General features: G+C 42.9%; 61 protein-coding genes and 4 pseudogenes. 42 read left to right on the top strand and 23 right to left on the bottom strand.

Annotation, left to right across the window (positions count from 1 at the left end):
• Positions 1–225: 225 nt before the first annotated feature.
• Complete coding sequence (locus tag IHV80_RS07565) at positions 226–516, bottom strand: helix-turn-helix domain-containing protein (RefSeq protein ID WP_264158427.1); 291 nt, start codon at positions 514–516, stop codon at positions 226–228.
• A gap of 169 nt (positions 517–685) precedes the next feature.
• On the opposite strand from IHV80_RS07565, the gene IHV80_RS07570 reads away from it, so the two are divergent.
• The 10 genes from IHV80_RS07570 (at position 686) to IHV80_RS07610 (ending at position 6,287) form a co-directional block, all read left to right on the top strand.
• The gene (locus tag IHV80_RS07570) at positions 686–1,765 is read left to right on the top strand and encodes a replication initiation factor domain-containing protein (protein ID WP_192890635.1); all 1,080 of its coding nucleotides are present in this window, start codon (positions 686–688) and stop codon (positions 1,763–1,765) included.
• Positions 1,766–1,767: 2 nt separating this feature from the next.
• Positions 1,768–2,118 carry a hypothetical protein gene (locus tag IHV80_RS07575; protein WP_192890636.1) on the top strand — a complete coding sequence of 117 codons (351 nt, stop codon included), beginning with the start codon at positions 1,768–1,770 and terminating at the stop codon, positions 2,116–2,118.
• Positions 2,119–2,126: 8 nt separating this feature from the next.
• Entirely contained in the window at positions 2,127–2,276 is a 150-nt protein-coding gene (locus IHV80_RS07580) for a hypothetical protein (protein ID WP_165919362.1), read from the top strand.
• Between the two features lie 9 nt (positions 2,277–2,285).
• Complete coding sequence (locus IHV80_RS07585; protein ID WP_019350627.1) at positions 2,286–2,513, top strand: hypothetical protein; 228 nt, start codon at positions 2,286–2,288, stop codon at positions 2,511–2,513.
• Between the two features lie 19 nt (positions 2,514–2,532).
• Complete coding sequence (locus IHV80_RS07590; protein ID WP_192890637.1) at positions 2,533–2,748, top strand: hypothetical protein; 216 nt, start codon at positions 2,533–2,535, stop codon at positions 2,746–2,748.
• A gap of 123 nt (positions 2,749–2,871) precedes the next feature.
• On the top strand, positions 2,872–4,137 hold the full coding sequence (locus IHV80_RS07595; RefSeq protein WP_192890638.1) for a hypothetical protein: 1,266 nt from the start codon (positions 2,872–2,874) through the stop codon (positions 4,135–4,137).
• Positions 4,138–4,140: 3 nt separating this feature from the next.
• Positions 4,141–4,485 carry a hypothetical protein gene (locus IHV80_RS07600; protein ID WP_192890639.1) on the top strand — a complete coding sequence of 115 codons (345 nt, stop codon included), beginning with the start codon at positions 4,141–4,143 and terminating at the stop codon, positions 4,483–4,485.
• A gap of 1 nt (position 4,486) precedes the next feature.
• Entirely contained in the window at positions 4,487–4,699 is a 213-nt protein-coding gene (locus tag IHV80_RS25320) for a zonular occludens toxin domain-containing protein (RefSeq protein ID WP_264158428.1), read from the top strand.
• Entirely contained in the window at positions 4,699–5,562 is an 864-nt protein-coding gene (locus IHV80_RS07605) for a zonular occludens toxin domain-containing protein (RefSeq protein WP_264158429.1), read from the top strand. Before IHV80_RS25320 ends, IHV80_RS07605 begins: the two co-directional genes overlap by 1 nt.
• 539 nt (positions 5,563–6,101) lie before the next feature.
• On the top strand, positions 6,102–6,287 hold the full coding sequence (locus IHV80_RS07610) for an antitoxin MazE-like protein (RefSeq protein WP_192890640.1): 186 nt from the start codon (positions 6,102–6,104) through the stop codon (positions 6,285–6,287).
• A 482-nt stretch (positions 6,288–6,769) separates the two neighbouring features.
• On the opposite strand, the gene IHV80_RS07615 is transcribed toward IHV80_RS07610, so the two are convergent.
• The gene (locus tag IHV80_RS07615) at positions 6,770–7,051 is read right to left on the bottom strand and encodes a helix-turn-helix domain-containing protein (RefSeq protein WP_226088518.1); all 282 of its coding nucleotides are present in this window, start codon (positions 7,049–7,051) and stop codon (positions 6,770–6,772) included.
• A gap of 114 nt (positions 7,052–7,165) precedes the next feature.
• Between IHV80_RS07615 and IHV80_RS07620 the strand changes: the two are divergent.
• The 3 genes and pseudogenes from IHV80_RS07620 (at position 7,166) to IHV80_RS07630 (ending at position 9,439) form a co-directional block, all read left to right on the top strand.
• Positions 7,166–8,247: pseudogene (locus IHV80_RS07620) on the top strand (replication initiation factor domain-containing protein).
• Between the two features lie 56 nt (positions 8,248–8,303).
• Positions 8,304–8,774 (top strand): helix-turn-helix domain-containing protein, encoded by a 471-nt coding sequence (locus IHV80_RS07625; protein ID WP_192890641.1) that lies wholly within the window; start codon positions 8,304–8,306, stop codon positions 8,772–8,774.
• Between the two features lie 419 nt (positions 8,775–9,193).
• The gene (locus IHV80_RS07630) at positions 9,194–9,439 is read left to right on the top strand and encodes a hypothetical protein (protein ID WP_019824186.1); all 246 of its coding nucleotides are present in this window, start codon (positions 9,194–9,196) and stop codon (positions 9,437–9,439) included.
• Between the two features lie 457 nt (positions 9,440–9,896).
• On the opposite strand, the gene IHV80_RS07635 is transcribed toward IHV80_RS07630, so the two are convergent.
• Positions 9,897–10,124: a helix-turn-helix domain-containing protein gene (locus tag IHV80_RS07635; RefSeq protein WP_226088519.1), complete on the bottom strand. Its 228-nt coding sequence runs from the start codon at positions 10,122–10,124 to the stop codon at positions 9,897–9,899.
• Positions 10,125–10,279: 155 nt separating this feature from the next.
• Between IHV80_RS07635 and IHV80_RS07640 the strand changes: the two are divergent.
• The 3 genes and pseudogenes from IHV80_RS07640 (at position 10,280) to IHV80_RS07650 (ending at position 12,553) form a co-directional block, all read left to right on the top strand.
• A pseudogene (locus IHV80_RS07640) lies at positions 10,280–11,359 on the top strand (replication initiation factor domain-containing protein).
• Between the two features lie 6 nt (positions 11,360–11,365).
• Positions 11,366–11,887, top strand: a complete 522-nt coding sequence (locus IHV80_RS07645) for a helix-turn-helix domain-containing protein (RefSeq protein WP_192890642.1) — start codon at positions 11,366–11,368, stop codon at positions 11,885–11,887.
• Between the two features lie 420 nt (positions 11,888–12,307).
• A complete protein-coding gene (locus IHV80_RS07650; RefSeq protein WP_019824186.1) occupies positions 12,308–12,553 on the top strand; it encodes a hypothetical protein in 246 nt (81 codons plus the stop codon).
• Positions 12,554–13,010: 457 nt separating this feature from the next.
• Here IHV80_RS07650 and IHV80_RS07655 read toward each other — a convergent pair whose 3' ends face one another.
• Complete coding sequence (locus IHV80_RS07655; RefSeq protein WP_226088520.1) at positions 13,011–13,280, bottom strand: helix-turn-helix domain-containing protein; 270 nt, start codon at positions 13,278–13,280, stop codon at positions 13,011–13,013.
• 114 nt (positions 13,281–13,394) lie between these two features.
• On the opposite strand from IHV80_RS07655, the pseudogene IHV80_RS07660 reads away from it, so the two are divergent.
• The 4 genes and pseudogenes from IHV80_RS07660 (at position 13,395) to IHV80_RS07670 (ending at position 15,668) form a co-directional block, all read left to right on the top strand.
• A pseudogene (locus tag IHV80_RS07660) lies at positions 13,395–14,475 on the top strand (replication initiation factor domain-containing protein).
• 56 nt (positions 14,476–14,531) lie between these two features.
• Positions 14,532–14,927 (top strand): helix-turn-helix domain-containing protein, encoded by a 396-nt coding sequence (locus IHV80_RS25460; protein ID WP_192890643.1) that lies wholly within the window; start codon positions 14,532–14,534, stop codon positions 14,925–14,927.
• Entirely contained in the window at positions 14,879–15,001 is a 123-nt protein-coding gene (locus IHV80_RS25325; RefSeq protein WP_264158430.1) for a hypothetical protein, read from the top strand. Before IHV80_RS25460 ends, IHV80_RS25325 begins: the two co-directional genes overlap by 49 nt.
• A 421-nt stretch (positions 15,002–15,422) precedes the next feature.
• Positions 15,423–15,668 (top strand): hypothetical protein, encoded by a 246-nt coding sequence (locus IHV80_RS07670; protein ID WP_019824186.1) that lies wholly within the window; start codon positions 15,423–15,425, stop codon positions 15,666–15,668.
• 458 nt (positions 15,669–16,126) lie between these two features.
• Here IHV80_RS07670 and IHV80_RS07675 read toward each other — a convergent pair whose 3' ends face one another.
• Positions 16,127–16,396 carry a helix-turn-helix domain-containing protein gene (locus IHV80_RS07675; protein ID WP_226088520.1) on the bottom strand — a complete coding sequence of 90 codons (270 nt, stop codon included), beginning with the start codon at positions 16,394–16,396 and terminating at the stop codon, positions 16,127–16,129.
• 114 nt (positions 16,397–16,510) lie between these two features.
• Here IHV80_RS07675 and IHV80_RS07680 point away from each other — a divergent pair.
• From IHV80_RS07680 to IHV80_RS07690, 3 genes and pseudogenes are all read left to right on the top strand, one after another.
• Positions 16,511–17,591: pseudogene (locus IHV80_RS07680) on the top strand (replication initiation factor domain-containing protein).
• Between the two features lie 6 nt (positions 17,592–17,597).
• Positions 17,598–18,119 (top strand): helix-turn-helix domain-containing protein, encoded by a 522-nt coding sequence (locus IHV80_RS07685; protein ID WP_192890642.1) that lies wholly within the window; start codon positions 17,598–17,600, stop codon positions 18,117–18,119.
• A gap of 420 nt (positions 18,120–18,539) precedes the next feature.
• Complete coding sequence (locus IHV80_RS07690) at positions 18,540–18,785, top strand: hypothetical protein (protein WP_019824186.1); 246 nt, start codon at positions 18,540–18,542, stop codon at positions 18,783–18,785.
• A 174-nt stretch (positions 18,786–18,959) separates the two neighbouring features.
• On the opposite strand, the gene IHV80_RS07695 is transcribed toward IHV80_RS07690, so the two are convergent.
• The 3 genes from IHV80_RS07695 to IHV80_RS07705 all read right to left on the bottom strand — a co-directional run bounded on the left by IHV80_RS07695 (position 18,960) and on the right by IHV80_RS07705 (position 22,352).
• Positions 18,960–20,687: a response regulator gene (locus tag IHV80_RS07695; protein ID WP_192890644.1), complete on the bottom strand. Its 1,728-nt coding sequence runs from the start codon at positions 20,685–20,687 to the stop codon at positions 18,960–18,962.
• Complete coding sequence (locus IHV80_RS07700) at positions 20,687–21,871, bottom strand: FIST signal transduction protein (RefSeq protein ID WP_192890645.1); 1,185 nt, start codon at positions 21,869–21,871, stop codon at positions 20,687–20,689. The genes IHV80_RS07695 and IHV80_RS07700 overlap by 1 nt, the downstream gene beginning before the upstream one ends.
• 115 nt (positions 21,872–21,986) lie before the next feature.
• Positions 21,987–22,352 (bottom strand): hypothetical protein, encoded by a 366-nt coding sequence (locus IHV80_RS07705; RefSeq protein WP_192890646.1) that lies wholly within the window; start codon positions 22,350–22,352, stop codon positions 21,987–21,989.
• A 251-nt stretch (positions 22,353–22,603) separates the two neighbouring features.
• Between IHV80_RS07705 and ccoN the strand changes: the two genes are divergently transcribed.
• From ccoN to uspE, 10 genes are all read left to right on the top strand, one after another.
• Positions 22,604–24,037, top strand: coding sequence for a cytochrome-c oxidase, cbb3-type subunit I (gene ccoN, locus IHV80_RS07710; protein ID WP_102437077.1), 1,434 nt, complete (start codon positions 22,604–22,606; stop codon positions 24,035–24,037).
• A gap of 11 nt (positions 24,038–24,048) precedes the next feature.
• Entirely contained in the window at positions 24,049–24,669 is a 621-nt protein-coding gene (gene ccoO / locus IHV80_RS07715) for a cytochrome-c oxidase, cbb3-type subunit II (RefSeq protein WP_016767204.1), read from the top strand.
• A gap of 9 nt (positions 24,670–24,678) precedes the next feature.
• Positions 24,679–24,852 (top strand): cbb3-type cytochrome oxidase subunit 3, encoded by a 174-nt coding sequence (locus tag IHV80_RS07720; RefSeq protein WP_192890647.1) that lies wholly within the window; start codon positions 24,679–24,681, stop codon positions 24,850–24,852.
• Positions 24,852–25,826 carry a cytochrome-c oxidase, cbb3-type subunit III gene (gene ccoP, locus IHV80_RS07725; protein WP_192890648.1) on the top strand — a complete coding sequence of 325 codons (975 nt, stop codon included), beginning with the start codon at positions 24,852–24,854 and terminating at the stop codon, positions 25,824–25,826. The genes IHV80_RS07720 and ccoP overlap by 1 nt, the downstream gene beginning before the upstream one ends.
• A 106-nt stretch (positions 25,827–25,932) precedes the next feature.
• Positions 25,933–26,412 (top strand): FixH family protein, encoded by a 480-nt coding sequence (locus tag IHV80_RS07730; RefSeq protein WP_192890649.1) that lies wholly within the window; start codon positions 25,933–25,935, stop codon positions 26,410–26,412.
• 5 nt (positions 26,413–26,417) lie between these two features.
• On the top strand, positions 26,418–28,790 hold the full coding sequence (locus IHV80_RS07735) for a heavy metal translocating P-type ATPase (RefSeq protein ID WP_192890650.1): 2,373 nt from the start codon (positions 26,418–26,420) through the stop codon (positions 28,788–28,790).
• A complete protein-coding gene (gene ccoS, locus IHV80_RS07740; protein ID WP_192890651.1) occupies positions 28,790–29,047 on the top strand; it encodes a cbb3-type cytochrome oxidase assembly protein CcoS in 258 nt (85 codons plus the stop codon). The genes IHV80_RS07735 and ccoS overlap by 1 nt, the downstream gene beginning before the upstream one ends.
• A complete protein-coding gene (locus IHV80_RS07745) occupies positions 29,037–29,711 on the top strand; it encodes a sulfite exporter TauE/SafE family protein (RefSeq protein ID WP_192890730.1) in 675 nt (224 codons plus the stop codon). Before ccoS ends, IHV80_RS07745 begins: the two co-directional genes overlap by 11 nt.
• 86 nt (positions 29,712–29,797) lie before the next feature.
• The gene (locus tag IHV80_RS07750; protein WP_004733691.1) at positions 29,798–30,544 is read left to right on the top strand and encodes an FNR family transcription factor; all 747 of its coding nucleotides are present in this window, start codon (positions 29,798–29,800) and stop codon (positions 30,542–30,544) included.
• A gap of 132 nt (positions 30,545–30,676) precedes the next feature.
• Positions 30,677–31,627: a universal stress protein UspE gene (uspE, locus tag IHV80_RS07755; protein ID WP_192890652.1), complete on the top strand. Its 951-nt coding sequence runs from the start codon at positions 30,677–30,679 to the stop codon at positions 31,625–31,627.
• A 180-nt stretch (positions 31,628–31,807) separates the two neighbouring features.
• Here the strand turns inward: uspE and ttcA are convergent, their stop codons facing one another.
• From ttcA to IHV80_RS07775, 4 genes are all read right to left on the bottom strand, one after another.
• Positions 31,808–32,701 (bottom strand): tRNA 2-thiocytidine(32) synthetase TtcA, encoded by an 894-nt coding sequence (gene ttcA, locus IHV80_RS07760; RefSeq protein ID WP_029223700.1) that lies wholly within the window; start codon positions 32,699–32,701, stop codon positions 31,808–31,810.
• A gap of 334 nt (positions 32,702–33,035) precedes the next feature.
• Positions 33,036–33,686, bottom strand: coding sequence for a DUF2987 domain-containing protein (locus IHV80_RS07765; protein ID WP_192890653.1), 651 nt, complete (start codon positions 33,684–33,686; stop codon positions 33,036–33,038).
• Positions 33,687–33,809: 123 nt separating this feature from the next.
• Positions 33,810–34,658, bottom strand: a complete 849-nt coding sequence (locus IHV80_RS07770) for a glucosaminidase domain-containing protein (RefSeq protein WP_192890654.1) — start codon at positions 34,656–34,658, stop codon at positions 33,810–33,812.
• Positions 34,651–35,502, bottom strand: coding sequence for a DUF2189 domain-containing protein (locus IHV80_RS07775; protein WP_192890655.1), 852 nt, complete (start codon positions 35,500–35,502; stop codon positions 34,651–34,653). Before IHV80_RS07775 ends, IHV80_RS07770 begins: the two co-directional genes overlap by 8 nt.
• Positions 35,503–35,832: 330 nt before the next feature.
• On the opposite strand from IHV80_RS07775, the gene potA reads away from it, so the two are divergent.
• From potA to IHV80_RS07805, 6 genes are all read left to right on the top strand, one after another.
• Positions 35,833–36,948: a spermidine/putrescine ABC transporter ATP-binding protein PotA gene (gene potA / locus IHV80_RS07780; RefSeq protein WP_192890656.1), complete on the top strand. Its 1,116-nt coding sequence runs from the start codon at positions 35,833–35,835 to the stop codon at positions 36,946–36,948.
• Positions 36,932–37,789, top strand: coding sequence for a spermidine/putrescine ABC transporter permease PotB (potB, locus tag IHV80_RS07785; protein WP_192890657.1), 858 nt, complete (start codon positions 36,932–36,934; stop codon positions 37,787–37,789). The genes potA and potB overlap by 17 nt, the downstream gene beginning before the upstream one ends.
• The gene (potC, locus tag IHV80_RS07790) at positions 37,789–38,559 is read left to right on the top strand and encodes a spermidine/putrescine ABC transporter permease PotC (RefSeq protein ID WP_004733706.1); all 771 of its coding nucleotides are present in this window, start codon (positions 37,789–37,791) and stop codon (positions 38,557–38,559) included. Before potB ends, potC begins: the two co-directional genes overlap by 1 nt.
• A 148-nt stretch (positions 38,560–38,707) precedes the next feature.
• Positions 38,708–39,742: an extracellular solute-binding protein gene (locus IHV80_RS07795; protein ID WP_192890658.1), complete on the top strand. Its 1,035-nt coding sequence runs from the start codon at positions 38,708–38,710 to the stop codon at positions 39,740–39,742.
• 227 nt (positions 39,743–39,969) lie between these two features.
• Positions 39,970–41,007 (top strand): extracellular solute-binding protein, encoded by a 1,038-nt coding sequence (locus tag IHV80_RS07800; protein ID WP_017059627.1) that lies wholly within the window; start codon positions 39,970–39,972, stop codon positions 41,005–41,007.
• A gap of 84 nt (positions 41,008–41,091) precedes the next feature.
• A complete protein-coding gene (locus IHV80_RS07805) occupies positions 41,092–41,880 on the top strand; it encodes a GGDEF domain-containing protein (protein ID WP_192890659.1) in 789 nt (262 codons plus the stop codon).
• Positions 41,881–42,075: 195 nt separating this feature from the next.
• On the opposite strand, the gene cobB is transcribed toward IHV80_RS07805, so the two are convergent.
• The 11 genes from cobB to IHV80_RS07860 all read right to left on the bottom strand — a co-directional run bounded on the left by cobB (position 42,076) and on the right by IHV80_RS07860 (position 53,684).
• The gene (cobB, locus tag IHV80_RS07810; protein ID WP_065205195.1) at positions 42,076–42,810 is read right to left on the bottom strand and encodes a Sir2 family NAD+-dependent deacetylase; all 735 of its coding nucleotides are present in this window, start codon (positions 42,808–42,810) and stop codon (positions 42,076–42,078) included.
• 271 nt (positions 42,811–43,081) lie between these two features.
• Positions 43,082–44,302, bottom strand: a complete 1,221-nt coding sequence (locus tag IHV80_RS07815) for an ammonium transporter (RefSeq protein ID WP_192890660.1) — start codon at positions 44,300–44,302, stop codon at positions 43,082–43,084.
• Between the two features lie 377 nt (positions 44,303–44,679).
• The gene (locus IHV80_RS07820) at positions 44,680–45,096 is read right to left on the bottom strand and encodes a hypothetical protein (RefSeq protein WP_004742273.1); all 417 of its coding nucleotides are present in this window, start codon (positions 45,094–45,096) and stop codon (positions 44,680–44,682) included.
• On the bottom strand, positions 45,080–46,153 hold the full coding sequence (locus IHV80_RS07825; RefSeq protein WP_192890661.1) for a formate dehydrogenase subunit gamma: 1,074 nt from the start codon (positions 46,151–46,153) through the stop codon (positions 45,080–45,082). The genes IHV80_RS07820 and IHV80_RS07825 overlap by 17 nt, the downstream gene beginning before the upstream one ends.
• 13 nt (positions 46,154–46,166) lie before the next feature.
• The gene (gene fdh3B, locus IHV80_RS07830) at positions 46,167–46,775 is read right to left on the bottom strand and encodes a formate dehydrogenase FDH3 subunit beta (protein ID WP_010440854.1); all 609 of its coding nucleotides are present in this window, start codon (positions 46,773–46,775) and stop codon (positions 46,167–46,169) included.
• Between the two features lie 11 nt (positions 46,776–46,786).
• A complete protein-coding gene (locus tag IHV80_RS07835) occupies positions 46,787–49,642 on the bottom strand; it encodes a formate dehydrogenase subunit alpha (RefSeq protein ID WP_192890662.1) in 2,856 nt (951 codons plus the stop codon).
• A gap of 10 nt (positions 49,643–49,652) precedes the next feature.
• A complete protein-coding gene (locus IHV80_RS07840; RefSeq protein ID WP_029225905.1) occupies positions 49,653–49,853 on the bottom strand; it encodes a twin-arginine translocation signal domain-containing protein in 201 nt (66 codons plus the stop codon).
• Positions 49,854–49,929: 76 nt separating this feature from the next.
• Positions 49,930–50,562, bottom strand: coding sequence for a TorD/DmsD family molecular chaperone (locus IHV80_RS07845; protein ID WP_192890663.1), 633 nt, complete (start codon positions 50,560–50,562; stop codon positions 49,930–49,932).
• A gap of 9 nt (positions 50,563–50,571) precedes the next feature.
• On the bottom strand, positions 50,572–52,239 hold the full coding sequence (locus IHV80_RS07850) for a 4Fe-4S binding protein (RefSeq protein WP_192890664.1): 1,668 nt from the start codon (positions 52,237–52,239) through the stop codon (positions 50,572–50,574).
• Between the two features lie 301 nt (positions 52,240–52,540).
• On the bottom strand, positions 52,541–53,230 hold the full coding sequence (locus tag IHV80_RS07855) for a DUF3306 domain-containing protein (RefSeq protein WP_192890665.1): 690 nt from the start codon (positions 53,228–53,230) through the stop codon (positions 52,541–52,543).
• Positions 53,220–53,684, bottom strand: a complete 465-nt coding sequence (locus tag IHV80_RS07860) for a DUF3305 domain-containing protein (protein WP_192890666.1) — start codon at positions 53,682–53,684, stop codon at positions 53,220–53,222. Before IHV80_RS07860 ends, IHV80_RS07855 begins: the two co-directional genes overlap by 11 nt.
• 356 nt (positions 53,685–54,040) lie before the next feature.
• On the opposite strand from IHV80_RS07860, the gene fdhD reads away from it, so the two are divergent.
• From fdhD to IHV80_RS07875, 3 genes are all read left to right on the top strand, one after another.
• Positions 54,041–54,865, top strand: coding sequence for a formate dehydrogenase accessory sulfurtransferase FdhD (gene fdhD, locus IHV80_RS07865; RefSeq protein ID WP_192890667.1), 825 nt, complete (start codon positions 54,041–54,043; stop codon positions 54,863–54,865).
• 361 nt (positions 54,866–55,226) lie between these two features.
• Complete coding sequence (locus tag IHV80_RS07870) at positions 55,227–56,180, top strand: MBL fold metallo-hydrolase (RefSeq protein WP_192890668.1); 954 nt, start codon at positions 55,227–55,229, stop codon at positions 56,178–56,180.
• Entirely contained in the window at positions 56,170–56,484 is a 315-nt protein-coding gene (locus tag IHV80_RS07875) for a hypothetical protein (RefSeq protein ID WP_192890669.1), read from the top strand. Before IHV80_RS07870 ends, IHV80_RS07875 begins: the two co-directional genes overlap by 11 nt.
• Positions 56,485–56,583: the final 99 nt, after the last annotated feature.

Raw genomic sequence — 56,583 nt, forward strand, 5'->3', positions numbered from 1 at the left:
ATGACATACCAGTATGTCAAAAAATGACATACTTTCACCTTTTCAAATCTCTTCTTGCTTACGTTCCCGACTGTGAGCGAGGACGACGAGCGGAGCTAGCGTAGGAGGAGGAGCGATTGGGAGGGAAAACCCCCGTCTAGTATTACGGGGGTAAATTCCACGGAACTGTCAGCCTTCACCGTGTATTCGCAAGTGTAACGCGCCAGTGTTTGAGCGTAGCGAGTTTTATAACTTCCTCATTAACTCGATGTTTTGGTGTCTGTATATCAAGCCATCAATGACTAACATGATTGACTTCTTTTCTTCTTCACTCAATTCCTTTATCAGAGCCATTCTAGATGTAAGTTGATCATCCAGTTCCGGTTTTTCATTTCCTATTATCTCTGAGAGCGTCACACCGTATAAATTTGACAGCTTTTCCACAATTTCCAGTTGTGGTGATTGTGTTCCTTTTTCATATTTGATGTATGTCGATTTAGCAATACTTATCGATTTTGCTACATCTTCCTGATTCAAATTTCTGCTCTCTCTGAGTCTCTTTATCTGTTCACAAAGCATTTAAACCCCTATTTAGGTCTCATTTTTTACTATTGTAAGCTATGTTTTTTTGTCCAGTATCTTGCAATTGTAAAAATTCATCCTTACTATGACTGAAAATTACTACTTGACAGGTTTTTAGTACGCCATGAAAAAGAAGATTTTCACAGCAGAAGAATTGCAAATCGACACTGAGGCTTCGCCTTTTGTTTTTGTTGATTACCTTGCTTTTTCGTTCCCGTACTCATCACTTCGTCATGCTCACAAGTCAGATTTGTCTAATCCTTGCTGGGCACCGCTACCAAAACCAACATATCAGCGCGTTCGTTGTCCTAATCGCAAAGCAAAATTAGAGGATCTTTATCGATCTAAATGGCGTGTTGCCATGCTTGACCGTTTGGAGGTTTTTTGTCTTCACGTTCTTGGTTTGAAAATGTCACCTTGGCGCGATAAAGGTCTTAATGGTTATGAAAATTCTTGTCATTTAACGCCTAAACATTCTCGTCAACACGTTGGTTTTGTCGCTCTCGGTGGTAACCGTGACACCTGTTACATACAGCTTGAAGGAGTAGGGTGTCGCTCTCTTGTTGAACATACATCTTTGTTTCGCTTGCATTGGTGGTTACAGCTTCTTGATTGCTCGAAGCTTTCGCGTGTTGATTTAGCTGTTGATGATTTTCATGGCCTTTTTGGTCGTGACTATGCAAGGAAAGCTTATTCAGATGATGCGTTTAGAACTAGCTCTAGAGGTAGAACTCCAGCTGCTGGCGAACGTGTTTTTAAAGAGGCCAATGGTCGAGTTCTTAATGAATCGTTTGAAGTTGGTAGCCGTCAATCTAGGGTTTACTGGCGTATTTATAATAAGGCTGCTCAATTAGGTCTTGATATGTACTGGTTCCGAAATGAGGTCGAACTTAAGGATTTCCCTATTGATGTGCTGCTCGATATTAGCGGCCATTATGCAGGATTGTGTGATTTCTCGGCTTCGATAGTGGCTTCTTGCCCTGTAAAGGTGATCACAAAAAAGTCTTCAATCGCTCTCGATATCCATGGAAGAGCGAAGTGGGCGCGTCGTCAAGTTGGTCGAACTCTTGCCGATTTAGCTAAGTATTTTGATGGGGATATCGAAAAGGTTTTCGGTCTCCTCGTATCTAGTGAACATCAGGATTCAGAGTTCAGTCTTCCTGATATTCATCAAAAAATAATCAAAGAAATAACGGGCGGTTAAAAATGAAATTAGTTCTACTTGGTGGCACTTACTCTAAAGGCATTTCAAAGAAAGACGGTAAGCCTTATGAAATGGCTGAAATTTATTACGGTAAAAAGCCACGCAGTTGGAAAACTGAAAAGGGTGAATGTATTTCCTTTGGTTTTGGTGTTGGTGAAGTGAATGATGGGAAAATCGAAAAGCCACAAATGGCCTTTGTTTATTCTTCTGAGCTTCTAAAGAAATGTGAAACCACAGCGTTCCCTGTTTTCGCGGACGTTGTTCTTGAACCAAATCCAGAGGACCCAAATAAAAACCTTATTGTGGATTTCTCTGTTATCAAATCACTTTTTGATGATCTTCATAAGAAGTAGGTCGTCTAATGGATATTGATGAGGTGATGCGTTTGCTAGATGAAAGAATAGAGTTGCTAATCAAGCGTGCTGTTTTGGATGAGAATAATCCTAAGCATGCTGCTGGTATCTTAGCGCTTTACGAATTCAAGCAAAGCATTACACCAAAAAATCAATAGGTAATATTTATGTCTATTTGTGTGACTGTTATTGATGGGATTTTGCAACAATCGTCTGGTGATGTTTGTGAGTATGTCTTGGTCTCTAAAGAGCAGTTAACGCACTTGGTTGATGGTCAATTTGATTGGTCATTACTTGAATTCGACAAATCTTTGTATGAATTCGTTGTCGGTCAGAGCTTGGCAACCTTTGTTGGTGGTCATGTTCTAGGCCGTGTATTAAAACACTTTCGTTAATCCATTTAGGAAAATTATTATGATTAAATTACGTCAATTGGTTAGCAATAAAATCCTTGTTGCTTCTGTCGCTGTTACTTCTGGCTCTGCGTTCGCTGAAGGTGCAAACGAAACCGCTATTACTGCCGCTGTCGATGCGGGGAAATCTATGGTTAGCCTTACCACTTCTGGTGTGATAGGTATTGCTGCACTTGGTTTCGGTCTAGGTATGGTTGTTTCTTGGCTCCGTAAGTAATGATTATCTCCGTTGTTCTTGGCTCTTTAACGTGCGCCTCATTCCTTTATGGGGTTTACACCGGAGTCATAGCAGGTTGATTGATTGGGAGCTTCGGCTCCCTTTTTTTATAAGGGATATATTGTGTATCGTCTTATTGTTTTACTATTTTTCGCGTTCACTTCTAATGCTTTTGCACTTTCTAATGTTTACCGTTCTCAAGTTTCCACTGTTCCAGTAGGCACTGTAGGAACAGGTAGCGGCCTCCTAGCACTTGCTAAGACCGCTGAATCTAAGCGCATTACTTCAGGTAAGTGGTACGGCAAATACGTTTGTTACACGTCTTTTTCTCTTGGCACTACTTCCATTCGCGCTAGCTACAATATTTATGGAAGCGCTGATTGTTCTGGCTCTCGTGTTGGCAATTCCTATCACACGATCTCTTTTCAATCGACTGGCTCTTGTCCTGCCAATAAAGAGATGAACCCAAGTACAGGACTTTGTGAAAATCCTTGTGAAAAAATGGAAGGTAACGAGCTCGGTACTGTTTCTTTTCCTGAGGGTACGCGTGACGTTGTGAATATTTGTCGAAACTCTTGTCGAGCTAAGTCAGACCTATTTTTCCCTGCTGCTAATCCTCCATACGGTGTTTTTACCTATACAGGTGATTCCTGTGATGGTTCAGAAACATCTGAAGTTGGTGAAACTGGCGGTGGTGAGACTGGTGGTGGTGAAACTGGCGGTGGTGAAACTGGCGGTGGTGAAACTGGCGGTGGTGAGACTGGTGGTGGTGAGACTGGTGGTGGTGAGACTGGTGGTGGTGAGACTGGTGGTGGTGAAACTGGTGGTGGTGAGACTGGTGGTGGTGAAACTGGTGGTGGTGAGACTGGTGGTGGTGAAACTGGTGGTGGTGAGACTGGTGGTGGTGAAACTGGCGGTGGTGAGACTGGCGGTGGTGAGACTGGCGGTGGTGAGACTGGCGGTGGTTCTACGGGCGGTGGCGGCTCTACTGACGGTGACGGTCTAACAAAAGCTCAATTACAAGATGCTCTTCAAAGTTTCTTTGGAAAGTCAGGTTCATTCAATGCCCCTGGTCAAGGTGATGGATACGCTACTAACACTGTACTCACTACAGCAGTTGATGATCTAAAAACTGAAATTGATGACCTTGAAGAAACACTTGAAAGTAAGCTCAAGCAATCTCCTTTGAAACTTGGTCAAATGTCATTCTCTGACGGCTCATATGACGGTACAAGCTTCTTTCTTAGTCGATGGGATGTTGATGTTGGCTTCAATTTATTTAGCTCTTTAGGCTCTAACAACACCAATATGATTCGAACCGTTATCTTATTCATCGCTACTCTATTAGCTGGCTTTATCTTGCTTTCCTCTGGTCGCTCTAAGGTATAAATCATGGAATATTTCTACAGCGCACTTGATTACATCGTTACTGTCTTTGGCAGTATTTACGACTTCTTCGCCACCATACCGGAATTGTTTCTGGACGTGTTCACATACGCATGGTTTTGGTTCATTAAGCTCTATATCTACTTAAAAATCCAAATGTTAGAAATGGCCTATAACGTGGCATCCTTGCTGCTTTCTGAATATGAGGTCTATACGGTGCTGAACATGGCCTTTAACAAACTTCCCTCAGACTTACGCTTTGCCTGTTACCAGTTCGGTATTGTTGATTCAGTTCGAATTATTGTTGATGCCTTTGCTACCGCGTTTGTACTTAGAATTATGGGGTGGTGATATGGCTGTTTCCTTTCGTCATGGCTCTAACGGGGCTTATAAAACTGCTTACGTTACATGGTTTGAAGTGCTTCCTGCTCTACGTGAGGGGCGTATCGTGGTCACTAATATTGAGGGTTTGAAACCTAAAGAATCTATCGAGGAGTTGTTAGGTGAAAAGTTTCCAGATTCAGCACGATTGATTCGAATCTTTTCGCGATCTTCTGAGGGGTGATGCTTTGGCAAAACTGGTTTAACTGGATGCCAATTGGGGCATTCATTGTTATTGATGAGTGTCAGGATTTATATTGTTCTGAAGCTGGATTCAAGCGTGAGAAGTTTTTAAGAAAACCGCTTTCAGAGTTCGTGGATTATCTACCTAAAGACTTTTCAGAACTGTTCTATTCTCGCTGGCTTCCTGTTGACCCTGATTCGTTCGAAGTAGGGGATGTTGATGATTGTGAACGTACTCAGTTTGATGAAAACAATAGGCTTCTTTACCCGTTCGATTTTTATGGCGCATTCACGCGACATAGAAAATACCAATGGGATATTGTCATGCTTACACCTGACTACACTGCAATTCCCACTTGGCTAAAAGGGTGTGCCGGAGAAGCTTATTCTCATCGTTCAACGGATACGTTCTTTCGAAGTCGTAAGCCTCGAATCTATAATCATTCTCCTAAGTCAACTAAGACATCTCCTTCCACTAAGGCCGATATGGCTAGTAGTTCGACTAAGAAAATTCCTATTGATGTATTCGCGCTTTATAAGTCTACGGGAACGGGAGGTTTTAACGCGACTAAGTCTGACATCTCGGCTTTGAAGTCTCCAAAATTCATTCTTGCGATCCTTATCGGTGTCGTGGCCATTGGCAAATTTATATGGGATTTATCTTATGTACTATCTGATTCTGATGTGGGTGAAGTTCAAACGGTTGATTCGCCAGCTGCCGTTTCCGACTCGGCTACTCTATCCATTCGACTAACGTTTCAGTATCTGAAAATGCTCCTATCGAAGATGGGGAAAGTTCTGTTCGGGTGGGTTCTAGCAATGCTAATTCTCAAGGTTCTTCTGAAAGTCTTCCTGATGCTGTGAATCCTTTCTTTGATGCTTTTCCTGTGTTTAACGGTTCTACAGCGGTCTATCTTACGTCGGTAAATAGGACGGTTTATCCAAAGGGTTTGGTGAGTATTCGGATTTTGTTTTTAGGATAGATAAAGGGGTAGATACTTTTATATACGCTCGGCTGTTTTGAATCGCTATGGTTACCGCTTTGAATTGATTGATGATTGTTTGATTCAAGTGCGCTCTAAATTAGTGTCGAGGGTTTTAACGTGTCCACCTACATCGAGTGGTGTTGCTATTGCTTCAGACAGTAGTGAATTGATGAGTGGTAGGGTTGATAATGTTCAAAAGTCTGTAGATATATTCAATCTTAGTAAGAAACAAGCCCCGCAGGGATAAGCGAACATGATCATGTTAAGGGGTCGGTTTAGGTTGTTGAGCGATAAGCAGCGAAGCGTAGCAATGTTGGAGAGAAAAAGAAAACCCTTCATCTTGCTAGGCGCTCTTTAAACTTGGGTAGGCTTTGTTGAGTGTTAATTGGTGGTTATAGTTTTACTGGAGGTGTTACCGTGAGTAAGAATAAAAGATATGAAGAAAGAATGAAGTCTAAAGGTTTGAAGAAAGTAACTCTTTGGGTTCCTGAAGATAGAGAATCTGACATTAAACAGGCAGCATCTGCAATGTGTGATAATGAAAGTCTTACTGTTGGTGTCTTAAAGAATATCGAGACTGGTAGATTGGTTTCTATGCACTAAACAGCCGTGGTCACTGGTGACTCTTAAATCTGCCTTAGTGCGTATTATGGGTATGAATTATGTTGAGGGTTTGCCAGCGGCCTAGAACGCTAGGGAATGTGGCTAATGAGGTCGCTATAGCCGTTTACGTGGTGCGTCCGAATTAGATCATTCCTAAGGGCTAGCCCGTAACATAATTCGCACAATACGCACTTACATCGATACAGTTAATTCTTAACTTACTGAAAAGCCTAGTATTTCCACTAGGCTTTTTACTTTTCCTTTTAGTTTGCCGACCTGACAACAAGTGAGAACGACGAAGACTGAGGAGGCCGAACGCGGCGGAGGGAGCGAAACCCCCGTCTAGTATTACGGGGTTAATTCCACGGAACTGTCAGCCTTCACCGTGTATTCGCAAGTGTAACGCGCCAGTGTTTGAGCGTTAGCGAGTTATCTATAGTGTTTTTGATAACTCGATGTTTTGTCTTCTGTATATCAGACCGTCAATTATTAGCATTATTGATTTTTTCCTCATCCTCCAGTTTATCTATTAACTCCATTCTTGAGTTTAACTGCTCGTTTAAGGATGGTTTTTCTCCTCCTACTAGCTCTGAGACTGAGACCCCATATAGCCTTGCTATTTTTTCCACCACTTCTAATTGCAGGGATTGGGTGCCTTTTTCATACTTTATGTATGTTGATTTTGTAATGCCGATAGCTTTTGCAACATCTTCTTGTCGCATTTTTCTACCCTCTCTAAGCCACTTTATTTTATCTTCAAACATAAAAAGCCCCTTAATTGGTTAATTTATTTAATTATAAGGAGTGTTTTTTATCCAGTGACTTGAAAATGTAAATTTTTATATCTAGTATGGATGAAAAGTTACACTTGACAGGTTTTGGGATTTAATGAAAAGAATATTTTTACAGTAGAAGAGCTACAAATCGACACTGAGGCTACGCCTTTCGTTTTTGTTGATTACTTGTCTTTTTCATTTCCGTACTCATCACTCCGTCATGCTCACAAGTCTGATTTGTCTAATCCTTGTTGGGCACCATTACCAAAACCAACGTATCAGCGTGTTCGTTGTCCTAAGCGAAAAGCAAAACTAGAGGATCTTTATCGTTCTAAATGGCGCGTTGCCATGCTTGACCGTTTGGAAGTTTTTGTCTTCACGTTTTAGGTTTGAGAATGTCTCCGTGGCGTGAAAAGGGGCTTAATGGTTATGAGGATTCCTGTCATTTGACTCCTAAACATTCTCGTCAGCACGTTGGTTTTGTGGCTCTCGGTGGTAACCGTGATACCTGTTATATACAGCTTGAAGGGCTAGGGTGTCGTTCTCTTGTTGAGCATACATCTTTGTTTCGTTTGCATTGGTGGTTACAGCTTCTCGATTGCTCGAAGCTTTCTCGTATTGATTTGGCTGTCGATGATTTTCACGGTCTTTTGGTCGTGATTATGCAAAGAAAGCCTATTCAGATGATGCGTTTAGAACTAGTTCAAGAGGTAGAACGCCAGTTGCTGGCGAACGTGTTTTTAAAGAGGCTAATGGTCGTGTTGTTAATGAATCGTTTGAAGTGGGTAGTCGTCAATCTAGGGTTTACTGGCGTATTTATAACAAGGCTGCTCAATTAGGGCTTGATATGTATTGGTTTCGCAATGAGGTGGAATTGAAGGACTTTCCTATTGATGTTCTGCTCGATATTAGCGGTTATTTTGCCGGAATTTGCGATTTCTCGGCTTCAATCGTGGCTTCTTGCCCTGTAAAGGTGATCACAAAAGTCTTCAATCGCTCTCGATATTCACGGGAGAGCAAAGTGGGCGCGTCGTCAGGTTGGTCGAACGCTTGCGGATTTAGCTAAATATTTTGATGGGGATATTGAAAAGGTTTTCGGTCTCCTCGTGTCCAGTGAACATCAGGATTCGGAGTTTAGTCTTCCTGATATTCATCAAAAATTACTTAAAGAAATAACGGGGTAGCATATTATGAATTCTTCTTTTACCGTGATTATAGAGAAACTCAACATAAGGCTTTATTGGTTCGTGGTTGTAAAATTTGGACGGATGAGGAGCGTCATGAGATTAAAGAACTCTATGCTTCAGGGCGTTCTTATCGTGATATAGCTGAGCATTTTGGTGTTAGCTATCCCTCTGTTTCAAAGCAAATTTTGATGCTAGGTCTTTCTTCTAGGCGTAAGCCGTATTCACCTCGAGATAAGGATTACATCAGGAAGCATCATGCGACTAAGTCCTATAAACAGATTGCAAAGGATTTAGGTCGTAGCTATGGGGGTGTTAGGCGTTTTGCTGCTAAGATGGGGCTTGAACACAATTGTGGGGAGTCACATCGTCTTTGTAAGTTTTCAGATAATGATATTGAGCTCATGCGACAGCTTCACGATGATGGTTGTAGCGTTATTGATATCGCTTTGAAGATGGAAGCTCATTATGATTATGTTTCATCAGTTGTTAACTACAAGTCTCGCGCTTACATTTCTGTTCAATAATCAAATTCTATTTTTGAATGCTCAAAATTCAATATTGATTCGGTCTAACCCCGTAGGGATAAGGGCACTCTTCATACTTTTGGGGAGTGCCTTTTTATGCCCGAAAATCAGGAGCTTGCGACCGTAGCATAGCTAAAGACGCAAACGAAAACCTTCATCTTGCTAAGCGCTCTTAAAGCTTGGTTAGGCTTTGTTGGGTGTTTTTGGGTGGTTATAGTTTTACTGGCTCTCTGATAGCTCTCTGTGCGTATTATGGTTTCTATGCACTAAATAGCTGTGGTCACTGGTGACTCTTAAATCTGTCTAAGTGCGTATTATGATTTTTATGTTTGCTATCAAAACACGCACCGGTTCCTGGACTCGAGTTGTTATTTTGCTACCATAATCAAACCAGGTAATTTGTGCAGAAAGGAAAAATGATGGCAATTACAATTCGAGACACAACAGAGCATGAGAAAATGCTTTCAGACCTAAAAGACCAAACCAACACGTCTACAATGAGTAAGGCACTAATCAAGGGCGGTTATGAGGCTTTGAAGTATCGAGAGCTTTACTTATCAGAGGTTCGCAAGAATGAGCAGCTTAGAGATAAGCTGTATCGTAATGGTAAGGCCGTTTCTGGTTATCTGGACGCCTTAGACGGTCTTAAACAAATTAGCTCTTAGTGCGTATTATGGGTATGAATTATGTTGAGGGTTTGCCAGCGGCCTAGAACGCTAGGGAATGTGGCTAATGAGGTCGCTATAGCCGTTTACGTGGTGCGTCCGAATTAGATCATTCCCTAAGGGCTAGCCCGTAACATAATTCGCACAATACGCACTTACATCGATACAGTTAATTCTTAACTTACTGAAAAGCCTAGTATTTCCACTAGGCTTTTTTACTTTTCCTTTTAGTTTGCCGACCTGACAACAAGTGAGAACGACGAAGACTGAGGAGGCCGAACGCGGCGGAGGAGCGAAACCCCGTCTAGTATTACGGGGTTAATTCCACGGAACTGTCAGCCTTCACCGTGTATTCGCAAGTGTAACGCGCCAGTGTTTGAGCGTTAGCGAGTTATCTATAGTGTTTTTGATAACTCGATGTTTTGTCTTCTGTATATCAGACCGTCAATTATTAGCATTATTGATTTTTTTCCTCATCCTCCAGTTTATCTATTAACTCCATTCTTGAGTTTAACTGCTCGTTTAAGGATGGTTTTTCTCCTCCTACTAGCTCTGAGACTGAGACCCCATATAGCCTTGCTATTTTTTCCACCACTTCTAATTGCAGGGATTGGGTGCCTTTTTCATACTTTATGTATGTTGATTTTGTAATGCCGATAGCTTTTGCAACATCTTCTTGTCGCATTTTCTACCCTCTCTAAGCCACTTTATTTTATCTTCAAACATAAAAGCCCCTTAATTGGTTAATTTATTTAATTATAAGGAGTGTTTTTTATCCAGTGACTTGAAAATGTAAATTTTTATATCTAGTATGGATGAAAAGTTACACTTGACAGGTTTTTGGGATTTAATGAAAAGAATATTTTTACAGTAGAAGAGCTACAAATCGACACTGAGGCTACGCCTTTCGTTTTGTTGATTACTTGTCTTTTCATTTCCGTACTCATCACTCCGTCATGCTCACAAGTCTGATTTGTCTAATCCTTGTTGGGCACCATTACCAAAACCAACGTATCAGCGTGTTCGTTGTCCTAAGCGAAAAGCAAAACTAGAGGATCTTTATCGTTCTAAATGGCGCGTTGCCATGCTTGACCGTTTGGAAGTTTTTGTCTTCACGTTTTAGGTTTGAGAATGTCTCCGTGGCGTGAAAAGGGGCTTAATGGTTATGAGGATTCCTGTCATTTGACTCCTAAACATTCTCGTCAGCACGTTGGTTTTGTGGCTCTCGGTGGTAACCGTGATACCTGTTATATACAGCTTGAAGGGCTAGGGTGTCGTTCTCTTGTTGAGCATACATCTTTGTTTCGTTTGCATTGGTGGTTACAGCTTCTCGATTGCTCGAAGCTTTCTCGTATTGATTTGGCTGTCGATGATTTTCACGGTCTTTTGGTCGTGATTATGCAAAGAAAGCCTATTCAGATGATGCGTTTAGAACTAGTTCAAGAGGTAGAACGCCAGTTGCTGGCGAACGTGTTTTTAAAGAGGCTAATGGTCGTGTTGTTAATGAATCGTTTGAAGTGGGTAGTCGTCAATCTAGGGTTTACTGGCGTATTTATAACAAGGCTGCTCAATTAGGGCTTGATATGTATTGGTTTCGCAATGAGGTGGAATTGAAGGACTTTCCTATTGATGTTCTGCTCGATATTAGCGGTTATTTTGCCGGAATTTGCGATTTCTCGGCTTCAATCGTGGCTTCTTGCCCTGTAAAGGTGATCACAAAAGTCTTCAATCGCTCTCGATATTCACGGGAGAGCAAAGTGGGCGCGTCGTCAGGTTGGTCGAACGCTTGCGGATTTAGCTAAATATTTTGATGGGGATATTGAAAAGGTTTTCGGTCTCCTCGTGTCCAGTGAACATCAGGATTCGGAGTTTAGTCTTCCTGATATTCATCAAAAATTACTTAAAGAAATAACGGGGTAGCATATTATGAATTCTTCTTTTTACCGTGATTATAGAGAAACTCAACATAAGGCTTTATTGGTTCGTGGTTGTAAAATTTGGACGGATGAGGAGCGTCATGAGATTAAAGAACTCTATGCTTCAGGGCGTTCTTATCGTGATATAGCTGAGCATTTTGGTGTTAGCTATCCCTCTGTTTCAAAGCAAATTTTGATGCTAGGTCTTTCTTCTAGGCGTAAGCCGTATTCACCTCGAGATAAGGATTACATCAGGAAGCATCATGCGACTAAGTCCTATAAACAGATTGCAAAGGATTTAGGTCGTAGCTATGGGGGTGTTAGGCGTTTTGCTGCTAAGATGGGGCTTGAACACAATTGTGGGGAGTCACATCGTCTTTGTAAGTTTTCAGATAATGATATTGAGCTCATGCGACAGCTTCACGATGATGGTTGTAGCGTTATTGATATCGCTTTGAAGATGGAAGCTCATTATGATTATGTTTCATCAGTTGTTAACTACAAGTCTCGCGCTTACATTTCTGTTCAATAATCAAATTCTATTTTTGAATGCTCAAAATTCAATATTGATTCGGTCTAACCCCGTAGGGATAAGGGCACTCTTCATACTTTTGGGGAGTGCCTTTTTATTGCCCGAAAATCAGGAGCTTGCGACCGTAGCATAGCTAAAGACGCAAACGAAAACCTTCATCTTGCTAAGCGCTCTTAAAGCTTGGTTAGGCTTTGTTGGGTGTTTTTGGGTGGTTATAGTTTTACTGGCTCTCTGATAGCTCTCTGTGCGTATTATGGTTTCTATGCACTAAATAGCTGTGGTCACTGGTGACTCTTAAATCTGTCTAAGTGCGTATTATGATTTTTATGTTTGCTATCAAAACACGCACCGGTTCCTGGACTCGAGTTGTTATTTTGCTACCATAATCAAACCAGGTAATTTGTGCAGAAAGGAAAAATGATGGCAATTACAATTCGAGACACAACAGAGCATGAGAAAATGCTTTCAGACCTAAAAGACCAAACCAACACGTCTACAATGAGTAAGGCACTAATCAAGGGCGGTTATGAGGCTTTGAAGTATCGAGAGCTTTACTTATCAGAGGTTCGCAAGAATGAGCAGCTTAGAGATAAGCTGTATCGTAATGGTAAGGCCGTTTCTGGTTATCTGGACGCCTTAGACGGTCTTAAACAAATTAGCTCTTAGTGCGTATTATGGGTATGAATTATGTTGAGGGTTTGCCAGCGGCCTAGAACGCTAGGGAATGTGGCTAATGAGGTCGCTATAGCCGTTTACGTGGTGCGTCCGAATTAGATCATTCCCTAAGGGCTAGCCCGTAACATAATTCGCACAATACGCACTTACATCGATACAGTTAATTCTTAACTTACTGAAAAGCCTAGTATTTCCACTAGGCTTTTTACTTTTCCTTTTAGTTTGCCGACCTGACAACAAGTGAGAACGACGAAGACTGAGGAGGCCGAACGCGGCGGAGGAGCGAAACCCCGTCTAGTATTACGGGGGTTAATTCCACGGAACTGTCAGCCTTCACCGTGTATTCGCAAGTGTAACGCGCCAGTGTTTGAGCGTTAGCGAGTTATCTATAGTGTTTTTGATAACTCGATGTTTTGTCTTCTGTATATCAGACCGTCAATTATTAGCATTATTGATTTTTTTCCTCATCCTCCAGTTTATCTATTAACTCCATTCTTGAGTTTAACTGCTCGTTTAAGGATGGTTTTTCTCCTCCTACTAGCTCTGAGACTGAGACCCCATATAGCCTTGCTATTTTTTCCACCACTTCTAATTGCGGGGATTGGGTGCCTTTTTCATACTTTATGTATGTTGATTTTGTAATGCCGATAGCTTTTGCAACATCTTCTTGTCGCATTTTTCTACCCTCTCTAAGCCACTTTATTTTATCTTCAAACATAAAAAGCCCCTTAATTGGTTAATTTATTTAATTATAAGGAGTGTTTTTTATCCAGTGACTTGAAAATGTAAATTTTTATATCTAGTATGGATGAAAAGTTACACTTGACAGGTTTTGGGATTTAATGAAAAGAATATTTTTACAGTAGAAGAGCTACAAATCGACACTGAGGCTACGCCTTTCGTTTTTGTTGATTACTTGTCTTTTCATTTCCGTACTCATCACTCCGTCATGCTCACAAGTCTGATTTGTCTAATCCTTGTTGGGCACCATTACCAAAACCAACGTATCAGCGTGTTCGTTGTCCTAAGCGAAAAGCAAAACTAGAGGATCTTTATCGTTCTAAATGGCGCGTTGCCATGCTTGACCGTTTGGAAGTTTTTTGTCTTCACGTTTTAGGTTTGAGAATGTCTCCGTGGCGTGAAAAGGGGCTTAATGGTTATGAGGATTCCTGTCATTTGACTCCTAAACATTCTCGTCAGCACGTTGGTTTTGTGGCTCTCGGTGGTAACCGTGATACCTGTTATATACAGCTTGAAGGGCTAGGGTGTCGTTCTCTTGTTGAGCATACATCTTTGTTTCGTTTGCATTGGTGGTTACAGCTTCTCGATTGCTCGAAGCTTTCTCGTATTGATTTGGCTGTCGATGATTTTCACGGTCTTTTGGTCGTGATTATGCAAAGAAAGCCTATTCAGATGATGCGTTTAGAACTAGTTCAAGAGGTAGAACGCCAGTTGCTGGCGAACGTGTTTTTAAAGAGGCTAATGGTCGTGTTGTTAATGAATCGTTTGAAGTGGGTAGTCGTCAATCTAGGGTTTACTGGCGTATTTATAACAAGGCTGCTCAATTAGGGCTTGATATGTATTGGTTTCGCAATGAGGTGGAATTGAAGGACTTTCCTATTGATGTTCTGCTCGATATTAGCGGTTATTTTGCCGGAATTTGCGATTTCTCGGCTTCAATCGTGGCTTCTTGCCCTGTAAAGGTGATCACAAAAGTCTTCAATCGCTCTCGATATTCACGGAGAGCAAAGTGGGCGCGTCGTCAGGTTGGTCGAACGCTTGCGGATTTAGCTAAATATTTTGATGGGGATATTGAAAAGGTTTTCGGTCTCCTCGTGTCCAGTGAACATCAGGATTCGGAGTTTAGTCTTCCTGATATTCATCAAAAATTACTTAAAGAAATAACGGGGTAGCATATTATGAATTCTTCTTTTACCGTGATTATAGAGAAACTCAACATAAGGCTTTATTGGTTCGTGGTTGTAAAATTTGGACGGATGAGGAGCGTCATGAGATTAAAGAACTCTATGCTTCAGGGCGTTCTTATCGTGATATAGCTGAGCATTTTGGTGTTAGCTATCCCTCTGTTTCAAAGCAAATTTTGATGCTAGGTCTTTCTTCTAGGCGTAAGCCGTATTCACCTCGAGATAAGGATTACATCAGGAAGCATCATGCGACTAAGTCCTATAAACAGATTGCAAAGGATTTAGGTCGTAGCTATGGGGGTGTTAGGCGTTTTGCTGCTAAGATGGGGCTTGAACACAATTGTGGGAGTCACATCGTCTTTGTAAGTTTTCAGATAATGATATTGAGCTCATGCGACAGCTTCACGATGATGGTTGTAGCGTTATTGATATCGCTTTGAAGATGGAAGCTCATTATGATTATGTTTCATCAGTTGTTAACTACAAGTCTCGCGCTTACATTTCTGTTCAATAATCAAATTCTATTTTTGAATGCTCAAAATTCAATATTGATTCGGTCTAACCCCGTAGGGATAAGGGCACTCTTCATACTTTTGGGGAGTGCCTTTTTATTGCCCGAAAATCAGGGAGCTTGCGACCGTAGCATAGCTAAAGACGCAAACGAAAACCTTCATCTTGCTAAGCGCTCTTAAAGCTTGGTTAGGCTTTGTTGGGTGTTTTTGGGTGGTTATAGTTTTACTGGCTCTCTGATAGCTCTCTGTGCGTATTATGGTTTCTATGCACTAAATAGCTGTGGTCACTGGTGACTCTTAAATCTGTCTAAGTGCGTATTATGATTTTTATGTTTGCTATCAAAACACGCACCGGTTCCTGGACTCGAGTTGTTATTTTGCTACCATAATCAAACCAGGTAATTTGTGCAGAAAGGAAAAATGATGGCAATTACAATTCGAGACACAACAGAGCATGAGAAAATGCTTTCAGACCTAAAAGACCAAACCAACACGTCTACAATGAGTAAGGCACTAATCAAGGGCGGTTATGAGGCTTTGAAGTATCGAGAGCTTTACTTATCAGAGGTTCGCAAGAATGAGCAGCTTAGAGATAAGCTGTATCGTAATGGTAAGGCCGTTTCTGGTTATCTGGACGCCTTAGACGGTCTTAAACAAATTAGCTCTTAGTGCGTATTATGGGTATGAATTATGTTGAGGGTTTGCCAGCGGCCTAGAACGCTAGGGAATGTGGCTAATGAGGTCGCTATAGCCGTTTACGTGGTGCGTCCGAATTAGATCATTCCCTAAGGGCTAGCCCGTAACATAATTCGCACAATACGCACTTACATCGATACAGTTAATTCTTAACTTACTGAAAAGCCTAGTATTTCCACTAGGCTTTTTACTTTTCCTTTTAGTTTGCCGACCTGACAACAAGTGAGAACGACGAAGACTGAGGAGGCCGAACGCGGCGGAGGGAGCGAAACCCCGTCTAGTATTACGGGGGTTAATTCCACGGAACTGTCAGCCTTCACCGTGTATTCGCAAGTGTAACGCGCCAGTGTTTGAGCGTTAGCGAGTTATCTATAGTGTTTTTGATAACTCGATGTTTTGTCTTCTGTATATCAGACCGTCAATTATTAGCATTATTGATTTTTTTCCTCATCCTCCAGTTTATCTATTAACTCCATTCTTGAGTTTAACTGCTCGTTTAAGGATGGTTTTTCTCCTCCTACTAGCTCTGAGACTGAGACCCCATATAGCCTTGCTATTTTTTCCACCACTTCTAATTGCGGGGATTGGGTGCCTTTTTCATACTTTATGTATGTTGATTTTGTAATGCCGATAGCTTTTGCAACATCTTCTTGTCGCATTTTTCTACCCTCTCTAAGCCACTTTATTTTATCTTCAAACATAAAAGCCCCTTAATTGGTTAATTTATTTAATTATAAGGAGTGTTTTTTATCCAGTGACTTGAAAATGTAAATTTTTATATCTAGTATGGATGAAAAGTTACACTTGACAGGTTTTTGGGATTTAATGAAAAGAATATTTTTACAGTAGAAGAGCTACAAATCGACACTGAGGCTACGCCTTCGTTTTGTTGATTACTTGTCTTTTTCATTTCCGTACTCATCACTCCGTCATGCTCACAAGTCTGATTTGTCTAATCCTTGTTGGGCACCATTACCAAAACCAACGTATCAGCGTGTTCGTTGTCCTAAGCGAAAAGCAAAACTAGAGGATCTTTATCGTTCTAAATGGCGCGTTGCCATGCTTGACCGTTTGGAAGTTTTTGTCTTCACGTTTTAGGTTTGAGAATGTCTCCGTGGCGTGAAAAGGGGCTTAATGGTTATGAGGATTCCTGTCATTTGACTCCTAAACATTCTCGTCAGCACGTTGGTTTTGTGGCTCTCGGTGGTAACCGTGATACCTGTTATATACAGCTTGAAGGGCTAGGGTGTCGTTCTCTTGTTGAGCATACATCTTTGTTTCGTTTGCATTGGTGGTTACAGCTTCTCGATTGCTCGAAGCTTTCTCGTATTGATTTGGCTGTCGATGATTTTCACGGTCTTTTGGTCGTGATTATGCAAAGAAAGCCTATTCAGATGATGCGTTTAGAACTAGTTCAAGAGGTAGAACGCCAGTTGCTGGCGAACGTGTTTTTAAAGAGGCTAATGGTCGTGTTGTTAATGAATCGTTTGAAGTGGGTAGTCGTCAATCTAGGGTTTACTGGCGTATTTATAACAAGGCTGCTCAATTAGGGCTTGATATGTATTGGTTTCGCAATGAGGTGGAATTGAAGGACTTTCCTATTGATGTTCTGCTCGATATTAGCGGTTATTTTGCCGGAATTTGCGATTTCTCGGCTTCAATCGTGGCTTCTTGCCCTGTAAAGGTGATCACAAAAAGTCTTCAATCGCTCTCGATATTCACGGGAGAGCAAAGTGGGCGCGTCGTCAGGTTGGTCGAACGCTTGCGGATTTAGCTAAATATTTTGATGGGGATATTGAAAAGGTTTTCGGTCTCCTCGTGTCCAGTGAACATCAGGATTCGGAGTTTAGTCTTCCTGATATTCATCAAAAATTACTTAAAGAAATAACGGGGTAGCATATTATGAATTCTTCTTTTTACCGTGATTATAGAGAAACTCAACATAAGGCTTTATTGGTTCGTGGTTGTAAAATTTGGACGGATGAGGAGCGTCATGAGATTAAAGAACTCTATGCTTCAGGGCGTTCTTATCGTGATATAGCTGAGCATTTTGGTGTTAGCTATCCCTCTGTTTCAAAGCAAATTTTGATGCTAGGTCTTTCTTCTAGGCGTAAGCCGTATTCACCTCGAGATAAGGATTACATCAGGAAGCATCATGCGACTAAGTCCTATAAACAGATTGCAAAGGATTTAGGTCGTAGCTATGGGGGTGTTAGGCGTTTTGCTGCTAAGATGGGGCTTGAACACAATTGTGGGGAGTCACATCGTCTTTGTAAGTTTTCAGATAATGATATTGAGCTCATGCGACAGCTTCACGATGATGGTTGTAGCGTTATTGATATCGCTTTGAAGATGGAAGCTCATTATGATTATGTTTCATCAGTTGTTAACTACAAGTCTCGCGCTTACATTTCTGTTCAATAATCAAATTCTATTTTTGAATGCTCAAAATTCAATATTGATTCGGTCTAACCCCGTAGGGATAAGGGCACTCTTCATACTTTTGGGGAGTGCCTTTTATTGCCCGAAAATCAGGGAGCTTGCGACCGTAGCATAGCTAAAGACGCAAACGAAAACCTTCATCTTGCTAAGCGCTCTTAAAGCTTGGTTAGGCTTTGTTGGGTGTTTTTGGGTGGTTATAGTTTTACTGGCTCTCTGATAGCTCTCTGTGCGTATTATGGTTTCTATGCACTAAATAGCTGTGGTCACTGGTGACTCTTAAATCTGTCTAAGTGCGTATTATGATTTTTATGTTTGCTATCAAAACACGCACCGGTTCCTGGACTCGAGTTGTTATTTTGCTACCATAATCAAACCAGGTAATTTGTGCAGAAAGGAAAAATGATGGCAATTACAATTCGAGACACAACAGAGCATGAGAAAATGCTTTCAGACCTAAAAGACCAAACCAACACGTCTACAATGAGTAAGGCACTAATCAAGGGCGGTTATGAGGCTTTGAAGTATCGAGAGCTTTACTTATCAGAGGTTCGCAAGAATGAGCAGCTTAGAGATAAGCTGTATCGTAATGGTAAGGCCGTTTCTGGTTATCTGGACGCCTTAGACGGTCTTAAACAAATTAGCTCTTAGTGCGTATTATGTATATTATGTTAAATTGATTTTGATGTTTATAAGGCAGGTCTCATTGTGTGATGCCCTGTCTCTCTTTTTAGTGCTAGTTCAGTGTTCTATTTAACAGTAAGGCTATTTACCATAAAATACCTAATAAACATATATCCTAATCTTCGATTCAGAATATATTTATTAGACTTCAAGCATTAGTCTGTCAATTGCTTCAGTAATTTCTTTGGTTCTTACTGGCTTGGTGACGAAATCATTCATGCCGACATCTAAACAAGAAAATCGGTCTTCTACTGATGTGTGTGCTGTTAGCGCGACAATTGGTGTTTGTATGTTTGCTTCTCTCATGTATTTGGTTGTGGTCAATCCATCCATTACCGGCATCGACACATCCATTAAGATAATGTCTATTGAATCGCTGTCTCTTTCAATAAAGCCTATGGCTTCTTCTCCGTTGCTTGCGATGAAAACCTCGTGGCCTTGTCGCGTTAAGATTAACTTTATAACCATTTGATTGGTTGGATTGTCTTCTACAACCAATACTGAGTATCGACTTCTTGGTTGTTCTTGAATCTGCAGATCGTTCTGTCTGCTTGTTTTGTCACAGACGACTCTCGTCGAAACTGGCAATTGCACTTCGAACTTGGAGCCTTGTCCTAGCTCGCTGTTTACAAAGATTCGACCTCGCATCAACTCAACAAGACGTTTGGTGATCGCCAATCCTAAGCCTGTACCACCAAACCTTCTAGTAATCGTGCTATCGGCTTGAACAAACGGACTGAATAATGACGAAAGCTGCTGCGCGCTGATTCCAATCCCTGAATCTTCTACCGTGATATAGAACGAGCTTTGTTGATACTTGATCGACACATGTACTTGTCCGCGCTCGGTAAACTTGATTGCATTGCCAATCAAATTAAAGAGGATCTGCGCCAAACGACTCTGGTCGATATAATGAAGCTCGTCTTCAGGGATATCGGTTGTTACCGTCAAGGCTAAACCTTTGCTGTCTGCGGCCTTTCTTTGTTCGGATAAAACAAAAGTGACAGTGTCTCTTACGTTGTTCCACTGAGGTGCTAACGAGAAACACCCAGATTCGATCTTAGAGAAATCTAACACGTCACTGATAATAGCCAGCAAAAGCTCAGACGATGTACTCATATTAAGCAGTATAGATTGCTGGTCTTGAGTTAGCGCGGTGGATTTTAGTGTGTCGATTAGTCCAATAATGGCGTTCAACGGTGTCCTGAGCTCGTGACTCATCATCGCGAGGAATTCAGATTTCGCTTTGTTGGCTTCTTCTGCTTCCTTTCTTGCGTTAACAAGCTCTGCGGTTCGTTCTCTTACTGTAGCTTCAAGTTTTTCTTTGTTCTCTATATCGAAGACTGCTCGTTCAATTAGAGGACGGAAACGGTTTAAGGTTGCTTTGGTTTCAATGCTGAAGTGCTTGGTGTTGGAGTGGATAAAGATAATGACGGATTGAGTTAGACCACTATCAATACCAGTGATCAGAACGGAGTTAATTTGGTCGAGAACAATGGGATGCAAAGAGTTGAATTCACCCAGAGATTTGGGTTCAAAAAGGATGGCGCATTCTCCATTGATGACACGCGAAAGCTTGCCGCAATCGTTCCATTTCATCTGTTCAAAGACTTTGTTATTGGTTAACAAGGTTTTGAAAGCACCGTCGTTCCCTACCCTTGATACCACAATAAAGTCATCGAATTTAATGTATTTCTTGAGGACAAACTCCAAGCTAGAGAATATCTCGGAAATGTTACCCGCTTTACTGATCGCAGAGATAGTCGATAAGATCACCCTATTCTCTTCAGCGAGTTTTCGTTCACGGAGTTTTAGTTTTTGCAGTTCAATACGAGCTTCTTGCAGCGCTTCTTGACCTTCGGTACTCATTACTTTTTTAACCTATAAAACGTTGCTGAGGATACCATCAAGTTTCCGTGCGCGTTTTCCCCACCAGAGAGCCTTCCTTGCTCGCCAAAAGTAAACGGACAGATATATGGCAGGCCGTTAAGTGCCTGATTTATCTGGTCGCAGACCTCATCCATATCTTGTTTCAGGTGTAGCATTGGTCCTGCGCAAAATATGTTGATCGCCCCTAATTTTTCTTCAAGATCCATGTCGTTATAATAAGAAGAATGAATGATGTTGGCGGCACGGCTGATAAGTTGTTGCTTAGAGCCCTGCATCAAATAGATGGTGTCGCCTTCATTTATATCAGTGAACAACTCGATACCGTTACACTCAGTTTCTCTGATCGAATGCGATAACTTGAAATATGGGTAGTCGTAAGAGGAACCGACCTTTCGGCCTAATGGATAAACGGTCGATTTTTCAAAAATATACCCATCATCACTGCCACCTAAATGAAAATTGGTCCATTCATTATAAACGGTGGTTGCAGGCCTATTGTCGATCTCTAATAGTATTCGATTTCTTACCTTGGTGACGGTACCTGAAAATTGAGTCGGCGTATGCCCTGAGCTTAGTGATGAATATATAGATTGCGATGCAAATACTACAGTCAACGATACGCCGTTAATAGAGAGAGACTCTTCGTTGAATATGCTCCAATTTCCGGACACTTGATTGTCAGCGGCGCTACCACCAACAATGGGTACCTCTGTACCAAATTTTGTATCGATAGCCGCCATCACCTTCTCTTCATTACCAGGAGTGGAATGAAGTAAGATTAAGTCAGGTATTTCACCCTCTCTATTTGCATTTATCAGTGCTTTGTCGATAGCTCGAAAGGTACTTGTTTCTATTGAATCCGAAAAGTGTTCGATGCCGGTTCCATAGGCATTGATCCCTGAGTCATAGATGATAAGAACGCCAATGACTGGCCCTGAATGAAATCCAGTTTCTGTCATGATGCCATGGCAAGTAGTGCATCCGTGGATAGGAGTATTTGGAAGAGCGTCTACCAAATATCGCTGTACAGCGAGTGTTGAATACTCTTCTGTACAGTAGCAAATGAGACAAGCTATCTGCTCTGGGGTCTCAACTCCAGAGAGTAACTCATCTACCGCAATTTTATCATCTAAGGAATAAGAGACTTTTGAGCGAAATTTCATAGATTTCTGAATACTTTATTAATAGCTTATTTATAACACCTTTATGCATTAAGTTTTACTGATTTAGTACATCTTTCTATCAATAAACTACGGTGTAAGTGATTTCTATGCTTTGTTATTCTTTTGAAATGTTGACTAAATATGTGCCACTTTGTTGTGGGAATGTGATGGTTATTGATGAAGCTTTATCCGTCGTTTTCAATACCAAATTTGACGCTTCATTTTCCTCTAGAATTCCCTCTCCATCATGGCTAATGATAAATTCACCAGTTTTAGATGTTTCGATTAAATAGCCTAGGTTATCGTCCGAAATTAAAACATTATGTTTATCAATAGTAATTTGACAAGGTTTTGAAACTATACAGTTTATCGTCTCGTCTTGGTCGTATGTCACTGTTCTCCAAGTAAATGCCGCTATTAAAACAACCAACATGCCGATAATTTGAGCAAGCCTGCCTTTTGTTAGCTTTTGTGCCGCCATTATAATCTTTACTCCTTGTTACAAAGTTCAAAGTTTTTAAATAAAAATCCAATTCCAGACCAAGCGTAAGGTTACTACTCTGTCATTGATTTGTTAATTCAAGTATAGTGTCGCGTTGAAAATACCACTTTTTTTAAAATCAGCAAGTGGAAATAAAGCCCTGAATAGGCTGAATTTCCTTTTCTAATTTGGGTGGTATTACGACGTGAGTCGTGTTGGAAGTAAAGTGTAGTAAATAAGAAATTGGAAGCATGCAAATGAGCCAAGAAAAGCAGCTTGAACAAAACTACAACTATACGGTCGTCCGTCAATTTACCCTCGTTACAATTTTGTGGGGTATTGTCGGTATGGGCGTTGGTGTTTTGATTGCCGCTCAATTAGTTTGGCCACAGCTAAACTTTGATACGCCGTGGTTGACGTACAGTCGTTTACGTCCCCTGCATACTAATGCGGTTATTTTTGCGTTCGGTACAAGTGCGCTGTTTGCAACATCATATTATGTTGTTCAACGTACCTGTCAGACGCGTCTCTTTGGTGGTCCTCTCGTAGCCTTTACCTTTTGGGGTTGGCAAGCGATTATCCTGTCCGCTGCGATTACTTTACCGTTAGGTTTAACCTCTGGTAAAGAATACGCAGAACTTGAATGGCCAATCGATATTGCTATTACTCTTGTGTGGGTAGCTTATGCCGTCGTGTTCTTCGGAACTATGATTAAGCGTAAGACATCGCACATTTATGTAGCTAACTGGTTCTTCGGAGCCTTCATCATCACGGTTGCCGTGTTGCACATAGTGAACAGTCTAGCTGTTCCAGTATCTGCGTTTAAATCGTACTCGATTTACTCCGGTGCTATCGATGCAATGGTGCAATGGTGGTACGGACACAATGCGGTAGGCTTCCTATTGACAGCTGGTTTCCTAGGTATGATGTATTACTTCGTTCCTAAACAAGCTGGTCGCCCTGTTTACTCTTACCGTTTGTCGATTGTTCACTTCTGGGCTCTTGTGTCTCTGTATATCTGGGCTGGTCCTCACCACCTACACTACACTGCACTTCCAGACTGGACTCAGTCTCTAGGTATGGTTATGTCTTTGGTTCTGTTTGCTCCATCTTGGGGTGGCATGATCAACGGTATTATGACTCTATCTGGCGCGTGGCATAAGCTACGTTACGACCCAATCCTCCGTTTCCTAATCGTTTCTCTATCATTCTACGGCATGTCGACTTTCGAAGGCCCAATGATGGCAATCAAAACGGTTAATGCACTATCTCACTACACGGACTGGACTATTGGTCACGTTCACTCTGGTGCGTTAGGTTGGGTTGCAATGGTTTCAATTGGTTCGGTTTACCACTTAGTTCCTAAACTATTTGGTCAAGAGCGTATGTACTCTGTATCTCTAATCAATGTTCACTTCTGGTTAGCAACGATTGGTACCGTTTTCTACATTGTTGCAATGTGGATCTCTGGTGTGATGCAAGGTCTGATGTGGCGTGCAGTTAACTCTGACGGTACATTGACTTACAGCTTTGTAGAATCTGTAGAAGCTTCTTACCCGTTCTACTTTGTACGCTTCTTAGGTGGTCTCATCTTCCTATCTGGTATGTTCTTACTGGCATACAACACGTACAAAACTGTTTCTGCACCTAAAGATAGCCTTAAAGCTATCCCTCAACCGGCTTAAGGAGATTTAGAATGAGCTCAAATTCAAATAATCGCCATGAGTTGGTCGAGAAAAACGTTGGTCTACTAGCGATCTTAATCGTTATCGCAATCAGCTTTGGTGCTTTAGTAGAAATCACTCCGCTTATTTTCCAAAAGCAGACGACTGAACCTGTAGAAAACCTACGCGTTTACTCTGCTCTGGAAATGGAAGGTCGTGATATTTACATTCGTGAAGGTTGTAACGTATGTCACAGCCAAATGATTCGTCCTTTCCGCTCTGAAACTGAACGTTACGGCCACTACTCTGTAGCGGGCGAAAGCGTTTGGGAACATCCATTCCTATGGGGTTCTAAGCGTACTGGTCCAGACCTAGCGCGTGTTGGTGATCGTTACTCTGATGAGTGGCACCGTGTTCACCTTCTAGACCCACGCGAACTTGTTCCTGAATCAAACATGCCTGGTTTCCCATGGCTTGCTGAGAATGTACTTGATGGCAAATTGACTAAGCAGAAGCTTGAACTCTTCCGCAATCAATTTGGTGTTCCTTACACAGACGAACAAATTGCTAACGCTAAACAAGATGTTGAAGGAAAAACAGAGATGGATGCAATCATCGCTTACCTTCAATCGCTTGGCCACGCAATGAAATAAGGAATAATTATGGACATTATTACATTTCAAAGTGTTTGGACTGTTACTGTTTTTGCTTGTTTCATCGGCATCGTTTGGTGGGCTTTCGGTAAAAATCGTAAGTCGCGCTTCGACGAAGATGCAAACCTAGTGTTCGCTGATGAAGCACCTGCGAAAGATATAGATCAAGGAGTGACGAAGTAATGAGTACATTCTGGAGTATTTGGGTAACAGTAATCACAATCGGTACCCTGATTGGTTGTGCAGCCTTACTTCGTTGGTGTTCCAACGATAAAACAGGTGTAGAAGAAGGTCATGACATGGGCCATGAATACGATGGTATTCGTGAGCTTAATAACCCACTACCTAAATGGTGGACATACCTTTTCGTTAGCACAATTGTGTTTGCAGCTGTTTATCTAGCTCTATACCCAGGCCTTGGTAACTTTAAAGGTCTACTAGGTTGGACTAGTTCAAACCAAACAGTTCGTAGCGTAGAAGAGTCTCGCTCTGCAATCGCTGCTGCGCAAGCAAACAAACAGTTAGATGCATACGCGAAAGAGCTTGATGATGCAGACACCTACTTTGGTGAAGCATTCAAAAAGCTAGCTCACGACGAAAATGGTCTACGTTCTGTTCCTGACATCGCATCTGATGCTGAAGCAATCAAAGTGGGCCAACGTTTGTTCCTACAAAACTGTTCTCAGTGTCACGGCTCTGATGCACGTGGTCAGAAAGGTTTCCCTAACCTAACTGATGACGCATGGCTATATGGTGGTGAACCACAAGCTATCGTGACAACTATCATGCATGGTCGTGTTGGCCAAATGCCTGGCTGGAAAGATGCACTTGGGGAGCAAGGCGTTAAAGAAGTGGTTAGCTACACGCTTAGCCTTTCTGGACGTAGTGTGAACGCTCGTGAAGCTGAAGCTGGTAAAGCACGTTTTGTTGTATGTGCAGCATGTCATGGTACGGATGGTAAAGGTAACCCTGCTGTAGGGGCTCCTGACCTGACAGACCGCGACTGGTTATTCGGCGATTCTCGCGCTGATGTGACGGAAACAGTTATGTACGGACGCTCTGGCGTAATGCCTGCTTGGAAAGATATTCTAGGCGAAGACAAAGTACAGCTAGTTTCATCCTACGTGTGGAGCCTCAGTAACTCAGATAAAGAGTAACATAATAATAACAGCCCCTTCTGAAGGGGCTGTCTTTCTTTTACAGTTAAAACCTTAAGTGTTTGTAAAAAAGTTTTATTTCATTGTATATATTGAGAATAATAATATGGTTCAGCCTTGGTATAAGCAGTTTTGGCCGTGGTTTTTGCTCTTTCTAACCGTTGGCGTTTCTATGCTAACGTTGGTTCGAGTTGCGATACTGACCAACCATTCAGTTCACCTTGTAAGTGAAGATTACTATAAAAAAGGAAAAGGCATTAATGTCGACATTTCAAAAGTCAACATTGCTAAAGAGCTTGGCCTATCTGCTTCAGTTAACGAGAAAGGTAACTCGGTTATCATTACTCTAGACAAAGGTAAGCTTGATCACTTCCCTGCTATTAACGCAATGTTCGCCCACCGCACATTACCTGACCGTGATTTCACTCAGCTACTGACGGCTGATGCGAGCGGCAACTACACGTTGACTCTGGACCATGAAATGCAAGGTCCATGGTTTATCGAGCTTTCTCCGCATGATTCTGAATGGTTGGTGCAAGGTCGCATGAACTTCCCTATTGATACTCCTACTCAACTAACGAACTAAAGCTTATGTGTGAATCCTGTTATCACTGCGGTGAAGATGTACCAGCGGAAACGGATTTTAAAGTAGAAATCTTAGGGTCGGTTCGACCGATGTGTTGTCCGGGTTGCGAAACCGTAGCTCAGACAATCATAGAAAGCGGTTTGGTCTCTTATTACCAATACCGTACTGCTCCAGCTGAAAAAGCGGATCTGGTGCCAGAACAGCTTCTGGCACTCAGTCATTACGACAACGAAGATGTTCAATTGGAGTTCGTTCGTAACTCTGAAAACACCTCTGAAGTGACATTGTCACTAGAAGGTGTCTCTTGTGCTGCCTGTGCATGGCTCATTGAGAAACAAGTATCCTCAAAGCTTGGAGTTGTTAGTATTCGTGTTAATACAACGACTAACCGCGCTTTGCTCAGCTGGGACAACACTCAGGCCAAACTGAGCGAGTTGCTATCCGCGATTCATAGGTTAGGCTACAAAGCGGCACCATTCGAGGCTGATCAACAAGAAGCCGCTTATCATCGTTCGATGAAGAATTATCTCTATCGTCTTGGTGTTGCTGGTTTAGCGACCATGCAAGTCATGATGCTGGCTGTGGCACTTTACCTCGAAGTTTTTGGCAGCCTTGAGCCTGAATTCAAAAGTTACTTTCGTTGGGTAAGTTTGATCTTCGCAACGCCTGTACTGCTCTACTCTGCATTACCTTTCTATATTAACGCTTGGCGCAGTATCAAAGGTCGAACCTTGGGCATGGACGTTCCCGTGTCGATTGCTCTGTTGTTTGCCTACGTTGCAAGTTTAGTGGCAACGGTGACAGAGCAAGGCGAAGTATTCTTCGAATCTATCTCGATGTTTACCTTTTTCCTTTTGCTTGGTCGTTTCCTTGAAATGCGCGCTCGCCGTAAAGCCGCCGCTGCGAGTGGTAACCTGCTTAAGTTGGTTCCCGCAATGGCAACAACGTTAGACGGTGAACAAGTTCCGGTAAAAACCTTAAAAGTTGGCGACCAAATTCGCGTTTTACCGGGTGAACACATTCCTGCCGATGGCAAAGTATTGTCTGGCAGAGTTCATATTGATGAATCAATGCTGACTGGCGAATCGATCCATGTGGTTAAGAGCGAAGGTGATACCGTCTTTGCTGGCACACTGAATGGTGATGAATCGTTCGAATTAGAAGTGATGACCTCTAAAGCGGATTCGGTTATCTCCAATATTGTTCGTCTTCAAGATGAAGCTCAACTTTCTAAGCCTAGAATTGCTGAAATTGCCGATGTGGTAGCGCGATACTTTGTTGCGGTTATCTTAATCATTTCCTTTGGGACTTGGTTCTATTGGCATCAAACACGTCCAGAAGACGCATTCTGGATCATGCTTTCAGTGTTAGTGGCGACCTGCCCTTGTGCTCTGTCTCTTGCGACGCCGACAGCAATTACGTGTTCAACATCTCGCATGGGTAACTTTGGTATTTTGCTGCGCAAAGGCCACGTATTCGAAACCTTATGTAAAGTGAACCACTTAATCATCGATAAGACGGGCACGCTGACTGAAGGTGATATTCGTATCAGCAAAGTCGAGATGTTTGCTGACCTTGATAAAGAAACATGCCTGCAAGTCGCGGCGAGCTTGGAACAACATGCTAACCACCCTATCGCCAAAGCGTTCAAAACTCATATTTCTGATGGTATCGAAGTAGAGTCGGTGAACAACGTGATTGGTTCTGGCATTACTGGCGAGTGGAATGGTCAAGAAGTGGCAATTGGTAGCAGCGAGTTCATTCTAGGTGAAGCTCAGCCATCTGAAAGCAACGGTATTTACTTGTCGATGGCAGGTCGTCATATTGCAACGTTCACTTATGAAGACCCGATTCGTAAAGAAAGTATCGAGTTCATTAAGCAATTCAAAGAAGCGGGAATCAAAACCACTCTGCTGACGGGCGATTCTTTGATTAATGCGAAGCCTGTGGCGGCAGAGATTGGTATTACTGACATTGTTGCTAACGCGAAACCGGAAGACAAACTTGCTTACCTAAACTCTAGAGACGCAACAGACATCACGATGATGGTGGGTGACGGTATCAACGATGCTCCTATTCTTGCCGGTGCTCACCTTTCGGTTGCGATGGGCGGCGGTACGGATGTAGCGAAAGCCTCTGCTGATATGGTGTTATTGGGCGATAAACTCGATAGATTACTTAAATCACGTACATTGGCGCTTAAAACGCGTAAGATAATCCGTGAGAACTTAGCGTGGTCATTGGGATATAACCTACTTATTCTTCCATTGGCTGTAGCAGGTTTGGTCGCTCCTTACATTGCCGTTGTTGGCATGTCTGCAAGCTCTATTATAGTTGTGTCTAACTCGTTAAGGCTTTTAAAAGAGCAAGGTAAATAATGGAAAGTTTATACATCCTCATTCCAATTGCGATCGTTCTTGTGTGTATCGCTGTCGGTATCTTTCTATGGGCAGTTAAGAGTGAACAGTTTGAAGACCTTGAACGCCAAGGGCATAACATTCTGTTTGATGAAGATAGCCATGTTAATGTTGATACCAAGCCGACTAAGGCTACTACAGCCTCGAGAGAGAGTGACAAGAAACAAAGCTCGACTGAAACACAATCTAACGTAGAAAAAAAGAATGATGGCGCCTGATTGGATTGGCGCTTTTGTTGTGGGATTGATCGGCGCAGGCCATTGCATGGGAATGTGTGGTGGTATTGCGTCGCTTCTGTCTATTGGCAACAGTAAACCTTCCCCTGTTATTCCCCTCCTTTATAATTTCGGACGACTGTTAAGCTATGCCGTAATTGGCGGCGTGATTGGCGGTGCAATTTCTTCAATTGGCCAGCTAAGCGATTTTAATGCCTTGCTTGGTTGGCTTCGGTTATTTGCTGCCGTCTTCATGATTATCTTAGGTTTGTACATCGGTAAATGGTGGTTTGGCTTGCTGTTCTTTGAAAAAGTCGGACAGAAGCTATGGCGTTACATATCTCCTGTAGGTAAATCATTTCTACCATTAAAGCACCCTAGCCATGCTTTACCATTTGGTTTCATCTGGGGCTGGCTTCCATGTGGCCTTGTTTACTCTATGCTGACTTGGGCAGCGGTATCGGGAAGTTGGTATAACGGAGCGGGTATCATGCTTGCCTTCGGTTTAGGGACGCTACCTGCCATGCTTACTGTTGGTATGGGCGCAAATTTCCTCAAGAAACTGCAACAAGCCGACTTATTTCGTCAACTAGGTGCAATTCTAATCCTTATTTACGGTTTTTATACTGGTTATATGGCACTGCAGCTCATTATTTATACCGTATAACCGTTCTTTAAATCCGGTTTTTTTACTACCCAACTGGATAAAGGAATGCTAAAATATTGACGTATATCAAATAGTGAAAGATTGTTATGATTTCTGAAAAGCCTGTGACGAAACGTGTTCAGTCTGGTGGCTGTGCAATCCACTGCCAGGATTGTAGTATTAGCCAGCTCTGTATCCCATTTACTTTGAATGAATCTGAACTCGATCAACTTGATCAGATCATTGAGAGAAAAAAGCCTATTCAAAAAGGCCAAGAGTTATTTAAAGCCGGTGACGAGCTTAAATCTCTGTATGCTATTCGCTCTGGAACGATCAAGAGTTACACGATTACCGAACAAGGTGATGAGCAGATTACGGCATTCCACCTAGCGGGCGACCTTGTTGGCTTCGATGCGATTACGGGTGACGAACACCCTAGCTTTGCACAAGCACTTGAAACTTCTATGGTATGTGAAATTCCATACGAGATCCTTGACGACTTATCAGGAAAAATGCCTAAATTGCGTCAGCAAATTATGCGTCTGATGAGTAACGAGATTAAAGGTGACCAAGAAATGATTCTGCTTCTTTCTAAAAAGAACGCGGAAGAGCGTCTTGCTGCATTCCTTTACAACCTTTCTACTCGCTTCTCTCAACGTGGCTTTAGCCCAAGAGAGTTCCGCTTAACAATGACTCGTGGCGATATTGGTAACTACCTTGGTTTGACTGTTGAAACCATCAGCCGTCTATTAGGTCGCTTCCAAAAAGCAGACATCTTAAGTGTTAAAGGTAAATACATCACTATCGAAGATCACGATGCTCTGATGGAACTTGCTGGCGTTTCAAAAGAATAGTTTAGATATCAATGATGTAGTTCAATAATGAGCTACATCATGTTTCTCCCCTAAAACCTCTTATATTTCTCTTAATCTCTCCATAACTACGCTACATTATTTATATGTTCGGTCTGAAAAGTAGGCTTAGTTATGAGTATCTATAACAAAATTTTAGTTGTCGCAGACATTAATCACGATGAGCAACCTGCTCTAGTTCGTGCTATCCAACTTGCAAAGAAAAGCACCTCAACAAGCCACATCACTTTCTTTTTGTCGATTTACGATTTCTCGTATGAGATGACATCAATGCTCTCTATTGATGAAAGAGACGCAATGCGCAAAGGCGTGATTCATCAACGCGAAATTTGGATGAATAAAGTCGCAGAACCTTACCTTGATGATTCTATTGAATTTAACGTTCAAGTGGTTTGGCATAACCGCCCTTACGAAGCGATCATTGCTGAGGTTTATAGTGGTGGGCATGAGATCTTAATTAAAGGTACGCGTAAGCACGATACCTTAGAGTCTGTGATTTTCACTCCTACAGACTGGCATCTATTGAGAAAGTGCCCTAGCCCAGTGCTCTTAGTTAAAAATGATTTCTGGCCTGATAATGCGAAGATTTTTGCTTCGGTACACGTCGGATCTGAAACAGAAGCTCATATTGAGTTGAACGATACAATGGTTGATAGATTGCTCGAGATTACGGGTCGTTTGGATGCTGAACCTTTCTTGGTGAATGCTTATCCTGTAACGCCAGCGAATATCACCATTGAGCTGCCAGAGTTCGACCCTACGTCTTACACTGACGCCGTTCGCGGTCATCATTTAACGGCAATGAAAGCTCTGCGTCAAAAGCATGGTATGTGTGAAGAGCAAACGGTCGTTGAGCAAGGTTTACCAGAAGATGTGATTCCACGAGTAGCGTCTGAAAATAGTGCCGCTATGGTGATCCTAGGAACCACAGGTCGTACTGGCTTGTCAGCTGTATTTATTGGTAATACTGCAGAGCACGTTATCGATAAGATTAATTGTGATGTTCTGGCTCTTAAACCGTCTGGTTATGTGAGCCCTCTCGATCCTAACCTTGCTAAAGGTTAAGCGGGTTAAGCGGGTTAAGCGGGTTAAAAGGGTTAAACGGATAGAAAGGCTAAATGCCCGAAAACGGTAATCCGAATATGTACTTCAATCTACATATTTAACTCATAAAAAAACGCCTCAAGCATTGCTTGAGGCGTTTTTATTTATCTGTACGTTATAGCAATTCTATGACGAATAAGGCTAAACGTTAGTGACGTCGATGTACAAAGACTCATCGATGTTTGACGACGAGATTTCAGCTTCTTCGAATTCGTATGCTTTGCGTTCTTCAGTACGGTCTAACGGTAAGTTAATGAAATCAAACAACTCACGGTCTGCCAATTGGCTTGGGCTCACATTCTGAATTGACTTGAACACCTTCTCAACACGGCCTGGAGTCTGTTTATCCCAATCAATTAGCATCGCTTTGATGTTTTGACGTTGTAGGTTTTCTTGAGAACCACACAGGTTACACGGAATGATTGGAAACTCTTTGTGCTCCGCGTATTTGATTAGGTCAGTTTCGCGACAGTAAGTCAGAGGACGGATTACAACGTTGCGACCATCGTCAGAACGAAGCTTAGGTGGCATAGCCTTAAGACGAGCACCGTGGAACATATTCAAGAACATAGTCTCAACAATGTCGTCTAGGTGGTGACCTAGAGCAATCTTCGTTGCGCCAATCTTTTCTGCAAACGAGTACAAAGTACCGCGACGTAGACGTGAACAAAGGCCACATGTCGTCTTACCTTCTGGCACTTTTTCTTTTACCACTGAGTACGTATCTTTATCTACGATGTAGTAAGGAATGTTCAGAGTTTCAAAGTACTCAGGAAGGATATGTTCAGGGAAACCGGGTTGTTTTTGGTCCAGGTTTACGGCAACAACATCAAATTTGATGGGTGCTGCTTCACGCAAACGTAGCAAAATGTCTAGCATCGCAAATGAATCTTTACCGCCACTAATGCACGCCATTACTACGTCATTCTCTTCGATCATGTTGTAGTCGACGATGGCATTCCCAACATTTCTTCTTAGAAGTTTCTGAAGCTTGTTGAATTCAAGTGTATCTTTTTTATTTTCGTTTTGGTTCATTGCGACTCTCACACCGTCGTGTTATCGACTGTAGATTGCTAGTGGGACTGTTTTAGGGCGTGGATTATACGGATTTTTATTTCAGGTTGAAACAGTAACGGTAGGATAAACAAGCTGAGCAGGAGAAAGATTCCGCCATATCATGCAATCTGTCCTCTAGTGGTGAGAAAACACGTCGTAATAAGAGGTAAGAATCAAAGGGCAAAGACTGTTGAGGTTTGTGATTTGGTAATTTCTAAGTTTAAAACTATAAACTAAACAGCCTGTTCAAAGGAGAACAGGCTGTTTAGTAAGATCTTAAGCTAAAGCGAAACAAAGAGCTTCAGATTGACCGTTATTGTGCTGGGATGTACGGCAAAACACGAACAGTGGCTTCTGGTAACGTGATGCTGTCACTTCCATTAAGCTCAGCTAGCGTGAATTTCGCACGCCCTTCTTCAATTGGGATTTGCTTACCGTTAGACAGAGCAATGTTGCCTTCAAGCTTATTATCAAACTCTAACGTTAAGCCTTGGATATCGGGTGTGAACCAACTAGAGAACATGCCGCTTACGTCTTCTAGCATCGCCTGCATCTGCGGTAACAGGCTTTCTAGCTGTGCAACTTCAACAGTTCCAGTCAAAGGTTCCTGAGTCATTACAACGAGCGAATACGCACACTCTTGTTCTTGTGTTTGTACAAAGATAAGAGGATTAGCTGAACGCAGGTTTTGATCGACAGGTAGAAGCAGTTCATTGGCTGGAGAGACTTTTAACTCTTCATAATGTTCTTCCTTCTCCATCCAAGCTTTGCTGATATGACAGGTTGTCTGAGCTTTTTGATCAACAAAGAATACCGCAATTTTGACATCATCGTGCCCTTCTTTGGTGTTGTTTTTAAGCTGTGTGTAGAGCTTGGAATATGTGAACATGTATTCCTGAGCTGAAGCCGGAAGAGAAACCCCAAGGCTGAATGAGGCTAATAGAGCGAGTACTGTCTTTTTCATTATTATAATCTTGTTGAAGTTGAGCGTTCATAATTAAAAAGAGCAGCCGTTAGCTGCTCTTTGTGTGATGCCGTTTGGATAATAACTTACTTTCGAGGTTAACCAAACTGAGACCAAATCGAGTTACTTTTTCCAGTATACCTCGTTGTGACGGATCATGGCTTGTAAATCAGTCACATAGTCTGAACCTCGCTCAGAATATTTTAGTAAGCCGTTGGTGAGCTCTGTCGCAGATGCCGTTGTTAGCAAATCGTCACCCTGTGCAGCCAGTTTTGCTCGAATCGCTCTTAAATCAGCATAAGCACGATTACGGTTGAGATTCATGAAGTAACGATGAACGGATTCTTGGCTTGAAGAGAATGTAGCCACTTCATGCGAACTACCTTCGTTACGTTGTAGCGGAACCAGACCACAACCTTTGGTGTAACACCAATGTCCAAAATAGTTGTTGGCTTTGGTTGCGAAGCGCGATGTCCCCCAAGCTGACTCATTAGCGGCTTGAGTCAATACAAGCGCCTCTGGCAGTACGTTCACGCGACTAAGCATTTCCGTAAGCCAAGCTTGATCCAACCCTGAAGATGGCACTGGCAAGCTGTATAACTTCCCTAGCCTTTTGGCGTACGACACATCCTCTGAATCAACATTCGTCATACCTGATTGAGAGATCTTGGTTAAAAATGCACGCTCTTTGGTAATTCGCTTGTTTTCGATGTTGATGCTGGGACGAAGGTAAGAGAAGAAGGTCTCTTTTTTCTCGTTCACATCTTCAATAGCAGCAAAATTTGGTCGATCTGAAGCCACGGTCAAATCACCAAACTCACTTGATGTATTTGAACTTTGGTCTGCTGAGCGTCGGCGCTCTTCTTCTTGATAAATGTACGGGCCAACCAGTGAGATTGAACCCACGATCGCCAGTGCCGTTACCTTTAGCGCAAGAGATTTACTTGCGCTGCTTTTGACGTTATTACGCATCGAACACCTGAGGGTTTTTGTTTTTGTTACCATCGTTACTGTTATTGTCGCCGCCATTGCTGCTGTCGTTATTATCGTCATCGTTATCTGGTCGATCTGACGCAATAACCTTTAACTTAATGCCAAACATTTCGCGGTAAAGAATGCCTTTCACGTGGAAGAAGAATGGTAGAACGAAGATCAAGCCAATGCCGTACATCATCGCAGCAACGATAAACATCAGCATCACCGCCAGGTAAATAGATGCAACGGTGAAGATTTTCTTGTTTACCGCTCGTAGTGAAAGCAACAGTGATTGCATTGGTGGAACTTTCTTATCACAAATCAATAGGATTGAATGGCTGAAAGCCAGTGAAAAGTAGATAGACAGAAACGGTAACAGCATTCCTGCGATACCTTGCAGCATCAAGCTGAACAAAGTCACCAAGATAACCGGTACGGTAAATTGTAGGCCTTTACTAATATGACGAGTCTTGGTGTGCAAACCGGCGGCGTGGCTCATTGCCATTAGGCTAATGCCCGCATAGATAGGTGCACTCACCACTTCATAGCTAAAGTTAGCAATGAAAATAGATTCAACGATCTGTGGCGTAAATGCCTCAGGGTCGATAACGGCATCTAAGATAACTGCTGGATCACCAAGCTGTAATTTCAATGCAATATAAAAGATAGCCAGTTGCACGAACATCAATGCAACGATCGCAGGAGAAAACGAAAGAAAGTGACTTACCGTATGTTTCCATGCTTCTTGGAATACAGCCGTTGCTTTGAGCTCATAATCGCCGGAAAGTGCACGGTCGATACTACCGCCCAAATTAAAATCTTTTTCGATGTCGTTGTTCATATTGATACCTAGGTGTGCTCAATTGCTTGAAGCCACCTAACTTATTGATAAAAAATTACCTTCATTATACTCATATGTCGGAGACAAACTAAAATATGAATCTGTAACAAGGCTTGCTTTTGCGTCTTAATGGTTAATAATTAGACACTTATTAAGGTGTAAACCCAATAAATAACAGTATGGTAAAGGATGTTTACTTTTACCTGCGAAATTTTTTGTCTTCGAATGGTAAAAAATGCTTTGAATTCACGTTTTTGGTGATTATCATGCGCGCCTTAAAAGTGTATAGCAACAGGTCTCAAATAGAACCAAGGTGGAGAAAAACAGACGTTGAACGCTAAAAAATCAGTAGGAAAGCCAGTCGTACAGTTAACTGGCATTAGTAAAAGTTTCGATGGTAAGGAAGTCATCGGCAATCTTGATCTAAACGTAAATCATGGTGAGTTTCTCACGATATTAGGCCCGTCCGGTTGTGGTAAAACCACGGTACTAAGAATGATTGCAGGGTTTGAAACGGCAGATAGTGGTGAAATACTATTAGCCCAACAGAATGTAACCCAAGTTCCTGCTGAACAAAGGCATGTTAACACTGTATTCCAAAGCTATGCCCTATTCCCACATATGACCGTTTTCGACAATGTGGCATTTGGTTTACGCATGCAGAAAGTGCCAAACACTGAGATTGAACCTCGTGTTATGGATGCTTTAAAAATGGTGCGCCTACAACAAATGGCACAACGAAAGCCACACCAGCTATCCGGTGGCCAACAACAACGTATCGCAATCGCTCGCGCTGTCGTTAATAAGCCTAAGGTTCTTTTGTTGGATGAGTCTCTATCTGCTCTTGATTACAAACTACGTAAACAGATGCAAATCGAGCTTAAACAACTGCAACGCCAACTTGGTATTACGTTTATCTTTGTAACACATGACCAAGAAGAAGCATTGTCCATGTCTGACCGTATTATTGTTATGCGTGATGGCGTGATTGAACAAGACGGAACACCAAGAGAAATCTACGAAGAGCCTAAGAACTTATTTGTTGCTCGTTTCATTGGTGAAATTAACGTATTCGAAGCGACAGCGAAATCTCGTCAAGACGAAAAGCGCATTGTTGCGACAATCGAAGGTGAAGAGTCAATTATCTATCACGATAAAGACGTAGCACCGGGCCAAAAACTGCAAGTACTACTTCGCCCTGAAGATCTTCGTATCGAAGAAATTAAAGAGTCGGATCAAAGCGGTATTGTCGGCCACATTGTTGAGCGAACCTACAAAGGCATGACATTAGATTCAGTCGTAGAACTTGAATCAGGTATGCGTGTCATGGTTAGCGAATTCTTCAACGAAGATGACCCTGATGTTGATCACTCACTGGGCCAAAAAGTTGCAGTAACTTGGGTTGAGAGCTGGGAAGTGGTGTTAGAAGATGAGCAAGAAGTTTAATTTACAAAACGCGATTGTTGCTTTAATCACAGGTTGGTTAGTGCTGTTCGTGATGATTCCAAACATCATGATCATCGGTACTAGCTTTCTAACTCGTGATGAAGCGAACTTGATCGAGATGACCTTCACTCTCGATAACTACTTGCGTTTGGCTGACCCGCTGTATTTTAAAGTGCTGATGCACTCTTTCTATATGGCGATTGTCGCAACCCTACTTTGTTTAATTATTGGTTACCCGTTCGCCTACATCGTAGCAAAAATGCCTGCGAAATGGCGTCCAATCATGTTGTTTCTAGTGATTGTGCCATTCTGGACAAACTCTTTGATTCGTACTTACGGATTAAAAGTGGTTCTGGGTACTCAAGGTGTGTTGAACAAGGGCTTGTTGGCGTTAGACATTATCGACAAGCCACTTCGTATCATGTATTCAGAAACGGCAGTAATGATCGGTTTAGTGTATATCCTACTCCCGTTCATGATTCTGCCGTTGTACTCAGCGATTGAAAAGCTAGACGATACTTATTTGGAAGCGGCTAAAGATTTAGGTGCGAACAAACTTCAAACGCTATTGAAGGTTGTTTTACCCCTAACAATGCCTGGCATTATCGGCGGTTGTTTATTAGTACTACTGCCAGCGTTAGGTATGTTCTACATCTCTGACCTATTAGGCGGAGCTAAGAATCTATTGATTGGTAACGTGATTAAGAGCCAGGTGCTCAACGCTCGAGACTGGCCGTTTGGTGCAGCGACGAGTATAGCACTGACCATGGCAATGGCTGTGATGCTGTATGCCTACTACCGTGCAGGCAAGTTATTGAATAAGAAAGTGGAGCTAGACTAATGGGTCGCACAGTTAAGTTCAGCTTTATGGCGTTGGTATACGCTTTTCTATACCTACCTATTATCGTATTGATTGCGAACTCATTTAATGCCAATAAATTCGGTATGAAATGGGGGGGCTTTACCACTAAGTGGTATGACGCGCTGATTAACAACGACAGCCTAATGCAGGCCGCGTGGCACTCGATCAACGTAGCGGTGTTCTCTGCAACTGCCGCAACGATTGTCGGGAGCCTGACTGCCGTTGCCCTATTCCGTTACCAATTTAAAGGTAAAGGCATCGTCAATGGAATGTTGTTCATCGTGATGATGTCACCAGATATCGTAATGGCAATTTCGCTTCTTGCGCTATTCTTGGTAATGGGTGTGCAACTTGGGTTCTTTACCCTACTTGCAGCGCACATTACTTTCTGTCTGCCGTTCGTTGTTGTCACGGTTTACAGTCGCTTGAATGGCTTTGATGTGAAGATGTTAGAAGCCGCAAAAGATTTAGGTGCGAGTGAATGGACGATTCTAAAACAGATCATCTTGCCTCTTGCTAAGCCAGCGGTTGCTGCGGGTTGGTTATTGAGCTTCACTCTGTCTTTGGACGATGTGATCATCAGCTCTTTCGTAACAGGCCCAACCTATGAAATCTTGCCACTGAAGATTTACTCGATGGTTAAAGTCGGTATCTCTCCAGAGGTCAACGCCCTAGCAACAGTGATGTTAGTGGTGTCGTTAATACTGGTGATTATTTCTCAGTTGTTAGCGAGAGAGAAAATCAAGTAAGTCTCCTACTTTCTACTGAGGCTGACTTGATAAGAAGTTAAGATACTTCAAGTTTAACAAAAGTGTTATTCATAAACAGAATGGTAAATTGCCATTCTGTTTTTCTATCTAGTGCCTTCGGGCAACGTTTAGTTTGGAGCTAACGTCAATGAAAAAATGGGCTACTCTATTAGCTGGTAGTGCATGTGCGCTTTCAATGTTATCTGCACCATCGTTTGCAAAAGATAACAAAGAATTGGTATTCATGAACTGGGGACCTTACATCAATAGTGAGATCTTAGAACAGTTCACGGATGAAACTGGCATCAAAGTGATTTACTCGACTTACGAATCGAACGAAACTTTGTACGCGAAATTGAAAACGCACAATAAAGGTTACGACCTTGTGGTTCCTTCAACCTACTTCGTGTCTAAAATGCGTGACGAAGGCATGCTTCAAAAGATCGACAAAACCAAGCTAAACAATTTTGCGAATCTAGATACAAACTACCTAGATAAGCCATATGATCCGAACAACGACTACTCTATTCCACATGTTGTCGCTATTACGGGCCTTGCAGTTAACACAGATATGTACGATCCAGAAGATTTCCAAAGCTGGGCTGACTTATGGAAGCCTGAGCTTGAAGGTCAGCTGATGATGATGGACGACACGCGTGAAGTGTTCCACATCGCACTGCGTAAGTTAGGTTACTCAGGTAACACAACCAATGAGAAAGAAATAGACGAAGCCTACGCTGAACTGCGTAAGCTGATGCCGAACGTTCTTGTGTTTAACTCAGACAATCCTGGCGCGCCATACATGTCTGGTGAAGTCGGTCTTGGTATGCTTTGGAACGGTTCTGCTGCGGCAGCGCAAAATGAAGGTCTGCCAATTAAACTGGTTTTCCCTAAAGAAGGCGGCATCGGTTGGGTTGATAACTTTGCTATCAGTTCTGGCGCAGTAAACGTAGAAGCAGCTCATAAGATGATCGACTTTCTACTTCGCCCAGAAATAGCAGAGCAAATCTCTCGCGACACTGGTTACCTAACGGCAGTTAAAGCGTCTAATGAGAAGTTCAAAGACAGTCCTGCTCTGTTCCCATCGCAAGAAGACCTTGACCGTGTTGAATGGCAAGCTGCGGTTGGTGATAAGACTGTGAAGTATGAAGATTACTTCATGAAGCTTAAAGCGGGTCAGTAAGCGAGTTCGTTATCTAATTGCTCTGGTCAACAGGCGCTAATAAGTAACTGGTTTACTTAACAACCCTAGTTAGATAATAAACACGTTAAAAATAAGAATATCAATGAATAGGCAGCTTAGGCTGCCTATTTTGTTATATCACTGCTATAATCTAGCGCGATTTTTAGAAATCCATTTACTTTGGGTTCACTACCCAGCTCCAAATCAAACAAATGAACGGAACAGTAATGAAAAAAACACTGTATACCGGCGCATTGTGTGCTGCTACTTTACTTTCTACACCCTCTTTCGCAGCTGACCAAGAACTGTATTTTTACAACTGGTCTGAATATATTCCAAATGAAGTACTAGAAGACTTCACAGAAGAAACTGGCATTAAAGTCTATTACTCAACTTATGAGTCTAACGAAAGCATGTACGCTAAGTTAAAAACTCAAGGTACGGGTTACGACTTAGTGGTTCCTTCTACTTACTTCGTTTCTAAGATGCGTAAAGAAGGCATGCTTCAAGAGCTTGATAAAACTAAGCTAAGCCACTTTGCAGATTTGGATCCAAATTACTTAGATAAGCCATTTGACCCAAACAACAATTACTCGATCCCATACATCTGGGGCGCAACGGGTATTGGTATCAACTCAGATATGCTAGACAAGTCTTCAGTTAAAAACTGGGGCGATCTGTGGGATACACAGTGGGAAGGTCAACTGATGATGATGGATGACTCTCGTGAGGTTTTCCATATCGCACTGTCTAAACTGGGTTACTCTCCAAACACAACGAACCCTGAAGAGATCAAAGAAGCATACGAAGAACTTCGTAAGCTAATGCCAAACGTATTGGTATTTAACTCAGATTTCCCAGCGAACCCTTACCTAGCGGGTGAAGTGTCTCTTGGTATGCTTTGGAATGGCTCTGCTTACATGGCTCGCCAAGAAGGCGCAACGATTGACATCATCTGGCCAGAGAAAGGCGCTATCTTCTGGATGGACAGCCTAGCGATTCCAGCAGGCGCTAAGAACACTGAAGCGGCACATAAGATGATCGACTTCCTTCTTCGCCCTGAAAACGCAGCTAAGATTGCTCTAGAGATCGGTTACCCGACGCCAGTTAAAACGGCTTACCCTCTTCTTCCTAAAGAATTTGCTGAAGATAAGAACGTTTTCCCACCACAATCAGTGATGGATAACGGCGTTTGGCAGGATGAAGTTGGCGAAGCGAGCGTTATTTATGACGAGTACTTCCAAAAACTTAAAGTAAACAACTAGATTGTTACCGACAGGTTAATAAAGCGGCGTAAGCCGCTTTATTTTTATCTATACTTTATATAGGATGGCATTAAACGACATGGAGTGCGTTATAGTATGCCGGCGAACCCGATATTATTGGTTGTGACTCTGATGCTTCTTGCGTCTTTCTTGATGCTCGGTCTGAGTTCATTCATCCACATAGACTCTAATTACGACTTGTTTTTCGAAACAAACACCCTCGTGATTACTATGTACATCTACTACGTTGCTCGTCATGCCATTCGCCCTCATAAAATCCTCCGCTGTGGGGCTCTACTGCTTATTTTCAACCTATTTTATGATGTGACCACAGAACTCAAACATCTCGATGAATGGGCAGACAGAAACGAACTACTCGACACCTTTCTTGAAGATGGCTTATTGCAAATAGCTTTCCTACTTATTGCCTACGGCATTACTGAGCTGACAACTCAATTAAAAGATCAAAGCAAGCAAGATGAACTAACCGGTTTGTATAACCGTAAGAAATTCGATGCGATCAAATTGAAAGAATTCGAACTTATCTATTTCGATTTGGACGGTTTAAAAACGGTGAATGACCGTAAAGGCCATAAAGTCGGAGACCTAATGATCGTTCGCTTCTCTCAGGCTTTAAGCCAAGCGGTATTAGAAGATGAAATGGTGTTTCGTGTTGGCGGCGATGAGTTTGTCGCAACGGCGCAGCTGGGTCGTGGTGGTGAGTTCGTCAGCCAAGTTAACAACCTACTACACGGTGAAAACATCTCCTTTTCTTACGGCATCGAAGTCACTTGCCAAGAGGACTTTCAACAGGCGCTTGATAAGTCAGATAAGGCGATGTACGAAATGAAAAAAGCACAGCGTTCCGTTTAGGCTAGCTCTTAATCTTCAGTGATTTGAGGTTTTAAGAGGCCGTTATTTGCTTTACGCACAAACTCTTTATGAACAAAAAAAGCAAACACCCATCTGACTTGCGTGGTTGCAGTCGGACACGTATCTGCCTTCTTAGCTAGACGTAATAAATACTCTGTAACTGCTATTACCTAAGCAATAACTGCTATAACGAGTTTAAGCGGTTAAAGAACCTTTCTCTACAGACAACAGCTCACCGACTAATTTCGGCACTTCGATACTGGCTTTACCGTAGCGTTTCTCTTCAAATTCGCTCTCAACCGCACTAGGTTCGAGGTTGATTTCAATCGTATGTGCGCCATGCATTCTAGCGTCATGTACAAAACCTGCCGCTGGATAAACCACACCTGACGTACCGATCGAGATGAACAAATCCGCTTCTTCTAACGCTGAATAGATGTCGCCCATTCTTAGTGGCATTTCGCCAAACCAAACAATATGAGGACGCATTTGAGCGGGGATTTGGCAGCAATGACAAAGCTCACCGGTTTCGATATTGTCTTTATGTTCGATAACCTGATTGGATTCGCTGCATCGCGCTTTTAATAGTTCGCCATGCATGTGGATGATATTGCTGCTACCGCCGCGCTCATGCAGATTGTCGATGTTTTGAGTGATGATTGTTACTTTGCCATCTAGCTTGTCTTCAAGCTCTCCTAGCGCCTTATGGGCTGAATTTGGCAGGATGCTTTCGCTTTGTAAGCCATGACGACGTTTATTGTAGAATTCTTGTACCAAATCTGGATCTTTTGCAAAACCCTCAGGTGTCGCGACATCTTCGATTTTATGGTTTTCCCATAATCCGTCTTGTGCTCGAAATGTTTGTATCCCCGACTCCGCTGAGATTCCGGCACCAGTAAGAATTACGATATTTCTGTATGGGAAATGCATATAACGTCCTTTTAGATATGTCACTTTGTAACAGCTTAGCACTGTTCAAATTCCAACAATAGTTTTAGGGATTAGACCATAGTCTTAGCCAACTGAATTCATTGGTTATTTGTGACATAACTCGCTCGATATCGGCGGGTTAAGAATGAATAGGCACAAAAAAGCGACCGAAGCCGCTTATTGTTTATTAAATCAATGTTTATAAAGCAAATGTTTGTTAGGTAACGTCGCTCAAACCGTTGACGCGATTTATTTTTAAATAACGAATTGACTAGTCTTCATTGATGGATGAGATCTTGTGGATAGCAAGGTCAGCACCGTTGAACTCGTCTTCTTCACTTAAACGTAGGCCTGTTAGTTTGCTCAACACACCATAAACAATGAGTGCGCCAACTAGAGCCACAGTGATACCCGCCAAAGTACCGACAACCTGAGCAGCAAAGCTCACGCCCCCTAACCCCCAGAATGCTTGTTGACCGAAGATACCCGCTGCAATGCCACCCCAAGCGCCACACACGCCGTGTAGAGGCCACACACCAAGTACATCATCAATCTGTGTTTTGTTTTGCATGTACGTGAACAAGTAAACAAACAGTGCGCCTGCCACGCCGCCAGTAACCAAAGCGCCAAGAGGATGCATCAAGTCTGAACCTGCACATATTGCCACGAGACCAGCCAAAGGACCGTTGTGAATGAAGCCTGGGTCATTTTTACCTGCGACTAAAGCCGCTAGAATACCGCCGACCATTGCCATTAATGAATTCATCGCAACTAGGCCGCTGATGCCATTGATAGCTTGAGCAGACATCACGTTGAAGCCAAACCAACCAACACATAAGATCCACGAACCAAGCGCTAAGAAAGGAATGTTAGATGGCGCGAAGTTAGTGTGTTTGCCAGCACGGATACGGCCTTTACGCATGCCGAGGAAGTAAACTGCAACCAATGCAATCCAACCGCCAACGCCGTGAACGACAACAGAGCCCGCGAAGTCATGGAATCCGTAACCAAATTGGCCTTCTAGCCACGCTTGGAAGCCAAAGTTACCGTTCCAAATGATGCCTTCAAAAAATGGGTAGATGAAACCAACGGTAAACAGTGTCGCAATCAAAATTGGATAGAAACGTGCACGTTCTGCGATACCACCAGAAACAATCGCAGGGATTGCTGCTGCAAAAGTCATTAGGAAAAAGAACTTCACCAACTCATATCCATTGCCTTGCGATAACGTTTCAGCGTCAGCAAAAAAATGAGCCCCGTAAGCGACCCAGTAACCGATAAAGAAGTAAGCAATGGCGGAGACACCAAAATCCGAGAGGATCTTAACCAGCGCATTGACTTGGTTCTTCTTTCGAACGGTACCGACTTCGAGAAAAGCAAAGCCCGCATGCATCAGGAAGACCATGATCGCGCCGAGTAATAGGAATAAAGTATCTGAACTTTGGGTAAGGGTTTGTACTGCACTATGAACTTGAGTCACCGTTTCACTCATTAAAGCATTCTCCTTCGCTTTATCTGATTTGCACTGATATCGTGCGATTCAATGTTGTAATTAATTAAAGACTCAACAGTGAACGCAAGATGTGTTCCAAGTGTGCGGCGCAATTTTCGTGCAACAGATTTCAAATTTAACCACTTGATTAATAAGTGATAAATATTTTTATGCACTTTTATGGATCTTGAAAATTGAAAAAATCATAACGACAATTGCACCAAATAAGGGAGTTGCACCATATTGAAGCGGTCAATGAATGGCTTAAAAAGTAGAGGTTGGCTCGGTATGTTTACCGTTGCTAAATGCCTAAAAACAAAAAGCCCAGTGAAATAATCACTGGGCTTTGCTTTTGAGCTTTAGCTAACGCACTAGCGTTACAGGTTCGGTCCTGTCGACGGGTTTTGCGGTAGATTTTGACTTAAACGTTGCATGCCTTGATACATACGGATAAACCAAACCACAATCGCAACACCACCAAACAACATGCCTACGTATGGAATGTAGTAAGCGATGTCATCAATAATATGGTTTTGATACCAGTAGTCGTTCACACCGATTAACACGCCATTAGACGTCGCTACTGTAACAATCAGCACGACAAAGAACGTCAGGTTCAAGAAGAACGAGCGAATCAAGCCGTAGTAATGGGTGTCCACTACTTCGCCATCTTCGCCTTTATCTAAACGATAACCAGCGTAGATAATCGCAATCACACCAGAGATAAGACAAGTAAATGGTGTAAAGCAGCTTAGGATGTAAGCAACCCAAATACCTTTATGAGGTTTGTTCATTCTTATTCGCCCCTTCACTCTTCTCTGTTGCCACGTTAGTGTTTTGTTCAACACTGTCTTTCTCTTGTTCCATCACTTCGTTGTACCAAAGGTCATGGTGTTCTTTCGCCCAGGTCTCATCAACTTCACCGGTTACCATGCCTTCTAATGCGCCTTCCATACCGAACAGGCCTATATAGATGTGGAACACGAAACCACAGATAAGGATCAGAGCAGCCAACATGTGGACTAGGTTTGAAAGCTCCATATCTCGGCGCGTTTGACCGAAGATTGGGAAGTCCAATACCAAACCACTGATTGCAGCTACACTACCCATTACGATAAGTAGCCAGAACAGCGCTTTTTCACCCGCATTCGAAAACTCTGCAGATGGATGAGAACCTTTATGTTTCCCTACCATGCCGCCCAGTTTCAAGAACCACTGAATATCGACTTTCTTGAAGATTGACTTGCGCCACCACTTGATAAGCACTGCCATCAATAGCACGTAGAAAATCGGGCCAATGTAGTTGTGGTATTGCTTTGCCAATAGAACGATGAAGCCCCATAAATCGGTTGGGATATAAGGTTTCAAAAAGTGTTTACCGTAAACCAACATCAAACCACTGAAAGCCAGTGTTAAGAAGGTAAACGCCATACTCCAGTGCAATGCGCGGTCAAGTCGGGACCAACGTTTGATCTTACGTCCCGTTCTTGGTGCGCTCAGCATTAGCGGGCCAATCACAACGTACATCAAGGTCACAAAAGCAATACTACCGAAAATAGCGACTGCACCCGCTGGTGACATCCACTTCTCTTTCAATATGTACCACGTTTGACCTGGAGTACTGATCAACACACCGTGCTCAGCCGATTGAGATGTGGTGTAACCTTCCTCACCGTTTCTTACTTGACGCCAAAAATCAGCGCCAGCAAGTTGCGTGATTTCTCTTTCAGCAGAGCTCGATTGAGTTTGTGATGAGTTCGTCTCAGATGCATGACTCAAAGGAGACAGCATTGTTAGTGCTGCCAATATTGGCAGCACAACAAGGAAGAGACGCTTAAACATTGTAAGCATATGTCTCTCCTAACTAGCTCTTCATCGCATCGTAAGAAAGGTCGTTGCCGTCTGTCCAACCGGCACCTTTCGCACCGCGTTCTACAACACGCTGACGGAAGATATCAGAGACTTGCTCAGCATCACCTGCAAGTAGCGCTTTTGTCGAACAAAGCGAAGCACACATTGGTAGCTTGCCTTCAGCAATACGGTTAGCACCGTACTTCTGACGCTCTTCAACAGAACCTGGCTCTGTTTCAGGGCCGCCAGCACAGAAGGTACATTTGTCCATCTTACCGCGCTCACCAAATGCTTCCTGTTTAGGGAATTGAGGTGCACCAAACGGACAAGCAAACAAACAGTAACCACAACCGATACATAGATCTTTATTGTGAAGTACGATGCCGTCTTCTGTATGTTCGAAACAGTCTGCTGGGCAAACTGCCATACAAGGCGCATCAGTACAGTGCATACATGCAACTGAGATAGAGTTTTCACCCGGTTCGCCATCGTTCAGTGTCACAACGCGGCGACGTTGAATACCCCATTCCAGAGCATCATCATTTTCGTTCTTACATGCAGTGACACAACCGTTACATTCGATACAACGTTTGGTGTCACAAAGAAATTTCATTCTAGCCATTTTAAGACTCCTTACGCTTTACGAATATTACAAAGGGTTACTTTCGTTTCCTGCATCAACGTGACAGGGTCGTAACCGTATGTGGTTGCTGTATTGGCTGCTTCACCAATAACGTAAGGATCAGTGCCTTCAGGGTACTTAGAACGCAAATCTTCGCCTTGGAACTTACCACCGAAGTGGAACGGCAAGAACGCTAAACCCGGTTTAACACGACGAGTCACCATCGCTTTCACCTTGATGCGGCCTTTCTCTGCACCTTCAACCCAAACATCATCACCATCTTTAAAGCCGATGTCGTTCGCGTCTTTAGGGTTCACTTCAACGAACATCTCTTGTTGAAGTTCGGCTAGCCATGGGTTTGAACGTGTCTCTTCACCACCACCTTCGTACTCAACTAAGCGGCCTGAAGTAAGAACGATTGGGTATTCCTCTGATTTATCTTGGTCTTGAATCGACTTGTATAGCGTAGGAACACGGAAGATAGCTTCTTTATCATCCCACGTTGGGTAGTCCGCAACTAGGTCGCGACGTGGTGTGTAAAGCGGCTCGCGGTGCAGTGGTACGCGGTCTGGGAATGTCCAAACAATCGCACGTGCTTTTGCGTTACCAAAAGGAATACAACCGTGCTTGATTGCCACGCGTTGAATACCGCCAGAAACGTCAGTCTTCCAGTTTTTACCTTCAGCAGAGGCTTTTTCTTCTGCTGTTAGGTCATCCCACCAACCAAGTTGTTTCAGTAGCTTGTCACTGAACTCTGGGTAACCATCTTTGATTTCGCTGCCTTTCGAATAGCTGTCTTCAGCCAGTAAGCTTTGGCCTTCAAATTCCACACCGAAACGAGTACGGAAGTTACCGCCGCCCTGTGCAACAGGCTTCGACGTATCGTAAAGGATATGCGTACCTGGGTGCTTCATCTCTGGCGTACCCCAACATGGCCAAGGAAGACCATAAGTCTCGCCATTTGCAGGCCCGCCTTCTGCTTCCAGAGACGTTTTGTGGAATGTGTGCCAGTTTTGTTGGTGCTCTTTCAAACGCTCAGGGCTTTGACCTGTGTAACCGATCGTCCACATACCCTTGTTGAATTCACGAGTGATGTCTTCGATAAGCGGTTGGTTGTTCTCAACACGGATGTTTTTGAACAGCTGTTCAGAGAATCCAAGCTTCTTAGAAAGAAGGTACATGATTTCGTGGTCAGGTTTAGATTCGAACAGAGGATCAACCACTTTGTCACGCCACTGTAGAGAACGGTTTGATGCCGTTACACTACCGTAGGTTTCAAATTGAGTTGTTGCTGGAAGCAGGTAAACGCCGTCAGTACGATCGTTCATTACTGCTGCAACGGTTGGGTATGGGTCAACAATAACCATCATATCCAGCTTCTGCATCGCCTTTTTCATCTCTGGACCACGAGTCTGAGAGTTCACCGCGTGACCCCAGTAGAACATGGCACGGATGTTTTCGCGTTGACGAATCTTGTCTTTGTCTTCAAGTACGCCATCAACCCAACGAGATACAGGAATACCTGCACTGTTCATTGGTTTTTGACCGCCGTATGCGTTGTCGTCGAAACGTCCCTTCACCCAATCAAAGTCGATGTCCCAAACTTTAGACCAGTGACGCCAAGAACCTTCAGATAGGCCGTAGTAACCTGGTAGTGTGTCTGACAATACGCCAAGGTCAGTTGCGCCTTGTACGTTATCGTGACCACGGAAAATGTTTGCACCACCGCCTGATTTACCGATGTTACCCAGCGCAAGCTCAAGTACACAGTAAGCACGTGTGTTGTTGTTACCAGTAGTATGTTGAGTACCACCCATACACCAAACGATACAACCTGGGCGGTTTTCAGAAAGTAGTTTCGCAGTGTGGTAAACGTCTTCTTCACTAACGCCAGTTACACGCTCAACCTCTGCAGGACTCCACTTTGCGACTTCTTCACGGATCTCGTCCATGCCGAATACACGTTGGCGGATGAATTCTTTGTCTTCCCATTTATTAGCAAAGACATGCCATAATACACCCCAGATAAACGCAACGTCTGAACCTGGGCGAAGAGATACGTAGTGATCAGATTTCGCAGCGGTACGCGTACGACGAGGATCCGCAACAACGATCTTACAGTTGTTTTTCTCTTTCGCGATTAAGATGTGTTGCATCGCAACTGGGTGAGCTTCTGCTGGGTTTGAGCCAATGAATAGCATCGACTTACAGTTGTGCATGTCATTGAACGAGTTTGTCATCGCACCGTAACCCCAAGTGTTTGCAACACCGGCTACTGTAGTTGAGTGACAAATACGCGCTTGGTGGTCAACGTTGTTGGTTCCCCAAAGCGACGCCATTTTACGAAATGCGTAAGCTTGCTCGTTACTGTGTTTCGCACTACCCAAGAAGTAAACCGAATCAGGGCCAGACTCTTTACGAAGTTCTAGCGCTTTGTTGCCGATTTCTTCAATCGCTTGTTCCCAAGAAAGCTTCTTCCACTTACCGCCTTCCAATTTCATTGGGTACTTAAGACGACGTTCACCGTGGCCATGCTCACGCAGTGCAGCACCTTTTGCACAGTGTCCACCAGCGTTGAATGGGTGATCGAAAGCAGGCTCTTGACCCGTCCACACGCCATTTTGAACTTCAGCGTAGATACCACAACCCACAGAACAGTGAGAACAGATAGTACGTTTTACTTCTGTTTTCGCTTCTGGGTCGACTGATTTAGCCTGTGCTTTCTTCATCATGCCCGGTGCGAATAGACTTGCGCCTACAACCGCGCCACCAGCAGCAAGTGAAGTGTTTTTCATGAAGGCGCGACGAGACACACCTAGCTGATTGGTTTCTTTGCTCACACTATCGGAGCGTTTGACAAGTTTCATCCGTTATCTCCTAAAGTGTGTCGTAGTAATCGCGAATATGTTGCGTTTCGCGATAGCCTGTCTTCTTCACGTCTTTTTCAGGCATTTCAACAGTTTCTGAAGCGGTTGCCACTTTGGTTGTTCCAGCGACAACGGCACCAGCAACGGCTGCAGTCGTTAAACCTTTGAGTAAGTCTCTACGGCTTGTATCTATTTCTTTATTATCTTTCATCATTGCTTCCTTACCTTGCGGTAGATCTTTTTGGAGGCTTCATGCCCCTCTATCGATATAATCGCGTACTGCTCGATTACTCGTAATCAGTGACGTTTTTCACATCAATCTTTAATTTGTGTTTACTGCTTTTTGTATTCACGCTGAAACGCACTTGTTCCAACGTTAAGAATGCTTCACATAGCTGAGCTGCAGATTTGTAGAAGTTCGCGCTTCCCGCCCCTTCAAGCTGACGCGTGAAAGAGTTGAACCAAGGGCCAAGGTGTTTATTGAATACCGCTTGTTGAAGCGCCTCTTCTTCACCCGTTAGCATTGCCATCACTTCACACAGCGCTGCGATATGATCTTCTGGCTCTTTCACTTGATCATCACGCTCAATGCCTAAAAGCTCTAAGTCATGACGAATTTCAGCCAATGGCTTTTCCATCATGGCGCCAGTGCGATGCCAAGAACCAAATGGAACGACCTCTCCACGACCAATGCCGATGAACAAGTCTTGATATTCATCTTCTAGTGCTTCGCGATTTGATTCAGTTGCTGCTTGTTGAATCGCAACCCAAGCCTTTTGCATGGCACTTTCTGATGCTTCAATGTCTAGCGTCTTTAGAAAGTTGATCACCTCTTCAGAAGGTGCGCTACGAAACAATGCAGAAAGAACCAAATAGATTTCAGTTCTTAGTGTCTGTTCTTGTTCTAAATGAGTATCCAAGGCCAACTCCTAGTATTTCAATTGTTTCAATGGGTCTTGAGCCATTGAATCGAACATGTCCACGACACGACAGTCTTCACACATCGCAATACGATTAATTGCTGTCTCATCTGAGAAATGAGAGTGACCACGTAACTTGTTCTGTAGCATGTCAATCATAGACTGAGGTGCGAATGGTTTATGACAACGTAAACATTCCGCGGCTTTCTCTTCATGAATCACAACCGCTTGTTGACGTTCTTCTTTCACCCAATTCATACGAGGTGTCAGAGTGAGAACATTCTCAGGACATGCCTTTTCACACAGACCACATTGAATACAGTCTTGTTCGACAAACTTAAGTGATGGAGAAGCACCATCGGTATGCAGAGCACGTGTTGGACACACAGCCACACAACTCATACACAAAGTACAATCTTTGCTTTCACACGAAACCGTGCCGTATGGCGCATTTGAAGGAAGCTCAACAATGTTCTCAACTGGAATACGAGACGAAGACATCGCATCAAGTGCAGTAAACAAGCGTTGACGCTTATTGCCTTGGAGATCGCCAAGTGCAAGGTCGAACGAGTCAACACATAGTGTTGGAGGACCTTCACGTAGAGATTCTAAGTACAGAATGTCGATGGTTTCTTTCGGAATACCGATTTGGTCTAGTAGCTCTTGAGCGATCCCTACTTCATTATTCAGAACACGAATGATCGTTTCTGGCATAAAGCGAGATGCAGCAAACAGAACCTGAGTCGCACCATTTACTAGCGCTGCAAACCAAGTATCGATACCAATCGAAGGCAGTTCTTCCACAACAATCGGAATCACGTTATCCGGCAGTGCTTTGAGCGCCATCACATTGTAGGTTTCATGACGTGAGCTACAGATAAGCACTATAGGATCCAGACCGCCCGCTTGCTCATAGTTAGCTAGCGTACGTTCAATGAACTTTTGAGTATCGTCAGGGTTTGGAAGTGCATAGGTAATGGCTTCAGTAGGACAGCTCGTTGCACAAGTTCCCACGCCTTGACATAGGTAAGGATTAATCTCGATCTTGTGACCCGTTTTGTCTGAGCCTTCACTTGACAGTGCGCCAGCAGGACAAGCATCAACACAACGCTCACAACCTTTAACGCCACGAGAACTGTGCGCACATAGGTCGGTGTCCAAACGGAAGAATTTTGGCTTATCAAACGTGCCCATTAACGTTGGAATCTCTTCTAACGCTTCAGCCAGTTTTGGATAGCCGCGCCCTACTGGGTAATAACCAGGAACAGGCACTTCTTCTGCCATACAGCTACTTAGGCATAAATCCAAAACCACATCAAAGCAGTCATGATTAATTGCCACTTTCGCTAGGTTGTTGGTTAGGCCTTTGCTTTCGATAAGAACTTCGAACGTACCAAGGAAACCAGAAACTTGAACTGCGTTCGCATAGTAAAGCTCTGACTCAGTATTTGTCGCTTTCACACCGTCGGTTGAAAGCAGTGTCAGGCTTGTTAACTGAGGCAATTGCGCCGCAGCACTTTCGATGATCGCAGTTGGACCAATAATTAGCGTATTACCACCGCTTTCATAACTGACTGTCGGTGGAATTAGGTTTGTTAACTCAACTGTATTTTCAAATGCATACAGCCTTGCTTTAGCGTTATTTGAAGTTGCTTGTTCTAATAATTGTTTAAGCATTGCTCAGTTCCATCTTTGGACATGGATAATCTGTTCAACCTTCATTGTAGTAAGCGATAGAGAACTTGCTGAGTAATCGGTTAACAACTAATGGCTTCGTTAGCTATTCACTATCCAGTCAACTCTAAATCAGGCTATCTACAAAAAAGTCGATAATGACGATATTTAGCAAATGCCATGCCAATTTAATAATTCATTATTTTCAAGGAATTAGCGTAATTTGTAGTTTGTTAAGCTTATGAAAAAGCCGCTTGGGACATTTTGTCGCAAGCGGCTCATTGAGTGTTTAGTCAAAATGTACCTATTCTTTGTGTGGTATATTTTGTCCCACCTCTTTTAGGTCATCTTCGATAGTCACAGTATCATTATCGCTGGGGACTGTGTTTTTATACAGTTCTTTTTCTTCCTCGACAATTTCGTCACTTTCGCTAAGTTCTGATTCGCTCTTTTCCGCTTCATTAATAGAGTCATAAACCTCACCAGTTACAATTTCGTCTTCATTATCAGTAACTTGCTCAGTGGTGTTTGGTGTTTCTTCTTCTGTCTTGTCTTTTACCCAATCACGCAATGTTTCTGCGACGCCTTCAGAAAGAGACTTCAAATTACTGTAATCATCGTCATAATCGTCTAAACCATCACGGACGTTAAACTCTTCTGAGAGAAATAATTTACGTAATGCGGCCTTTTTTACGCTTTCTGAAGCCTCTGACACCAATAATTGAGCAACAGATAGGTCTTCAGAGGCTTCTGATACCGTATCTTGGGAGTCAACAGCATGAACTTCTTCATCGCTTTCTAAAGCGTCAGTTTCTAAAGACTGAGGCGCTTCTGCCACAGCAGCGGATGAAAGATCAGTAGACGAAATCTCAGAAGATGAAGAATCGGAGGAAGTAAGTTCTGCATCCTCCAATGTTTGTTCATCTTCAAAAGGCTCGTCAGTGGATTCATCAAGCTTTCGTTGAGACCAACGGCTAAAAAAGTTAGTTGCCATTAGATCTACCCGCACCTTTACGTTTCTTACGTCTCGCTTCCAATAGCTCGCCATGACGGCCAATAAAGGCTTCCATCCAAGCCTGTACGGGCAAAGGAATGTCGTATGACAGAACTTGATTGTCTCCGTCCATATACTGCCCTGCAACGGACTGAGAAGCTGTCAGCAATTGAATGACGGGCTTAACACCTGAATCAACGTTATCCATCACTAAGAACAGTTTGGGTTGTTGGGAGCTTAAATTGAAACGGTAGTCAGTACGCTCGTCTTTGTGTAACTGAAGCAAACAAACGTCTTGGGCGTCATCTTCTGGTGACAGTTCAAACCCCGTTAATTCCCATTGAGTGGTTACCCAGATACCTGTTTTGATCTCTTTCTCTATTCTTTGGACACCTATTGGCCAAGCTGCTTCTGTTTTTTCATAGTGTTCTTTGAATTCTTTTATCTCAGACATACTTCACCCAATTGATTTTCTTTGGTCTGAATGTGCTTAGGACATTTTGTACTTAGCTCAATCATATAAGCGCTATAAAGCAATAAACACGCCAATACACGTTAACTTTTACCATCTTACATAATGGCTTTCGTTATTGAGTCGTATCTATAACGGTAGTCGATACACGTAAATTCAGACAACTCCACTCGGTGAACTCTCATATTTTGCGCTATTTTAATCGAATGCTTCATGTTTTCCTGAATACCCGTTATTTTGGAATAAGATTTGCTTTAAGCATGAGTTAAAGAATCGATTAACAAGATCGGCGTTAGACCCTCTTGTTACAACCCTATCTCATTAAGTAGGAAGTGATTGTGGTAAAACCAAACATAATAAAAACTAGCGAAAACCCACTTCAAACAATCGAAGTTGAAGTGTTTGATGAATATGGTGAGAAGCTAACCAAACAGATCGCTTGCGAACGCCCTCTTACCGTAATGTTGAACTGGAAAGAAATCGTAACCCTAATGACGCTCGGCTCACGCCCTGAATCTTTAGTCTTGGGTTATTTGAAGAACCAGAGCTTCCTTTCTGATCCTGAAGCGGTTGAATCTATCATCATCGATTGGGAAACCAGCTCTGCAGCGGTTATCACCAAAGAAGATACGAGCCAACTTGAGCAAGCGCTTAAGAAGAAGACAGTAACGTCTGGCTGTGGTCAGGGCACCATGTTTGGTAACGTAATGAAGCAGTTGGAAGATTATCAAGTGCCTCAGACTAAGATTAAGCAATCTGAAATTTACACGGCTTTAGAAGCGCTCACTCATTACAACGACACGTACAAGAAAGCTGGCGCGGTACATGGATGCGCTGTTTGCAAAGACGACAAGGTTCTATCGTTTGTTGAAGATGTAGGCCGACATAACGCGGTTGATACTCTGGCTGGTGAGATGTGGCTTAACAAAGAAGATGGCGCAGATAAGATCTTCTACACCACAGGTCGTCTAACCTCTGAAATGGTCATCAAAGTGGCTCAAATGGGTATTCCTGTTTTGCTATCACGTTCAGGCGTTACACAAATGGGCTTAGACTTGGCTCAGCAATTTGGCATCACGACCATTGCTCGCGCTAAAGGCCTGCGATTCCAAGTATTCACGGGCGCAGAGAAGATTGAATTCGATGTAAAAGGTGAACAGTAAGCTTCAAATAGCGCTTACCTAATTATTAATGGTGCAGTATCAGCTGCACCTTTTTTATGCTCTTCAGTTTCTATCCAAATTTAGTTTCTAATCAAATATCCCCCACTAATTTTTTAAAAAGCCGATAGTTTGGTCATGTCTTGAGCGGCTTTCCCTGTCGTAAATTATCTCGATATTTTTGTTCAGAAAACCTAAACGTTAATTTCAAAATAACTGGATATACGAAACGTTAACAATTCTTTATCTTGTGCTCCGTGAACAGAACGAAGCACGCACCAAACGTGCTGCTTAGCGAAAGTTTCACTTCTTTGAATGCTCACATCAAAGAAAACAAATAAAAAACAAAGAATTGGATAACAATATGAAACAGCCATTAAAAGCACTCGCGTTAGCGCTCGGATTGACGCTAGCAGCAAATAGTTATGCCATCGAAGTAAAGCCTGTTGATACAGATTTCACACTTCAGATACTCGGTTCGGGTGGTCCTATCTCAGATGACTTACGCGCATCATCTGGAGAGATCATTTGGTGGAAAGGCAAGTCACGTATCATGATCGATGCTGGCGGCGGTGTTTATCTCCGTTTTGGTCAAGCAGGAGCGAAGCTCGAAGACCTTGACTTCATGGGTATCACTCACTTCCACACAGACCATGTGAATGATCTACCTGCACTTCTTAAAGGTGGTTATTTCTTCGACCGAGATAGACCACTTGAAATTGCTGGTCCAACAGCAGGTTCTGCATTCCCTAGCCTCAACGGTTATTTCGAAGCGAATTTTGACCCTGACCATGGCGCATATGCTTACCTTGCTGGCTTATACGATGGAACCGATGGCTTATTCCCAGTCAATCTTACCGATGTTGACTACCAATCCGCAGTGCCAACCGTCGTTTACGAAAAAGATGGTTTAAAGATCACTGCTCTGGGTATTCCTCATGGTGACGTTCCATGCCTCGCTTACCGAATTGAAAGTGAAGAAGGCGTGATGGTGATTTCAGCCGACCAAAACGGTAGCAACCCTGCTTTCTTAGACTTCGCTCGTGGCGCTGACATCATGATGATGCCAATGGCGATTCATGAACAAGCCGATGGTGTCTCTTCATTCATGCACGCGAAACCTTCAGTTATCGGCAAAATTGCCCAAGAAATTAATCCAAAAATGTTGGTGCTTAATCACTGGATGGGTTTAGGACTCAAGCTTAAGTCTGAATCAGTGAAGATTGTGCGTGAATACTACGATGGGCCAATCATGTCTGGTCGCGACCTTGCGAGCTTCCCTATGTCTGCTGTAAAGGATCAAGAAAATGAACAATAAAATCGCATTATCAATCGCTCTTACCTCAGCGATAAGTCTTCATTCTGCAATGGCTTTTGCCGATGCTCCAGCAGAAGCCCCCGTTGAAGCCAAAGCATCGTCTGGTCACGGTGGTAAATGTGCCGCAGGTAAGTGTGGTACTGAGAAGCGCTTTGAAAAAACAGAGCTCACTACCAACCCACAAGACCGTTTAGTACGTGCTCGTGATGGTAAATGTGGTCTAACCGGCGAAGGCACATCACCAAGTAAAGAACGCATGATCTTGGTGAATAGCAAGGTAACCGGTGGTGTATGTGGCCAGTAGAAACCTATAAAGCCAAAGGCTCGTCATCGAGTGACGCTCATTCGTCAAGTAATAGAGCGCTAAACAACCGAGCTTCAAGAGACAGAACTTCAAAAAATA

It is taken from the genome of Vibrio bathopelagicus (assembly GCF_014879975.1).
GTDB classification, from domain to species: domain Bacteria; phylum Pseudomonadota; class Gammaproteobacteria; order Enterobacterales; family Vibrionaceae; genus Vibrio; species Vibrio bathopelagicus.

Coding starts and splice junctions, on each gene's coding strand:
- IHV80_RS07570 (WP_192890635.1), top strand. CDS start 686: ATGAAAAAGAAGATTTTCACAGCAGAAGAATTGCAAATCGACACTGAG.
- IHV80_RS07575 (WP_192890636.1), top strand. CDS start 1,768: ATGAAATTAGTTCTACTTGGTGGCACTTACTCTAAAGGCATTTCAAAG.
- IHV80_RS07580 (WP_165919362.1), top strand. CDS start 2,127: ATGGATATTGATGAGGTGATGCGTTTGCTAGATGAAAGAATAGAGTTG.
- IHV80_RS07585 (WP_019350627.1), top strand. CDS start 2,286: ATGTCTATTTGTGTGACTGTTATTGATGGGATTTTGCAACAATCGTCT.
- IHV80_RS07590 (WP_192890637.1), top strand. CDS start 2,533: ATGATTAAATTACGTCAATTGGTTAGCAATAAAATCCTTGTTGCTTCT.
- IHV80_RS07600 (WP_192890639.1), top strand. CDS start 4,141: ATGGAATATTTCTACAGCGCACTTGATTACATCGTTACTGTCTTTGGC.
- IHV80_RS25320 (WP_264158428.1), top strand. CDS start 4,487: ATGGCTGTTTCCTTTCGTCATGGCTCTAACGGGGCTTATAAAACTGCT.
- IHV80_RS07605 (WP_264158429.1), top strand. CDS start 4,699: ATGCTTTGGCAAAACTGGTTTAACTGGATGCCAATTGGGGCATTCATT.
- IHV80_RS07615 (WP_226088518.1), bottom strand. CDS start 7,051: ATGTTTGAAGATAAAATAAAGTGGCTTAGAGAGGGTAGAAAAATGCGA.
- IHV80_RS07630 (WP_019824186.1), top strand. CDS start 9,194: ATGGCAATTACAATTCGAGACACAACAGAGCATGAGAAAATGCTTTCA.
- IHV80_RS07635 (WP_226088519.1), bottom strand. CDS start 10,124: ATGCGACAAGAAGATGTTGCAAAAGCTATCGGCATTACAAAATCAACA.
- IHV80_RS07645 (WP_192890642.1), top strand. CDS start 11,366: ATGAATTCTTCTTTTTACCGTGATTATAGAGAAACTCAACATAAGGCT.
- IHV80_RS07650 (WP_019824186.1), top strand. CDS start 12,308: ATGGCAATTACAATTCGAGACACAACAGAGCATGAGAAAATGCTTTCA.
- IHV80_RS07655 (WP_226088520.1), bottom strand. CDS start 13,280: ATGTTTGAAGATAAAATAAAGTGGCTTAGAGAGGGTAGAAAAATGCGA.
- IHV80_RS25325 (WP_264158430.1), top strand. CDS start 14,879: ATGCGACAGCTTCACGATGATGGTTGTAGCGTTATTGATATCGCTTTG.
- IHV80_RS07670 (WP_019824186.1), top strand. CDS start 15,423: ATGGCAATTACAATTCGAGACACAACAGAGCATGAGAAAATGCTTTCA.
- IHV80_RS07675 (WP_226088520.1), bottom strand. CDS start 16,396: ATGTTTGAAGATAAAATAAAGTGGCTTAGAGAGGGTAGAAAAATGCGA.
- IHV80_RS07685 (WP_192890642.1), top strand. CDS start 17,598: ATGAATTCTTCTTTTTACCGTGATTATAGAGAAACTCAACATAAGGCT.
- IHV80_RS07690 (WP_019824186.1), top strand. CDS start 18,540: ATGGCAATTACAATTCGAGACACAACAGAGCATGAGAAAATGCTTTCA.
- IHV80_RS07695 (WP_192890644.1), bottom strand. CDS start 20,687: ATGAGTACCGAAGGTCAAGAAGCGCTGCAAGAAGCTCGTATTGAACTG.
- IHV80_RS07700 (WP_192890645.1), bottom strand. CDS start 21,871: ATGAAATTTCGCTCAAAAGTCTCTTATTCCTTAGATGATAAAATTGCG.
- IHV80_RS07705 (WP_192890646.1), bottom strand. CDS start 22,352: ATGGCGGCACAAAAGCTAACAAAAGGCAGGCTTGCTCAAATTATCGGC.
- ccoN (WP_102437077.1), top strand. CDS start 22,604: ATGCAAATGAGCCAAGAAAAGCAGCTTGAACAAAACTACAACTATACG.
- ccoO (WP_016767204.1), top strand. CDS start 24,049: ATGAGCTCAAATTCAAATAATCGCCATGAGTTGGTCGAGAAAAACGTT.
- IHV80_RS07720 (WP_192890647.1), top strand. CDS start 24,679: ATGGACATTATTACATTTCAAAGTGTTTGGACTGTTACTGTTTTTGCT.
- ccoP (WP_192890648.1), top strand. CDS start 24,852: ATGAGTACATTCTGGAGTATTTGGGTAACAGTAATCACAATCGGTACC.
- IHV80_RS07730 (WP_192890649.1), top strand. CDS start 25,933: ATGGTTCAGCCTTGGTATAAGCAGTTTTGGCCGTGGTTTTTGCTCTTT.
- IHV80_RS07735 (WP_192890650.1), top strand. CDS start 26,418: ATGTGTGAATCCTGTTATCACTGCGGTGAAGATGTACCAGCGGAAACG.
- ccoS (WP_192890651.1), top strand. CDS start 28,790: ATGGAAAGTTTATACATCCTCATTCCAATTGCGATCGTTCTTGTGTGT.
- IHV80_RS07745 (WP_192890730.1), top strand. CDS start 29,037: ATGGCGCCTGATTGGATTGGCGCTTTTGTTGTGGGATTGATCGGCGCA.
- IHV80_RS07750 (WP_004733691.1), top strand. CDS start 29,798: ATGATTTCTGAAAAGCCTGTGACGAAACGTGTTCAGTCTGGTGGCTGT.
- uspE (WP_192890652.1), top strand. CDS start 30,677: ATGAGTATCTATAACAAAATTTTAGTTGTCGCAGACATTAATCACGAT.
- ttcA (WP_029223700.1), bottom strand. CDS start 32,701: ATGAACCAAAACGAAAATAAAAAAGATACACTTGAATTCAACAAGCTT.
- IHV80_RS07765 (WP_192890653.1), bottom strand. CDS start 33,686: ATGAAAAAGACAGTACTCGCTCTATTAGCCTCATTCAGCCTTGGGGTT.
- IHV80_RS07770 (WP_192890654.1), bottom strand. CDS start 34,658: ATGCGTAATAACGTCAAAAGCAGCGCAAGTAAATCTCTTGCGCTAAAG.
- IHV80_RS07775 (WP_192890655.1), bottom strand. CDS start 35,502: ATGAACAACGACATCGAAAAAGATTTTAATTTGGGCGGTAGTATCGAC.
- potB (WP_192890657.1), top strand. CDS start 36,932: ATGAGCAAGAAGTTTAATTTACAAAACGCGATTGTTGCTTTAATCACA.
- potC (WP_004733706.1), top strand. CDS start 37,789: ATGGGTCGCACAGTTAAGTTCAGCTTTATGGCGTTGGTATACGCTTTT.
- IHV80_RS07795 (WP_192890658.1), top strand. CDS start 38,708: ATGAAAAAATGGGCTACTCTATTAGCTGGTAGTGCATGTGCGCTTTCA.
- IHV80_RS07800 (WP_017059627.1), top strand. CDS start 39,970: ATGAAAAAAACACTGTATACCGGCGCATTGTGTGCTGCTACTTTACTT.
- cobB (WP_065205195.1), bottom strand. CDS start 42,810: ATGCATTTCCCATACAGAAATATCGTAATTCTTACTGGTGCCGGAATC.
- IHV80_RS07815 (WP_192890660.1), bottom strand. CDS start 44,302: ATGAGTGAAACGGTGACTCAAGTTCATAGTGCAGTACAAACCCTTACC.
- IHV80_RS07820 (WP_004742273.1), bottom strand. CDS start 45,096: ATGAACAAACCTCATAAAGGTATTTGGGTTGCTTACATCCTAAGCTGC.
- IHV80_RS07825 (WP_192890661.1), bottom strand. CDS start 46,153: ATGCTTACAATGTTTAAGCGTCTCTTCCTTGTTGTGCTGCCAATATTG.
- fdh3B (WP_010440854.1), bottom strand. CDS start 46,775: ATGGCTAGAATGAAATTTCTTTGTGACACCAAACGTTGTATCGAATGT.
- IHV80_RS07835 (WP_192890662.1), bottom strand. CDS start 49,642: ATGAAACTTGTCAAACGCTCCGATAGTGTGAGCAAAGAAACCAATCAG.
- IHV80_RS07840 (WP_029225905.1), bottom strand. CDS start 49,853: ATGAAAGATAATAAAGAAATAGATACAAGCCGTAGAGACTTACTCAAA.
- IHV80_RS07850 (WP_192890664.1), bottom strand. CDS start 52,239: ATGCTTAAACAATTATTAGAACAAGCAACTTCAAATAACGCTAAAGCA.
- IHV80_RS07855 (WP_192890665.1), bottom strand. CDS start 53,230: ATGGCAACTAACTTTTTTAGCCGTTGGTCTCAACGAAAGCTTGATGAA.
- IHV80_RS07860 (WP_192890666.1), bottom strand. CDS start 53,684: ATGTCTGAGATAAAAGAATTCAAAGAACACTATGAAAAAACAGAAGCA.
- IHV80_RS07870 (WP_192890668.1), top strand. CDS start 55,227: ATGAAACAGCCATTAAAAGCACTCGCGTTAGCGCTCGGATTGACGCTA.
- IHV80_RS07875 (WP_192890669.1), top strand. CDS start 56,170: ATGAACAATAAAATCGCATTATCAATCGCTCTTACCTCAGCGATAAGT.